Source organism: Methylobacterium ajmalii (assembly GCF_036448855.1).
In the GTDB taxonomy this organism is placed as follows: domain Bacteria; phylum Pseudomonadota; class Alphaproteobacteria; order Rhizobiales; family Beijerinckiaceae; genus Methylobacterium; species Methylobacterium ajmalii.
In genome coordinates, this window is sequence record NZ_JAZFXT010000057.1 from 110,546 (window position 1) to 155,134 (window position 44,589).

General features: G+C 72.2%; 41 protein-coding genes, 1 tRNA gene, 1 other RNA gene and 1 pseudogene (1 of these 44 running past the window's edge). 17 read left to right on the forward strand and 27 right to left on the reverse strand.

Annotation, left to right across the window (positions count from 1 at the left end):
• The 8 genes from gnd to rpmH all read right to left on the reverse strand — a co-directional run.
• Positions 1-88, reverse strand: the 5' end (the start) of a protein-coding gene (gene gnd, locus V3T34_RS23410; protein WP_305077901.1) for a phosphogluconate dehydrogenase (NAD(+)-dependent, decarboxylating). The gene continues 887 nt to the left of window position 1, outside the view; the window shows 88 of its 975 coding nt (coding positions 1-88); its start codon is at positions 86-88; its stop codon lies beyond the left edge, outside the window.
• 382 nt (positions 89-470) lie between these two features.
• A complete protein-coding gene (locus V3T34_RS23415) occupies positions 471-3,293 on the reverse strand; it encodes a bifunctional transaldolase/phosoglucose isomerase (RefSeq protein WP_305077900.1) in 2,823 nt (940 codons plus the stop codon).
• A 153-nt stretch (positions 3,294-3,446) separates the two neighbouring features.
• Positions 3,447-4,103: a hypothetical protein gene (locus V3T34_RS23420; protein ID WP_305077899.1), complete on the reverse strand. Its 657-nt coding sequence runs from the start codon at positions 4,101-4,103 to the stop codon at positions 3,447-3,449.
• 86 nt (positions 4,104-4,189) lie between these two features.
• Entirely contained in the window at positions 4,190-4,588 is a 399-nt protein-coding gene (locus V3T34_RS23425) for a DUF423 domain-containing protein (protein ID WP_060846650.1), read from the reverse strand.
• Complete coding sequence (gene yihA / locus V3T34_RS23430) at positions 4,588-5,259, reverse strand: ribosome biogenesis GTP-binding protein YihA/YsxC (RefSeq protein ID WP_060846649.1); 672 nt, start codon at positions 5,257-5,259, stop codon at positions 4,588-4,590. The genes V3T34_RS23425 and yihA overlap by 1 nt, the downstream gene beginning before the upstream one ends.
• The gene (yidC, locus tag V3T34_RS23435; protein ID WP_060846648.1) at positions 5,259-7,091 is read right to left on the reverse strand and encodes a membrane protein insertase YidC; all 1,833 of its coding nucleotides are present in this window, start codon (positions 7,089-7,091) and stop codon (positions 5,259-5,261) included. Before yidC ends, yihA begins: the two co-directional genes overlap by 1 nt.
• Before the next feature lie 117 nt (positions 7,092-7,208).
• Positions 7,209-7,703: a ribonuclease P protein component gene (locus V3T34_RS23440; RefSeq protein WP_060846647.1), complete on the reverse strand. Its 495-nt coding sequence runs from the start codon at positions 7,701-7,703 to the stop codon at positions 7,209-7,211.
• Between the two features lie 30 nt (positions 7,704-7,733).
• Positions 7,734-7,868: a 50S ribosomal protein L34 gene (gene rpmH / locus V3T34_RS23445; RefSeq protein WP_010300405.1), complete on the reverse strand. Its 135-nt coding sequence runs from the start codon at positions 7,866-7,868 to the stop codon at positions 7,734-7,736.
• A 216-nt stretch (positions 7,869-8,084) separates the two neighbouring features.
• Here rpmH and V3T34_RS23450 point away from each other — a divergent pair, with 216 nt between their 5' ends.
• Together V3T34_RS23450 and rcdA are read left to right on the forward strand one after the other, a co-directional pair.
• Complete coding sequence (locus tag V3T34_RS23450; protein ID WP_305077897.1) at positions 8,085-8,276, forward strand: DUF1192 domain-containing protein; 192 nt, start codon at positions 8,085-8,087, stop codon at positions 8,274-8,276.
• Between the two features lie 662 nt (positions 8,277-8,938).
• Positions 8,939-9,463, forward strand: coding sequence for a protease adaptor protein RcdA (gene rcdA / locus V3T34_RS23455; protein ID WP_060846645.1), 525 nt, complete (start codon positions 8,939-8,941; stop codon positions 9,461-9,463).
• 187 nt (positions 9,464-9,650) lie between these two features.
• Here rcdA and rpmE read toward each other — a convergent pair whose 3' ends face one another.
• The gene (gene rpmE / locus V3T34_RS23460) at positions 9,651-9,887 is read right to left on the reverse strand and encodes a 50S ribosomal protein L31 (protein WP_048464135.1); all 237 of its coding nucleotides are present in this window, start codon (positions 9,885-9,887) and stop codon (positions 9,651-9,653) included.
• Between the two features lie 215 nt (positions 9,888-10,102).
• On the opposite strand from rpmE, the gene V3T34_RS23465 reads away from it, so the two are divergent.
• Positions 10,103-11,944: an ABC transporter transmembrane domain-containing protein gene (locus V3T34_RS23465; protein ID WP_407942756.1), complete on the forward strand. Its 1,842-nt coding sequence runs from the start codon at positions 10,103-10,105 to the stop codon at positions 11,942-11,944.
• A 655-nt stretch (positions 11,945-12,599) separates the two neighbouring features.
• Here the strand turns inward: V3T34_RS23465 and V3T34_RS23470 are convergent.
• From V3T34_RS23470 to ssrS, 5 genes are all read right to left on the reverse strand, one after another.
• Positions 12,600-13,613 (reverse strand): peptidoglycan -binding protein, encoded by a 1,014-nt coding sequence (locus tag V3T34_RS23470; RefSeq protein ID WP_060846644.1) that lies wholly within the window; start codon positions 13,611-13,613, stop codon positions 12,600-12,602.
• A gap of 19 nt (positions 13,614-13,632) precedes the next feature.
• Positions 13,633-14,682: a MotA/TolQ/ExbB proton channel family protein gene (locus V3T34_RS23475; RefSeq protein ID WP_305077896.1), complete on the reverse strand. Its 1,050-nt coding sequence runs from the start codon at positions 14,680-14,682 to the stop codon at positions 13,633-13,635.
• A 243-nt stretch (positions 14,683-14,925) separates the two neighbouring features.
• On the reverse strand, positions 14,926-15,747 hold the full coding sequence (locus V3T34_RS23480; RefSeq protein ID WP_060846642.1) for a TIGR00282 family metallophosphoesterase: 822 nt from the start codon (positions 15,745-15,747) through the stop codon (positions 14,926-14,928).
• An 8-nt stretch (positions 15,748-15,755) separates the two neighbouring features.
• Positions 15,756-16,343 carry a 5-formyltetrahydrofolate cyclo-ligase gene (locus V3T34_RS23485; protein WP_305077895.1) on the reverse strand — a complete coding sequence of 196 codons (588 nt, stop codon included), beginning with the start codon at positions 16,341-16,343 and terminating at the stop codon, positions 15,756-15,758.
• A 10-nt stretch (positions 16,344-16,353) separates the two neighbouring features.
• A non-coding RNA gene (gene ssrS, locus V3T34_RS23490) (6S RNA) lies at positions 16,354-16,511 on the reverse strand.
• Positions 16,512-16,654: 143 nt separating this feature from the next.
• On the opposite strand from ssrS, the gene V3T34_RS23495 reads away from it, so the two are divergent.
• The gene (locus tag V3T34_RS23495; RefSeq protein ID WP_305077894.1) at positions 16,655-17,074 is read left to right on the forward strand and encodes an MAPEG family protein; all 420 of its coding nucleotides are present in this window, start codon (positions 16,655-16,657) and stop codon (positions 17,072-17,074) included.
• Between the two features lie 108 nt (positions 17,075-17,182).
• Here V3T34_RS23495 and V3T34_RS23500 read toward each other — a convergent pair whose 3' ends face one another.
• Positions 17,183-17,371 (reverse strand): hypothetical protein, encoded by a 189-nt coding sequence (locus tag V3T34_RS23500; protein WP_305077893.1) that lies wholly within the window; start codon positions 17,369-17,371, stop codon positions 17,183-17,185.
• Positions 17,372-17,512: 141 nt separating this feature from the next.
• On the opposite strand from V3T34_RS23500, the gene V3T34_RS23505 reads away from it, so the two are divergent.
• From V3T34_RS23505 to V3T34_RS23515, 3 genes are all read left to right on the forward strand, one after another.
• Positions 17,513-18,820, forward strand: a complete 1,308-nt coding sequence (locus V3T34_RS23505) for an RsmB/NOP family class I SAM-dependent RNA methyltransferase (protein ID WP_331369302.1) — start codon at positions 17,513-17,515, stop codon at positions 18,818-18,820.
• Positions 18,821-18,966: 146 nt separating this feature from the next.
• The gene (locus V3T34_RS23510) at positions 18,967-19,971 is read left to right on the forward strand and encodes an alpha/beta hydrolase (RefSeq protein WP_305079527.1); all 1,005 of its coding nucleotides are present in this window, start codon (positions 18,967-18,969) and stop codon (positions 19,969-19,971) included.
• A gap of 106 nt (positions 19,972-20,077) precedes the next feature.
• Positions 20,078-21,010, forward strand: coding sequence for an alpha/beta fold hydrolase (locus tag V3T34_RS23515; protein WP_305079526.1), 933 nt, complete (start codon positions 20,078-20,080; stop codon positions 21,008-21,010).
• Between the two features lie 77 nt (positions 21,011-21,087).
• Here V3T34_RS23515 and V3T34_RS23520 read toward each other — a convergent pair whose 3' ends face one another.
• The gene (locus V3T34_RS23520) at positions 21,088-21,324 is read right to left on the reverse strand and encodes a hypothetical protein (RefSeq protein ID WP_091752850.1); all 237 of its coding nucleotides are present in this window, start codon (positions 21,322-21,324) and stop codon (positions 21,088-21,090) included.
• A 140-nt stretch (positions 21,325-21,464) separates the two neighbouring features.
• Here V3T34_RS23520 and guaA point away from each other — a divergent pair, with 140 nt between their 5' ends.
• Both guaA and V3T34_RS23530 read left to right on the forward strand, forming a co-directional pair.
• Positions 21,465-23,021, forward strand: coding sequence for a glutamine-hydrolyzing GMP synthase (gene guaA, locus V3T34_RS23525; RefSeq protein ID WP_060846636.1), 1,557 nt, complete (start codon positions 21,465-21,467; stop codon positions 23,019-23,021).
• Positions 23,022-23,191: 170 nt separating this feature from the next.
• Positions 23,192-25,261, forward strand: coding sequence for a putative bifunctional diguanylate cyclase/phosphodiesterase (locus tag V3T34_RS23530; protein ID WP_305079525.1), 2,070 nt, complete (start codon positions 23,192-23,194; stop codon positions 25,259-25,261).
• A gap of 31 nt (positions 25,262-25,292) precedes the next feature.
• Here the strand turns inward: V3T34_RS23530 and V3T34_RS23535 are convergent, their stop codons facing one another.
• Complete coding sequence (locus tag V3T34_RS23535) at positions 25,293-26,312, reverse strand: TRAP transporter substrate-binding protein (RefSeq protein ID WP_060846634.1); 1,020 nt, start codon at positions 26,310-26,312, stop codon at positions 25,293-25,295.
• A gap of 300 nt (positions 26,313-26,612) precedes the next feature.
• Between V3T34_RS23535 and V3T34_RS23540 the strand changes: the two genes are divergently transcribed.
• From V3T34_RS23540 to V3T34_RS23550, 3 genes are all read left to right on the forward strand, one after another.
• A complete protein-coding gene (locus V3T34_RS23540) occupies positions 26,613-27,362 on the forward strand; it encodes a lysophospholipid acyltransferase family protein (RefSeq protein ID WP_091883370.1) in 750 nt (249 codons plus the stop codon).
• Between the two features lie 131 nt (positions 27,363-27,493).
• On the forward strand, positions 27,494-27,850 hold the full coding sequence (locus V3T34_RS23545; protein ID WP_060849304.1) for a GCG_CRPN prefix-to-repeats domain-containing protein: 357 nt from the start codon (positions 27,494-27,496) through the stop codon (positions 27,848-27,850).
• A gap of 208 nt (positions 27,851-28,058) precedes the next feature.
• Positions 28,059-28,412, forward strand: coding sequence for a hypothetical protein (locus V3T34_RS23550; protein ID WP_331369303.1), 354 nt, complete (start codon positions 28,059-28,061; stop codon positions 28,410-28,412).
• Positions 28,413-28,431: 19 nt separating this feature from the next.
• Here the strand turns inward: V3T34_RS23550 and V3T34_RS23555 are convergent, their stop codons facing one another.
• Positions 28,432-29,409 (reverse strand): extensin-like domain-containing protein, encoded by a 978-nt coding sequence (locus V3T34_RS23555; RefSeq protein WP_060849303.1) that lies wholly within the window; start codon positions 29,407-29,409, stop codon positions 28,432-28,434.
• An 80-nt stretch (positions 29,410-29,489) separates the two neighbouring features.
• Positions 29,490-30,350 carry a DMT family transporter gene (locus V3T34_RS23560; RefSeq protein WP_305079523.1) on the reverse strand — a complete coding sequence of 287 codons (861 nt, stop codon included), beginning with the start codon at positions 30,348-30,350 and terminating at the stop codon, positions 29,490-29,492.
• 152 nt (positions 30,351-30,502) lie between these two features.
• Here V3T34_RS23560 and V3T34_RS23565 point away from each other — a divergent pair, with 152 nt between their 5' ends.
• Complete coding sequence (locus V3T34_RS23565) at positions 30,503-31,891, forward strand: aminotransferase-like domain-containing protein (protein WP_407942759.1); 1,389 nt, start codon at positions 30,503-30,505, stop codon at positions 31,889-31,891.
• 15 nt (positions 31,892-31,906) lie between these two features.
• Here V3T34_RS23565 and V3T34_RS23570 read toward each other — a convergent pair.
• The 4 genes and pseudogenes from V3T34_RS23570 to V3T34_RS23585 form a co-directional block, all read right to left on the reverse strand.
• Positions 31,907-31,993: transfer RNA gene (locus V3T34_RS23570), tRNA-Leu, on the reverse strand.
• A gap of 350 nt (positions 31,994-32,343) precedes the next feature.
• A pseudogene (locus V3T34_RS23575) lies at positions 32,344-33,219 on the reverse strand (efflux RND transporter periplasmic adaptor subunit); the annotation flags it as partial.
• Between the two features lie 7 nt (positions 33,220-33,226).
• Positions 33,227-33,421: a DUF1656 domain-containing protein gene (locus V3T34_RS23580; RefSeq protein ID WP_060846629.1), complete on the reverse strand. Its 195-nt coding sequence runs from the start codon at positions 33,419-33,421 to the stop codon at positions 33,227-33,229.
• A gap of 3 nt (positions 33,422-33,424) precedes the next feature.
• Complete coding sequence (locus V3T34_RS23585; RefSeq protein WP_305079522.1) at positions 33,425-35,413, reverse strand: FUSC family protein; 1,989 nt, start codon at positions 35,411-35,413, stop codon at positions 33,425-33,427.
• Positions 35,414-35,532: 119 nt separating this feature from the next.
• On the opposite strand from V3T34_RS23585, the gene V3T34_RS23590 reads away from it, so the two are divergent.
• Positions 35,533-36,690 (forward strand): zinc-binding dehydrogenase, encoded by a 1,158-nt coding sequence (locus tag V3T34_RS23590; RefSeq protein WP_060846627.1) that lies wholly within the window; start codon positions 35,533-35,535, stop codon positions 36,688-36,690.
• Between the two features lie 91 nt (positions 36,691-36,781).
• Entirely contained in the window at positions 36,782-37,192 is a 411-nt protein-coding gene (locus V3T34_RS23595) for a DUF2147 domain-containing protein (protein ID WP_060846626.1), read from the forward strand.
• A gap of 33 nt (positions 37,193-37,225) precedes the next feature.
• Here V3T34_RS23595 and V3T34_RS23600 read toward each other — a convergent pair whose 3' ends face one another.
• Positions 37,226-38,407, reverse strand: coding sequence for a GNAT family N-acetyltransferase (locus tag V3T34_RS23600; protein WP_305079521.1), 1,182 nt, complete (start codon positions 38,405-38,407; stop codon positions 37,226-37,228).
• A gap of 102 nt (positions 38,408-38,509) precedes the next feature.
• Between V3T34_RS23600 and V3T34_RS23605 the strand changes: the two genes are divergently transcribed.
• A complete protein-coding gene (locus V3T34_RS23605; RefSeq protein ID WP_305079519.1) occupies positions 38,510-39,559 on the forward strand; it encodes a polysaccharide deacetylase family protein in 1,050 nt (349 codons plus the stop codon).
• 9 nt (positions 39,560-39,568) lie between these two features.
• On the opposite strand, the gene V3T34_RS23610 is transcribed toward V3T34_RS23605, so the two are convergent.
• From V3T34_RS23610 to V3T34_RS23620, 3 genes are all read right to left on the reverse strand, one after another.
• Complete coding sequence (locus V3T34_RS23610) at positions 39,569-39,931, reverse strand: hypothetical protein (RefSeq protein ID WP_331369304.1); 363 nt, start codon at positions 39,929-39,931, stop codon at positions 39,569-39,571.
• A gap of 138 nt (positions 39,932-40,069) precedes the next feature.
• On the reverse strand, positions 40,070-40,285 hold the full coding sequence (locus V3T34_RS23615) for a DUF2842 domain-containing protein (RefSeq protein WP_060846623.1): 216 nt from the start codon (positions 40,283-40,285) through the stop codon (positions 40,070-40,072).
• Positions 40,286-40,401: 116 nt separating this feature from the next.
• Positions 40,402-43,851, reverse strand: coding sequence for an indolepyruvate ferredoxin oxidoreductase family protein (locus V3T34_RS23620; RefSeq protein WP_305079517.1), 3,450 nt, complete (start codon positions 43,849-43,851; stop codon positions 40,402-40,404).
• Between the two features lie 122 nt (positions 43,852-43,973).
• On the opposite strand from V3T34_RS23620, the gene V3T34_RS23625 reads away from it, so the two are divergent.
• Complete coding sequence (locus V3T34_RS23625; RefSeq protein ID WP_305079516.1) at positions 43,974-44,453, forward strand: Lrp/AsnC family transcriptional regulator; 480 nt, start codon at positions 43,974-43,976, stop codon at positions 44,451-44,453.
• Positions 44,454-44,589 lie beyond the last annotated feature (136 nt).

The window sequence follows — 44,589 nt, forward strand, 5'->3', positions numbered from 1 at the left end:
CGAACACCACGGCCGTGTGCCCGTTGCGCAAGAGCCGCCGGACGATGTTGCCGCCCATCCGACCGAGACCGACCATGCCGAGTTGCATCGTGTCACTCCTCGCCGGCGAGGCCGGGGCCGGCGGCCCGTGGGCGCTGGGGCCCGTCAAACGTTCAGCAGTGGCCCTCTCTCCCGCAAGCCAACATCTTCACACGCGGCATTCCGCACCCACTCCCGCTTCAGGGCGAAGCGCTTCCCCTCCCCAGGCGATCCCTGGCTTGCCCGGTATCGCTGCAAGTTGTGGGGAGGGGCTAGGGGTTGGGGTGGTGCCGGATGACCCCGAGCGGTGCCTTCTGCACCACCCCCACGCGGGATCTTCGATCCCCATGACCCCTCCCCACAAGGGGGAGGGGAGAGCGCTCATCCGGAAGAGCAGGTGCCATGGCGTCGTGTTGGTTCGTCGGCCCGAGAGAGGAGCCCTCGCACGAGCCCTAACTAAGCGCCGACTTCAGCCGGTCGAGCCCCGTGGCGACATCGCCCTTGATGTGGACGCGCAGGGCCCGGCGGCCGCGATCGGACAGGACGCCGAAATCGCCCCGCGCCTGGGCGGCGATCACGGTGGCGAAGCCGAGGCTGCGGCCGGGGATCGCGAGGTCGGGCGCCTCCGAGGTGATCTGGAGGAAGACGCCGCTGTCGGGCCCGCCCTTGTAGGCCTGGCCGGTCGAGTGCAGGAAGCGCGGCCCGAACTCGGCGCAGGTCGCGACCTGCCGGGCCTCGCGCAGGGCCATCCGGGCCTCCTGGAGCGGCTTCAGGTGCTCGGGGTTGCGGGTGACGTAGGCGAGCAGCGCGACGTAGTCGCCGGCTCCCACGCGCCCGATCTGCGCCTTGATCCAGCTCACCGGATCGGTGCCGGCCCCGGCCTTGCGCAGGGCATCGGCATTCGCCGGGTCGGTGTAGAGCGCGAAGGTTTCGTCCTCGGCCACCGGCGTCTCGGCCGGGAGCGCGCCGTCCTTCTCGGCGGCCGAGAAGAGCTCGCGGGTCTTGATCTTGCTCGCCTCGACGTCGGGCTGGTCGAACGGGTTGATGCCGAGCACCGCGCCCGCCACCGCCGTCGCGATCTCGAAGCGGAAGAACTCCTGCGGCAGATGCGCCTTCGAGGCGAGGTCGATCCGCACCACCGGGTGGCCGGCCTGCTCCAGCGCGGTCACGGCGGCGTCCTGGCCGGCATCGGTCGCGCCCTCCAGGCGGAGCTGCACGAAGATCCGGTCGTTGCCGTACGCGGAGGGCGCGGCGAGCGGCTCGTTGTCGATCGGGATGAGGCCTTTGCCCTCCTTGCCGGTCGACTCCGCGATCAGCTGCTCGGCCCAGGCGCCGAAGGTGTCGATGCCCTTCGCGGCGATCAGCGTGACCTTGTCCCGGCCCTGCTCGGTTGCCGCCTTGCCGAGCACGAGGCCGAGCTGCACGCCCGGGTTGAGGTCCGGCGGCACGTCGGGGCCGCAGGAGCGCACCATGACGCGGGCGCTCTCCAGGAACGCCGTCACGTCGAGGCCCATCGCGGCGGCCGGCACCAGACCGAAGGCCGAGAGCACCGAGTAGCGTCCGCCGATCTGCTTCACGCCGTAGAAGATGCGCCGGAAGCCGTCGTCCCTGGCGGCCTTCTCCATCGCCGAGCCCGGATCGGTCACGGCGACGAAGTGCCGGCCGGCCTTGTCGTGGCCGACCACGTCGCGCATCCGGCCGAGGAAGTAATCGCGAAACACGTTGGGCTCGAGGGTCGAGCCCGACTTCGAGGCGACGATGAACAGCGTGCGCTCGAGGTTCACCGCGGCCTCGACCGCCCGCACCTCGTCCGGATCGGTCGAATCGAGGATGCGCAGGCGCGGGAAGCCGGGCTGCTGTCCGAAGGTCTCGGCGAGGACCTCCGGGCCGAGGCTGGAGCCGCCCATGCCGAGCACCACCGCGTCGGTGAAGCCCTCCTGCTTCACCTCCGCGGCGAAGGCGGCGTAGTCGCCGGCCTTGGCGAGCTCGTCCTCGACGATGGAGAGCCAGCCGAGCCACTGCGCCTCGTCGGCGCCGCTCCACACGCTCGCGTCGCGCTGCCACAGCCGGCGCACCAGCCCGTCCTTGCGCCAGGTCTCGATCGCCTTCTTCACCGGCTCGTCGAGGCTGCCGAGCGCCAGGGCCTGCCGGTCGAGGCCATTGCCCAAGAATGTCTGGCGCTTGCCGGCGACCGCGCCGAGGAGCTTGTCGGCGGCGTCGACGAAGAGCTGCACGCCCTCCTCGACGAGTTGGCGCGCCACCGCGTCGAGGTCGATGCCGGTCTTCGCGAGATCGGCGAGCACCCGCTCGGCCTCGTCGACACCCTCTTCCAGGCTCGCCCGCACCGTGCCGTGGTCGCGGAACGCGTCCATCGTCGCCGGCGGGATCGTGTTGACGGTGTTGGGCCCGATCAGCTCCTCGACGTAGAGCACGTCGGAATAGGCCTTGCTCTTGACGCCGGTGGAGGCCCAGAGCAGGCGCTGCGGATGGGCGCCCTTGGCGGCGAGCTTCTCCCAGCGGTCGCCGGCGAAGAGGCGCTTGTAGCGCCGGTAGGCGAGCTTGGCGTTGGCGATCGCGACCTTGCCCTTGAGGCCTTCGAGTGCCGTCCCGTCGCCGCCCGCCTTGACCTTCTCGTCCAGCCGCTTGTCCACCGCCGCGTCGATGCGGCTGATGAAGAAGCTCGCCACGCTGGCGACCCGGCTAACGTCGCCGCCCGCGGCCGCGAATTTCTCCAGGCCCTCGATATAGGCGTTGGCGACCTGCTCGTAGGCGTCCTGGGAGAAGAGCAGCGTGACGTTGATGTTGATGCCGTCCGCCGTGAGGTCGCGGATCGCCGGGATGCCCTCGGGCGTCGCCGGCACCTTCACCATCAGGTTGTCGCGGGCCACCGCCGCGTGGAGGCGGCGCGCCTCCGCCAGCGTCTCGGCGGTGTTCAGCGCCAGGTAGGGCGACACTTCCAGGCTGACGAAGCCGTCCTGCCCGCCGCTGGCGTCGAAGACCGGGCGCAGCAAGTCGGCGGCGGCCTGGATGTCGGCGATGGCGAGCCCCTCGTAGAGGTCGATCACCCGCTGATCGCCCGCCGCCTTGATGGCGTCGTCGTACTCGTCCGAGTGGCCGATCGCCTTCTCGAAGATCGCCGGGTTGGAGGTGACGCCGCGCAGGCCGTCCTCGTCCACCAGGCGCTTGAGCCCGCCCTCCTGAACGAAGCCCCGGGCCACGAAATCGAGCCAGACGGCCTGGTCCTGTTCGGCGTGCAGTTTCTTGAGCGGGTTCATGCCTGGGTCTCCGCGTGGTTGTCGCAGATGTGGCCCGCAGGCGGGTTCTGTCCAGAGGGCGGAGGCGAGAGAAGCTTGGCCGTTCGCGGGAAAAAGCCGTGTGGCCGCCCCCGCGGTCCTCGCGCCCGCGGGAAGCGGACGCGCGGCCTCGCGTCACTGCCGGCCGGGCGCTCGCCGGATCACGGTTTCCCCGGCACGGATGCGGTCCATCAGGTCGTCCGCCGACACGTCGTCGACGTCGTCGACGTCGAGCAGGGCCATCGAGGCGTCCTCGTCGTGGCGCGGCTCGATCTGGACCGGGTCCTCGTCGGGGTGCTCGAGCATGGCGTAGCCGCAGCCGTACTCCATCACGGCGCCCACTCCGACCTCGGCATGGATATCGACGCCGTAGAAGAAGTGGGTGACGAGCGTCCCGCTGACGACGAGCGAAGAATCCTCGTAGGCATTCAGCAGCAGGTCGCGCGCGAGGAGGTCGCCGTCCACGAAGGCGCACTTGCCGCCCTCGCCGGCCCAGACCCGGCATTCTACCTTGCCGAGGACGATGAACAATCCGCCCTCGTCGAAGCCGCGGTCATAGTCGTTGGCGAGGTCGATGAAGCCAGAGACGGTCAGGTTGCCCACCACCAGCGTGCAATACGCCGGCGCGACGAAATCCCCGTCGATGTCGAGATCGCCGTGATGCACCTGAAAATCGTCGCCGTCGGTTGACGGCTCGAACTCGGCGAAGCGACGACGGAACGCATCGCTTGCGGATGCCGCGTCGATGATCGCGTGGAAATCGTCTTCCGAAACCGGCTTGAACGCGCTCATTCCTGGCTCCTCTGTTCGGGCGCAAAAGAGGATAGCAGATTTTTTGAGCGGTTGCCGTTACGGAATGAGCGCAGCCTTGACCCGGTTCATCGCGTCCCGGGAGCTTCTCGCGGTCCGGAATGCAAGGGCCAGAACGCCGCGACCGCGACCAGCACCCAGCCGAGGATCAGGATCATGCCGCCGCTCGGCGCCGCCATCGGAAAGAGCGGCTGTTGCAGCAACGCCCGCATCGAGAGGTCGCCGGAGAACAGCGCGAGGCCGAGCGCCAGTGCGAAACCGGCGATTCGCACCGGGACCGGATGCGCCCGCCCGCTGCCGGCGAGCAGGGCGAGCCCGAGGAGGGCGGGGGCGTGAAAGAGAAGGAATTGCGCCGCCGTGGCGAGGCTCGTCGCCCCGGCGATGTGGGCGGCGGCCGCCGAGAGGCCGACGCCGAGTGCGCCGGCGAGGCCGGCGAGCGCGATCAGCATCCGGTCGGCGGCAGGCATCATGCCTCGCCGCGCTCTGAGAGCAGCCGGGCGATGCTGGCGCGCAGATCGGTCACGCCGTCGTCGGTGCGGCTCGAGGTCAGGATGATCTCCGGGTAGGCCGCCGGCCGCCGGGCGATCGCCGTCCTCGTCGCGTCGAGCCGGGCCTCGATCTCGTGCTTCTTGAGGGCGTCCGACTTCGTCAGCACGATCTGGTAGGAGACCGCGGCCTTGTCGAGGCCGTCCAGCACCTCGGCGTCGATCGGCTTGATGCCGTGGCGCGAGTCGATCAGCACGTAGACCCGGGCGAGGTTGGCCCGGCCGCGCAGGTAGTCGTGGATCAACTCGGTCCAGGCCGCGACCTTCGCCTTCTCGACCGCGGCGTAGCCGTAGCCCGGCATGTCGACGAGGACGAGCTTGCCGCCGCCGATGTCGAAGAAGTTGAGCTGCTGGGTGCGCCCCGGCGTGTGCGAGGTGCGCGCCAGCGCGTTGCGGCCGGTGAGCGCGTTGATCAGGCTCGACTTGCCGACGTTGGAGCGGCCCGCGAAGGCGATCTCGTGCCCCCGCATCGGCGGCAGGATCGCGAGCTTGTCGGCGGCGTAGAAGAAGTCGGCCGAGCCGGCAAAGAGCAGCCGCCCTGCTTCCCGCAGGGCGGCCGCCTTCTCGGCCTCGGTTTGAGGCTCGTGCTGCATCAGCTCTTCGCGGCCTTGGGTGCGCGGGAGAACGTCGAGCGCAGGTTGTCCCACAGCTCCACCTTCACCCCGTTGCGCCGCATGATCACGTATTGCTGGATCACCGACAGGGTGTTGTTCCAGGCCCAGTAGATCACCAGGCCGGCCGGGAACGAGCCGAGCATGAAGGTGAAGATGATCGGCATGAAGGTGAAGACCTGGGCCTGGACCGGGTCCGGCGGCGCGGGGTTCATCTTCATCTGCACGAACATCGTCACGCCCATGATGAGCGGCCAGATGCCGAGGTGGAGGAAGTCCGGCGGGGTGTAGGGCAGGAGGCCGAACAGGTTGAACAGCGAGGTCGGGTCCGGCGCCGCGAGGTCGCGGATCCAGCCGAAGAACGGCGCGTGCCGCATCTCGATGGTGACGAACAGCACCTTGTAGAGCGAGAAGAAGACCGGGATCTGCACAAGGACCGGCCAGCAGCCGGCGACCGGGTTGATCTTCTCCTTCTTGTACAGCTCCATCATCGCCTGCTGCTGCTTCACCTTGTCGTCGGCGTAGCGCTCGCGGATCGCGGTCATCTCCGGCTGGACGGCCTTCATCTTGGCCATCGAGACGTAGGAGCGGTTGGCGATCGGCAGGAACAGCAGCTTGAGCAGCAGGGTGACGATCAGGATCGAGACGCCGAAGTTGCCGAACAGCCGGTAGAAGAAGTCCAGCGCCTTGAACATCGGCTTGGTGATGAAATAGAACCAGCCCCAGTCGATCAGCAGGTCGAAGCGCTTGATCGAGAGCGACTTCTCGTAGCCGTCGATCGCCCCGACTTCCTTGGCGCCGGCGAACAGGCGCTGCTCCGACGAAACGGTGGCGCCGGGGGCGAGCTGCTTGGCCTCGCCGAGGCTGCTTGCCTGATAGACCTTGGTGGCGCCCTCGTCGCGCTCCGTGAAGGAGCCGGTATAGGGGGTCTTCTGGTCCGGGATTGCGGTGGCGGCCCAGTACTTGTCGGTGATGCCGAGGAAGCCGCCGGTCACGCCGGTCCAGGACAGGCCGCGGGTGCCGGGCGTGCCGAGAGGGTTCTCCTTGCCGAGCTTGTCGTAGGTGTATTCCTGCAGGCCCTTGTCGCCGAGCACGCCGATCATGCCCTCGTGGAGCACGTAGTAGCCCTGCGTGTGCGGCTTGCCCCAGCGCGAGACGAGACCGTAGGGCAGCAGGCTGACGGCGTTGGCGCCCTTGTTCTCGACCGTGTCGGCGATCGTGAACATGAACTTGTCGTCGACCGAGATGGTGCGGCGGAAGGTGAGGCCGGCGCCGTTGTCCCAGGTCAGGACCAGGGGCTTCTCGGGGGTGAGGGCGTCGCCCTCGGCGGTCCACAGCGTGTCGCCGCCGGGCAGCTGGCCGGCATTCTGGCCGACCCAGCCGAACTCGGCGTAGTACGGGTTGGCCGAGCCGGTCGGCGACAGCAGCTCGATGCGCGGCGACGAGTTGTCGACGGTCTCGTGGTAGTTCTTCAGCAGCACGTCGTCGATGCGGCCGCCCTTGAGCGCCACCGAGCCGGCGAGCGCCGGGGTGTCGATGCGCACCCGCGGCGAGCGGGCCAGCGCCTCGGCGCGGCTCGCCGCCAGGGCCGGGCTGCCGTTGGGCGCCCCCGGCAGGGTGCCGGGCAGCGGGCTGGCGGGGCCGCCCTCGCGCGGGCTCGCCGCCGGGCCGTCCTTCGCGGCTTGCGCCTGCTTGGCGGCCTGTTCCTGCCGCTGGCGCTCCACTTGCGGCGCGCTGACGAAGTAGTTCCAGCCGAGGAGCACTGCCAGCGACAGCACCACGGCGATGATCATGTTCGTCTTGTCGTTACCCATGGACCCGCGACGCCTGCCGCCAAAAGAGCGGGGCCGACCGACGGGCCAAAGGCGGCCCGCGCGCATCCGGCCCTCACGACCAACACGACGAGGCGATACCGGCTTGCCGGCACCGCCTCATGAATTCCGTTTCGGGGGCGCGCCCTGCGGCGCGGCGCCGGCCCCGCCCGGGCTCCGCGCCCCGCCGCGACCCCGCCCCCCGCTGCGCGCGGGACGACCGTGATCCTTCGAGGGATCCCGCGGCGCCTTCGGTTTCGTCACCACGCCGAGGGCCTGGCGGACGTCGTCGACCAGCTGCGCGAAGGACGCCGAGAGAGCATCGCGCCGGCCGATCAGCACGACGTCGGCGGGCTTGTCCCGCTGCGCCGGTCCGGCCTGCGTCGCCGCGATCTGCGCCGCGACCTTGAGGCGGCGGCGGATGCGGTTGCGCTCGGTGGCGTGGCCCTCGCGCTTCGTCACGGTGAAGCCCACGCGCAGGCCGCCCGGCGGTCCATCGTCCCGCAGGCGGCCCTGCGCCGTCAGGCGCTCGGTATGGAAACGGCGGCCCTTGGCCGCCGCCAGATAGTCCGGGCGCCGGGTGATCCGGCCGACCGGCGGTTCGCCGCCAGTCATCGCGGCGCGCTCGGGCACCGCGGGCTGCCCTTACGCCGACAGGCGCTTGCGGCCGCGGGCGCGGCGGGCGGCGATGACCTTGCGGCCGCCGACGGTGGCCATGCGGGCACGGAAGCCGTGGCGGCGCTTGCGCACGAGCTTGGACGGTTGATAGGTTCTCTTCACGGCATGTCTCCGAAGGCCGGGGCCGGCCGCGCTCGTGGCGCTGCCGAGGCCCTCGTGGTCCAGAATGTCTCGACGAAAGCGAACCGCGCCCGAATGGGGCGCGGTCACGTCGGGCCGGTGTATGGCGGAATGGCCCCTGCGAGTCAATCGCGTTAAGGATCCGCCCGGGCATCCGGCGGCGACCGCCGGAGCATGGTTTTTCGAAGGGAGACGCCGATGTTCGACGAGGCCGAGCGCGGAGTACGTCCGCGGAGCGTGCACGAGATCGGCCAGGACCTCTCGGCCCTGTCGGTCTCCGACCTCGACGAGCGCATCGAGGCCCTTCACCGGGAGATCGCCCGGCTCGATGAGGATCGCCGCCGCAAGCAGGCGTCGCAGGAGGCGGCCCGGGCGGCGTTCAAGTTCTGAGGTTTTTCCCGGTCCCGGAACGGGACGGATCCGGGCGCTCTCGTTCCGGTTCGGGACGGCGGGGCGGGATCGGAGAAGTTCGGCACTGGTCGCGCTCGGCGGTGCGCGGCCGAGGCACGCATCAAGCGCGGGGCACGCTCCATCTCGATCCGACGGAGCTTTCGTCCCGGCGATGCCGCCGCGGACGCAGGCTGGACCATTAAGAGAGGGACGCAGGCCGCCCCGCCTCTCAGGGGGAGGGGCTCGACTGCGAATTCGTCGGGTCGTCCGGTTAAATCCTTCGCCCTCGCCCCGCCATCCCCTTGCCGCCTCGCCGCTTCCCCGGCGGGCGACCGGCGGCGTTAACCATTTTTTAAGCCTTCCGGGCGATAACCAACGCGGTCCAGCTTTCTGGATGTCGAGTGGTTTTTCCGTCCACTCTGTTTGATGCCTCCCTGTACGACTCTTTCGCCGCCCCACCGGGGCGGCTTTCTTTTTTTCCGCTGCGATTTCTCCACAGCTCCGGGATCGTCCGTCCCCCGGCCGCGTTGGCGTTAAGGTTAACTTTTCGTTGACGGCGCGCCGCTCGCCCGATGGCGCTATCGTTGCGCCAGTCAGCCCGAGCGCACCGTGAATGTCCCGTACCGACACGGGACCGGCGTCGCGGTGGCACAGGAGGGATCATGGGCGTGATGGACGTGATGTTTCGGGACGAGCAGCCCACCGTGCGCTTCGGCGAGACGTTCGTGGCCTCCGAGGGCTTCAAGCTGCTGTTTCGCGAGGGCATGACCCTCGTGGAGGAGACCGCGGCCTATCTCGACGGACCCGGCCGCGACGAGTCGCGCCTTCTCGCCCGCCACGCCGCCCTGACCTATGCCAGCGAGAGCATGCGGCTCACCACCCGGCTGATGCAGATCGCCTCCTGGCTGCTGGTCCAGCGCGCGGTGTCCGAGGGCGAGCTGAGCCTGAGCGAGGCGGCCGAGGAGAAGACCCGGGTCCGCCTGACCACCGCCGAGACGAACGAGGCCGCTCCGGTCCTCGTCGCCGAGCTGCCGCTGTCGCTCCAGGCCCTGATCGGCCAGTCGAAGCGGCTGCACGCCCGCATCCTGCACCTCGACCGGCTGATCTCCGACGATCGCCCGACCCCTGAGCCGCGGGTGAGCCCGGTCTTCGCCCAGCACGACATGCTGCGCGTCGCCTTCGGCTGACGGCGCCTCCCGGGCGAATCGCATCGCCGGCCTGTCCTTCGGGTCAGGCCGGCGATGCGATTCGCGCTCGACCGGGGAGGGGGGCGGTCGCCCGCATTCGGCGACGCCGGTGGCGAGCACGCGGGCACGAAAAAAGCCCCGGCCGCGAGGCCGGGGCTTTTTTCGCGCGAAGCAGCGGCCGTGAGGCTTACTTCTTGCCGAACGAGATGCCGGCGAAGCGCGAGTTGAAGCGCGAGAGGCGGCCGCCGCGATCCATGAGCTTCTGCTCGCCGCCGGTCCAGGCCGGGTGCGTGCTCGGATCGATGTCGAGGTTGAGGGTGTCGCCCTCCTTGCCGTAGGTGGAGCGGGTCATGAACGAGCTGCCGTCGGTCAGCACCACCTTGATGAAGTGGTAGTCCGGGTGCTCGGTCGCCGTGCGGGCCACCTTGGGGGTCGCGACCGACTTGCCGGCGGGGATCGCCTGCTTGGCGGCGGGGGCTGCTTGCTTTGCCATGACGAATTCCTAAAGAGTGCGACCCGCGCCGAACGCTCCGCTTCGGGCCGCGGCCATTGATCGCGCGTAATCGGATGAGCGGCGGCCTATACCTCACCTCCGTGCGCCAAACAAGCGCCGGCACCCGGACAGCACGACACCCGCACATGGCACGCCACATGGCACGATCCCCGGCAAGATCCCAGGCCCGACCCGAGACCGCCCGTCCCCGCGCTGCCCTGGGGGCTCTCAAGCCCCTCTTCCCGTTCGCGGCGCGCTACAAGGGCCGAATCGCCTCGGCGGTCGTCGCGCTCGTCGCCGCCTCGGGGGCGACCCTGGTGGTGCCGATCGCGGTGCGGCGAGTGGTGGATCTCGGCTTCTCGCACGGCGAGGTCGGGATGATCGACGCCTATTTCGGCGGGCTGATCGGCGTGGTGGCGGTGCTCGCGGTGGCGAGCGCGGCGCGCTACTACTGCGTCGTGACGCTCGGCGAGCGGGTGGTGGCGGATCTGCGCGCCGCGGTGTTCGCGCGGCTGACCACCCTCGATCCCGCCTTCTTCGACCGGGCGCGCAGCGGCGAGCTGGTCTCGCGCCTCACCGCGGATGCCGCGCAGGTGAAGTCGGTCTTCGGCGTCTCGCTCTCGATCCTGCTGCGCAACCTTTTTCTGTTCACCGGCGCCATCGGCATGATGGTGTGGACGAGCCCGCGGCTCTCGGTGCTGGTCCTCGCCGCGATCCCGCTGATCGTCTTCCCGCTGATCCTCTCCGGCCGCGGGGTGCGCCGCCGCTCGCGGGCCGCGCAGGACCGGCTCGCCGACGCCTCGGCCTTCGCCACCGAGGCGGTGGGCGCGGTGCGCACCATGCAGGCCTTCGGCATGGCCGGCGCCACCGCCAAGCGCTTCGCCGCCGCCTCCGAGGATGCGTTCCTGGCCTCCCGCGCCTCCGCGCGGGCGCGGGCCTTGCTCACGGGCGTGGCGATCTTCCTGATCTCGGCCAGCGTCGTCGGGGTGCTGTGGTACGGCGCGCAAGGGGTGGCGGCCGGCACGCTCTCGGCCGGCCAGCTGTCGCAGTTCGTGCTCTACGCGGTGTTCGGCGCCAGCGCGCTCGGCCAGCTCTCCGAGGTCTACGGCGAACTGACCCTCGCGGCCGGGGCCGCCGAGCGCCTCGCCGAGATCCTCGACACCGTGCCGGCGATCGGCGCCCCCGACCGGCCCCGCGCCCTGCCGACCCCCCCGCGCGGCGAGATCGCCTTCGAGCGGGTGCGCTTCCACTACCCGACCCGGCCCGAGATGCCGGCCCTGCACGACCTCAGCTTCATCGTGGCGCCGGGCGAGCGCGTCGCCCTCGTCGGCCCCTCGGGCGCCGGCAAGAGCACGGTGCTGCAGCTGCTGCTGCGCTTCTACGACCCGGAATCCGGCACCGTGCGGGTGGACGGCGTGCCGGTCGACGCGGTCGAGCCCGAGGCCCTGCGCGCCCGCATGGCTCTGGTGTCGCAGGACCCGACGGTGTTCAGCGGCAGCATCCTCGACAACATCCGGTACGGCCGGCCCGAGGCGAGCGAGGCCGAGGTCGAGAGGGCCGCGGCGCAAGCCCATGCCGACGGCTTCATCCGGGCCCTGCCGGAGGGCTACGCGACGCTGGTCGGCGAGCGCGGCGTCACCCTCTCGGGCGGCCAGCGCCAGCGCATCGCGATCGCCCGGGCGATCCTGAAGGACGCCCCGATCCTGCTCCTCGACGAGGCCACCTCGGCGCTCGACGCCGAGAGCGAGCGGGCGGTGCAGGCCGCCCTCGACGTGCTGATGAAGGACCGCACCACCCTGGTCATCGCCCACCGCCTCGCCACCATCCGGGCGGCCGACCGCATCCTGGTCATGGAGGACGGCCGCATCGCCGAGCAGGGCACCCATGACGCCCTGCTCGCCCGCGGCGGGCTCTACGCGCAGCTGGCGTCGCTGCAGTTCGGGGCCGGGATGGACCCGGCGGGTGAGCGGCAGGTTGCGGAGGTGTGAGAGACGCTTTGATCCGCGATGAGAATCGATGCCAAAGGTCGTTGAAGACGACGTTTGGTTCGGTTTTCGAATTGTCGCCAATCTTCTAGCTTCGCATCGAAAATTCGAGATGGATCATCGGCCCGATGCGTCAGCATCCTGGGCCGATGGTATCACAAGCCTGCGCGGCACTTGAGCGAAGCCGAAATCCGAATTGCGAAGCAATCAATCGGATTTCGTATGATTGATTGCTTGAGTCGGTCTGGCGCGGAAATCGCCGCCTCACCTCGTCATCCTGGGGCCGCGCAGCGGAACCCGGGATCCATAACCGCCGACGGTGCAGGATCAGGCGATCGGCGTTCCGTCTCTTCCTGCTTCGTCAGCGGTTATGGATCCCGAGCTCCCGGCTACGCCGGGCCCCAGGATGACGATGGAGGGTCTTGGATCCAATCTCGCAATCAAACAGGCTCTGACATCCTCCGTGTCATTCCGGGGTCGCGACGCGGAACCCGGAATCCAAAGCCGCGGATGGTAAAAAAGAAGCAGGACGCGTTCTGCCCTCTCCTGAACGTCATGCGGCTTGCAATCCCGGGCTCCGCGTCGCGGCCCCGGAATGACGCGGGGAAGGTATTGGGATCGTTTGTCGAACACCGATGAAATACCACGGCAGCGGTTCTCACCGCTCCGTCAGCTTCATCTCGATCCGCCGGTTGCGCGCGTAGGCCTCCTCGCTCGTCCCGGCCTCGAGGGGCTGGAACTCGCCGAAGGCCCCGGCGAGCAGGCGCTGGGGCGGGATGCCCTTGCCCACGAGGTACTGCACCACCGCGATGGCGCGGGCCGCCGACAGCGCCCAGTTCGAGGGGAACTGCGAGGACGCGATCGGCCGTGCGTCGGTATGGCCGTCGACCCGCAGCACCCAGGGGATGTCGGCCGGGATCTGGCGGTTGAGCTCCAGGATCGCGCTGGCGATACGGTCGATCTCCGGGCCGGCCTCGGGTTTCAGCACCGCCTGTCCGGCGGAAAACAGCACCTCGGATTGCAGCACGAAGCGGTCGCCGACGATGCGGATGTCGGGCCGGTTGCCGAGGATCTGGCGCAGGCGCCCGAAAAAGTCGGAGCGGTAGCGCGCCAGCTCCTGCACCCGCTGGGCGAGCGCCACGTTGAGGCGGCTGCCGAGATCGGCGATGCGGGCCTGGCTCTCGCGGTCGCGGGTCTCGGAGGCCGCGAGCGCGTCCTCGAGCGCGGCGAGCTGCTGGCGCATCGCCGAGATCTGCTGGTTGAGGAGGTCGACCTGGCTCAGCGCCCGGGCGCTGGTGCCCTTCTCGGCGTCGAGCTGGCGGCCGAGCTCGGCCGCCTTGCCCTCGGCGCCCTGGCCGCTGGCGAGCAGGCCTTGCAGGCGCGCCCGTTCGGCTTCCGACCCGGACAGGTTCGCCCGCAGGGAGGCGGCGCTCTCCTCCAGCGCCCGCTTGCCCGAGCGCTCCAGCGCCAGGAGGTCGGTGAGCTCCGAGATCTGGCGGTTCAGCCGCTCCAGCACCGTGTCGCGGCCCGATAGCTCCTGCGACAGGAAGAACTGGCCGGTGACGAAGATGGTGAGCAGGAAGACGACGGACAGCAGCAGCGTCGTCAGGGCGTCGACGTAGCCGGGCCAGACGTTGAGCGCGCGGTCGCGCCGGACGAGGCGGCCGGCCATCAGGCGGGGTCTCCGGCGCTCACTCGACCTTCTCCCGGGCGAGGCGGTCGAGCACCTGCTTCAGCTCGCGCTCGCGGTTGGCCTGCGCCTCGACCCAGTCGCGGATCATCTGCTGCTCGGCCCGCATGTGCTGGACGAGGCCCTGGATGCCCTCCGCGAGGTTCGCCATCGCCTGCGTGCTCGCCCGGCTGTGGGTGGTGCCGTCGCCGACCAGCGTGCCGAGGCGCGTCATCGCGTCGGCGACCTCCTTCAGGGCGGCCTCGCTCCGCGGCTCGCGCGGCGCCGGCTCGGGCGGGCGCGGCCCGGCCTGGGCGAGGGCGGCCGCCGCCGGCACGGTCACCGGGACCGGCACCGGGGCGGGCGCCGGACCGGCGGCGGTGACGAGCCAGTCCTCCAGCTCGTTGTAGAACCGGGTATGGGCCTGGCCCGCCTGGAGATCGAGGAAGCCGATCACCAGGGAGCCGGCGAGACCGAACAGCGAGGCCGAGAAGGCGAGACCGATCCCCGACAGCGGCACCGCGAGGCCGCTCTTCAATTCATCGAACATCACCGCGGCATCGCCGCCGCCGGCCCGCATCGAGCGGATCACGCCGCCCACCGCCGACAGGGTGTCGATCAGGCCCCAGAAGGTGCCGAGCAGGCCGAGCAGGATCAGGAGCCCGCCGACGTAGCGCAGGATCTCGCGCCCCTCGTCGAGGCGCGAGGCCACGGTGTCGAGAAGCGGCTGGAACTGCCCCTGCGGGTGGGGCCGGCCGCTCTTCGCCTCGCGGAGCGCCGGGGCGAGCGCCGTGAGCACCCGGGGGCTTCCGGCATCGGGCGCGCCCTCCGCGACGCGGTTGGCGAAGCGCACCTCCCGGAAGAGCCGCTGCACCTGCCCGAAGGCCATCACGATGGCGATCAGCGTCGCGCCGACGATCAGGCCGTTGAGACCCGGATTGGCCATGAAGGCCGGCACGATCTGGCGGTACAGCACGAAGGCCAGGAACCCGGCCAGGACCAGGAACACCACCATGCGGACGAGGTAGATCCGCGGCGATGTCAGGGGAGGGGACGCAGCGCTCGCCGCCATCGCGGGCCGTACTCACTGTGGCGGACGGGGCCCGGAGGGGCGCCGCGCCCGGGATGCCGGGTCGCCGCCGCCCTGAAGGATCCCCCGGGGCAGCGGTGCCGGCACTGTGCCGGGTGCCGCCGGGACGATCAAGCCGGCGCCGGGCTTGTCCTGCCCCGGCCGCCTCGTCCGAAAGTGCTTAGTCCACCGCGGATTCGCGGGTCCCGGGTGCGGTCGGGCCCGGTGCCGCCGGTCCCTCTGCCGTCAGTCCCAGTGCCGCGGCCAGGTCTCCTCGAGATGCGGCCCGAGGCGCACCGGGCTCACCCGGCGGGCGAGGCCGGTGGCGTCGTCGGTCTCGACCGCGATGCCGCACAAGGTGCCCTCGCCGGTCGCGGCCTCGAGGCGGCTGCCGGGGGTTTTCTGCAGGAAGCGGCGCACCGGCTCGTCCTTCTGCATGCCGAGCACCGAATCGTAGTCGCCGCACATGCCGACGTCGGACATGTAGGCGGTGCCGCCCGGCAGGATGCGGTGGTCGGCGGTCGGAACGTGGGTGTGGGTGCCGACCACCAGGCTCGCCCGGCCGTCGAGGAACCAGCCGAAGGCCTCCTTCTCGCTCGTCGCCTCGGCGTGGACGTCGACGATCACCGCGTCGGCGGCGTCTCGCAACGGGCAGGCCGACAATTCGCGCTCGGCCGCCGCGAAGGGATCGTCGAGGGGATCGAGGAAGATCCGTCCCATCACGTTGACGACGAGCACCCGGGCGCCGCTCTGGGTCTCGACCACCGTGGCGCCGCGGCCGGGGGTGCCGGGCGGGTAGTTCGCCGGGCGTACCAGCCGGGGCTGGCGGGCGATGAACACCATCGCCTCGCGCTGGTCGAAGGAGTGGTTGCCGAGCGTCACCGCGTCGGCCCCGGCATTGATCAACTCGTCGCAGATGCTCTCGGTGATGCCGAAGCCGCCGGCGGCGTTCTCGCCGTTGATCACCACGCAGTCGAGGCGCCAGCGCTCGCGCAGGGCCGGCAGACGCTCGCTCACCGCCACCCGGCCGGGCCGGCCGACGACGTCGCCGAGGAAGAGGAGGCGCATGGCGGTGGTCAGTCTCCGGTGGGGTGGATCAGGCCCGTCTCGGTCACGATCCCGTCGAGGGCCCGGTCGTGCGGGCCGTCGGGCACGACGGGCGTCTCCTGGGCCGAGAAGGCGATGCCGATGGCGAGCGCGCGCTCCCGCGCGTCGAGGCGGGCGAGCGCCCGGTCGTAATAGCCCTTGCCGTAGCCGATGCGGTGGCCGCGCCGGTCGAAGGCGGCGAGCGGCACCAGCAGCGCGCGGGGATCGACCGCCGGGGCGTCCGGCCCCGGCTCGCTCAGGCCGAAGCCGCCGGAGCTCAGCGCGTCGCCCTCGGCCGCGAGGCGGAACACCAGGCCGTCGGCCGTCACCTGCGGCAGCGCCACGGCCTGGCCGCGGGCGCGCAGGGCCGCGATCAGCGGCCGCACGTCGACCTCGCTGCGGATCGGCCAGTAGGCCGACACGACCTCGGCGCGGGCGATCCCGGGAAGGGAGAGGACGATCTCGGCGATGCGACGGGAGGCAGCGTCTCGCGCCTCGACCGTCAGCCCGTCCCGCCGTGCCAGCGCCGCCTTGCGCAACGCGGACTTCGAGGGATCGGGGGAAGCGTCGGTCGTCATGCTGGTCCAGCGCGGGGCCACGAGAGCCGTTGGAGAATCGATCCCGGGAAACCTACGAAGTAGGTGGGCGCCGTTATGCCCCGGTCCACGGACCAGGGCAGTGACAGCTCCCGAGGGAGTCGATAAGGCCCCGGGGAATGTGTCTCCTGACGAGAGCCGCAGCCCCGCCGACCTCATGTAGCGCCGCGACGCCCGTTGCGAAAGGGGGCCGTCCGGGGGATTTGGGGGCGGACGCGCGGCAAGGCCTCCCGGGACCGCCGGTCCCGTCGAATGCCCCCGTCACGGATCGGACCAGCCAGGGATCGACCACCATGAGCTTCAAGGCCCTTCTCGCCCCCGTCTTCGTCCAGGTTCTCCTGACCTTCTGCCTGTTGTTCTGGACCGGGCGGGTGCGCTTCGCCGCGGCGCGGGTGGGGGCGGTCCGCGTGCAGGACATCTCGCTCGGCGAGCGGACCTGGCCGGCGCCGGTGCAGCAGGTCTCGAACGCGTTTGCCAACCAGTTCGAGCTGCCGGTGCTGTTCTACGCCGTGGTCGGGCTCGCGCTGGCGACGCGGCAGGGCGACACGCTGTTCGTCGGCCTCGCCTGGCTGTTCGTGCTGACCCGGATCGTGCATGCGGGCATCTACGCCACCAGCAACGTGGTGATCCGGCGCTTCCAGGCCTTCCTCGCCGGGGCGCTCGTGCTGCTGGCGATGTGGTTCGTCTTCGCCGTCAAGATCCTGCTCGCCTGACGGCGCGCCGCCGCTCGCCCGACGGCGAGAGGCAGCGGATCCGACAGCGGGCACCGGGGACGATGCGCCTCCTCGCCTTGGCGGCGCGAGGAGGCTAAGGGGGCGGTCTCAGTAGCGCGGTGCCCGCGGCGGCGGGTTGCCGTATTCGAGCTGCGTCTTGGCGTCGTAGGGCCGGGGCGGGGGCGGCGTCAGGTCGACGGCCGGCGCCGCCGGGGCGGTGGCGCAGGCGCCGGCCGACAGCGCGATCAACGCGGCCAGACACACGGCGAGGGCGGACGGAATGGGACGACGGATCATGCGGGCGATACTCCGGCCTCGGGAAACGAACCCTTGGGGAACGAACGGCCAAGGTGTCGAGACCGTCCGGGCCGAAAGCTTGGCCGTGTCGGGCCGTTCCCGCGGCATGACCGTGGCGGTTTCGGGATCGGCGGTTTCGCGATGACCCCGGGCGCCCGCCTCTCCGCCGCCATCGAGGTCCTGGCCGACATCGCCGAGCGCCGCCGCCCGGTCGCCGACGCCCTCAAGGATTGGGGCCTCGCCCACCGCTTCGCCGGCTCCGGCGACCGCGCCACCATCGCCACGCTCGTCTACGACGCGCTGCGCCGCCGCGCCTCCGCCGCCTGGATCATGGGCGAGGACTCGTCCCGCGCCGTGGTGATCGGCTCGCTGCGGCTCCAGCGCGGGCTCGCCGCCCAAACGATCGCCGAGCTGTTCACCGGCGAGCGCTTCGCCCCCGCCCCGCTGACCGAGGCCGAGCGGACCCGGCTCGAGACCGGGACGCTCGCCGACGCCCCCGTCCACGTCGCCGGCGACGTGCCGGAATGGATCGTGCCGTCGCTGGCGTCGGCTTTCGGCGACGACCTCCTGCCGGAACTGCGGGCGCTCGCCCGCCGGGCTCCCCTCGACATCCGGGTCAACACCCTGAAGGCGAGCCGCGACGCCACCCGGGAGGCGCTGGCCCATCTCAACCCGGAACCGACGCCGCTGGCGCCGGACGGATTGCGGGTGCCGCTCGGCGAGGACGGCCGCGGCCCGGCCCTCCACGTCGAGCCGGAATTCCTGGACGGCTGGTTCGAGATCCAGGACGAGGGCTCGCAGCTCGCCGCCCGGCTCTCCGGCGCGAAGCCCGGGATGACGGTGGTCGACCTCTGCGCCGGCGGCGGCGGCAAGACCCTGGCGCTCGCCGCCCTGATGGGCAACGAGGGCCGGCTCGTCGCCACCGACGGCGATCCGCGCCGCCTCGCGCCGATCCACGAGCGCCTGCGCCGGGCCGGCGCCAGGGCCGAGGTGCGCACGCCGCGCGGCGGCCAGGGAAAGCGCGATGCGGGCCGGCCCGACGTGATGGCTGACCTCGACGGCAGCGCCGACCTCGTGCTGGTCGACGCGCCCTGCACCGGCGCCGGCACCTGGCGGCGCAATCCGGACGCCAAGTGGCGCCTGCGCCCCGGCAGCCTCGCGACCCGCGTCGCCGAGCAGGAGGCGGTGCTCGACCGCGCGGCGCGCCTGGCGCGGCCGGGCGGGCGGATCGTCTACGTCACCTGCTCGCTCCTGCCGCAGGAGAACGACGCGGCGGTGGCGGGGCTGGCGGCGCGTCGCGACGACCTCGCGCTCCGCCCCCTCGACCTGCCGGCGTCCGTCGCCGAGCGGGTGCGCCGCACCGCCCACGGGATCCAGATGAGCCCGGAGCGGACCGGCACCGACGGCTTCTACGTCGCGCTCATCGAGCGCGGGCCGGATCGCTCCTGACGGGCTCGACCGGGGTTTCCCGCCCCGGTCGGCATTTTTCTGCCGTGCATCTGCGATCGCTTCGCTTATGCAGGTCGGGCGAGGGGTCATCCCGGCCGGCGCGCCCTTCCGCGTCGTCGGGTCTTCGAGAGTGTCGGACGGTCGGCATGGTGCTGCATCGCAGGACGTTGCTCACGGGAGCGGCCGCCCTCGCCGTCGCGCCGGAGGCCGTGGCGCAACCGGTCGTCCCGCCGGCCGGGGATCCGCCCCTCGGGCACGATGCGCCGCCGCGGACCGCCCCCGGCTCCACCCTGGAGGTGCTGCGCCTCTGGCCCGGCAAGCCGCCGGGAGGAGGAGGGCCGAACCCCGAGGGGCCGCGCTTCGACGAGAGCCGCGAAGGGGTCGTCACCGGCGTGGCCGAGCCCTGCCTGCTGGTGATGCGCCCGGCCAGGCCCACCGGCAGCGCGATGGTGATCGCCGCCGGCGGCGGCTACCGCCGCATCGATCTCGGCCACGAGGCGGTACCGGTCGGGCTCTGGCTCAACGGCCTCGGCGTCACCGCCTTCGCGCTGGTCTATCGTCTCCCCGGCGAGGGCTGGGCGGCGGGTGCCGACGCGCCGATCCAGGATGCCATGCGGGCGGTGCGGCTGGCCCGCGCCCGGGCCCGCCGCTACGGCTACGAGCCGAACCGGATCGGCGTGATGGGATTCTCCGCCGGAGGCCACCTGATGGGCTCGGCCAGCACCCGCTTCGCCTCGCCGCTCTACGCGGCCGTGGACGAGGACGACGCGCTCTCGGCCCGGCCCGACGTCGCGGCGCTGATCTACCCGGTCATCACCCTGAAGCCCCCCTTCGACCGCACGTCGAGCCGCCGCGTCCTCGTCGGCGACAGCCCGACCCGCGTGGCCACCGAGACCTATTCGGTCGAGACCCGCGTACCGCCCGAGACTCCGCCGACCTTCCTGGCACAGGCCGCCGACGACCCGATCGCCGTCGTCGAGAATTCGCTGCTGATGTTCTCCGCCCTGCGGGCCGTCGAGGTCCCGGTGGAGATGCACCTGTTCGAGCGCGGCGGCCACGGCTTCAACCTCGGCGTGCCGGGCTCCCCGGCCGCGGCCTGGCCGGGGCTGTTCGCCACCTGGGCACGGCGGCGCGGGTTCATCCGCGCCTGAGACACCGGAATTTCGAACTCCGGCAACAGGGCGGCTACGATATCGCCATACCGCTCCTTCCAATCACGATTGACACGCCCTCCGGCCGCGCCGCATCATCCCGGCCGTGAGCGAGCTGCCCCCCGACCCGAACCTCTCCGCCCCCCTCGGCCACCTGGAGGGCGATTCCCCGCCGGCCCCCGACTGGTTCCGGGACGCGGTCGCGGTCGCGCCGGAGGTCGGGCGCGTCACGGTGAAGGGCGCCCGCCTCGAGACCTTCGCGTGGGGGCCGCGCGGCCGGCCGGGGCTGATGCTGCTGCACGGCAACGGCGCGCATGCCGGCTGGTGGCGCTTCATCGCGCCGTTCCTCGCCGGGCCGTACCGCGTCGCCGCCCTGTCCTGGTCGGGCATGGGCGGATCGGACTGGCGGGAGGCCTACGACCTCGACACCTTCGCCGACGAGATCGAGGCGGTGGCCGGGGAGACGGGCCTGTTCGCCGCCGGCCCGCCCGTGATGGTCGGCCATTCCTTCGGCTGCTTCCCGATGCTGACCGAGGCGGGGCGCGAGGCCGGCCGCTGGCGCGGCGCGGTGATCGTCGACCCGCCGATCTTTTCCCCTGAGCGCCGCACCGGGCGCCGGCGCGAGGACGGGCGCTTCGCCCCGCACCGGATCTACCCGACCCTGGAGGCGGCGCTGGCGCGGTTCCGCTTCGCGCCGATGCAGCCCTGCGAGGCACTCTACATCGCCGACCTGATCGCGCGGGAATCGCTCAAGGAGGTCCCCGGCGGCTGGAGCTGGCGCTTCGACCCCTCGCTCTGGGCCCGCCTCGTCCTGCCGGACCGGGCCGCGATGGTGAGGGAGGCCCGCTGCCCGCTCGCCCTCGTCACCGGCGACCGCTCCGACCTGATGCGGCCCGCCGACGCGGCCTACGTCCAGGGCCTGCTGCCGCCGGGCTCGCCCCGCATCGACGTGCCGGAGGCCTACCACCACGTCATGGTCGACCAGCCGCTCGCCTTCGTGGCGGCCTTGCGCGCCCTGCTGGCGGTCTGGCCGCCATGAAAACCTGGCCGTCATGAAAAAAGGGCGGCCCCGCCCGGGGCCGCCCTCTCGAATCTCGGCGTGAGACGCGCGAGGCGTCAGAAGCAGCGGCGCACCTTGCGCACCACGACCCGGCCGAAGGGCCCGCGGGTCCGGGTCACCTTGACCACGCAGCGGGGGCCGCGGCGCACCACCCGGCGGGTGACGTACTGGGCCTGCTCGACCGAGACGGCGGGCGCGACGGTGCCGCCGGGGGCGACCGGCAGGGCCGAGGCCGGCGCGAGGCTCAGGCCGGTGGCAAGAGTGGCGGCGATCCCGAGGACGATGGCTCGCATGGCGAGTCTCCTTGTCTGGTGGGTTGGGGCGCCTCCCTCGCGGTTAGCGCCTGAACGTCCGGTTAATGCCGTGGACGCACCGGGGCTCCGCTCGCGCGACGCGTTGCGCGCGGGGCGGCCCTCGTCTAACTCATCGTCCCATGACGACCGAGCACGACAAGATCCTCATCATCGACTTCGGCAGCCAGGTGACCCAGCTCATCGCCCGACGGGTGCGTGAGGAGGGCGTCTACTCCGAGATCGTCCCGTTCCAGGCGGCCGAGGCGGCCTTCGCGGCGATGAAGCCGAAGGCGGTGATCCTGTCGGGCGGGCCGGAATCGGTCACGGTCGAATCCTCGCCGCGGGCGCCGCAGGGCGTGTTCGAGGCCGGCGTGCCGGTGCTCGGCATCTGCTACGGCGAGCAGACGATGGCGGCCCAGCTCGGCGGCGAGGTCGAGGGCGGGCACCACGCCGAGTTCGGCCGGGCCGAGGTCGAGATCATCGCCGACAGCGCGCTGTTTCGCGGCGTCTGGCACGTCGGCGAGAAATATCCCGTCTGGATGAGCCACGGCGACCGGGTGACGAAGCTGCCCGACGGCTTCACCACCGTGGCGATCTCCCCCAACGCGCCCTTCGCGGCGGTGGCCGACGAGGCGCGCAAGTTCTACGCGGTGCAGTTCCACCCCGAGGTGGCCCACACCCCCCACGGCGCGCTCCTCATCCGCAACTTCGTGCGCGACATCGCCGGCTGCACCGGCGACTGGTCGATGGCCGCCTTCCGCGAGGAAGCGATCGAGCGGATCCGCGCCCAGGTCGGCGGCGCCAAGGTGCTGTGCGGCCTCTCCGGCGGCGTCGATTCGGCCGTCGCCGCGGTGCTGATCCACGAGGCGATCGGCGAGCAGGTCACCTGCGTCTTCGTCGATCACGGCCTGCTGCGCCAGGGCGAGGCCGAGGAGGTGGTGCGCCTCTTCCGCGACCACTACAACATTCCGCTGGTCCACGTGGAGGCCTCCGACCTGTTCCTCGGCGAGCTCGCCGGGGTCACCGACCCGGAGGTCAAGCGCAAGACGATCGGGCGCCTGTTCATCGACGTGTTCGAGGCCGAGGCCAAGAAGATCGGCGGCGCCGACTTCCTGGCGCAGGGCACGCTGTACCCCGACGTGATCGAGAGCGTGTCGTTCACCGGCGGCCCGTCGGTGACGATCAAGAGCCACCACAATGTCGGCGGCCTGCCCGCCCGCATGAACATGAAGCTCGTCGAGCCCCTGCGCGAGCTGTTCAAGGACGAGGTGCGGGTGCTCGGCCGCGAGCTCGGCCTGCCCGAGGCCTTCGTCGGCCGCCACCCCTTCCCGGGTCCGGGCCTCGCCATCCGCTGCCCCGGCGAGATCACGGGCGAGAAGCTCGACGCTTTGCGCAAGGCCGACGCGATCTACCTGGAGGAGATCCGCAAGGCCGGGCTCTACGACACGATCTGGCAGGCCTTCGCGGTGATCCTGCCGGTCAAGACGGTGGGCGTGATGGGCGACGGGCGCACCTACGATCACGTCTGCGCCCTGCGCGCCGTCACCTCGGTCGACGGCATGACGGCGGACTTCTATCCCTTCGACATGGCGTTCCTGGGCCGGGTCGCGACCCGGATCATCAACGAGGTCAAGGGCATCAACCGGGTGACCTACGACATCACGTCGAAGCCGCCCGGAACGATCGAGTGGGAGTGATCCGGCCCCGGACGGATCGGGTCTCGACCGTCGGTCGACCCGCCGGACTTAACATCGACGGCAGGGTTAGGTCGTCAAAGCGACTCAACGTCCACGACCAAATCGCCTAACCTGTCGCATCGGTGTCGTGGGCAACGGAGCCCGGGCGCCGCGCGACGGAGCGAGTGACGATGCGGAGCGAGGCGAGCGCGGCGATGGCGGTCGAGACCGACGAGCCGATGACGGCCCCCGCCCTCCACGATGCATATTCCAGCCTCGTCTGGGGCGCGGCCGACCAGGCCCTGTGCCTCCTCGACACGAACGGTCGGGTCGCGGCCTGGAATCCAGGCGCCGAGCGGCTGACCGGCTATCCGGCGGCGGAGGTCCTCGGGCGCCGCTTCGCCTATGGCGACGTGCCGGACGGGGAGGGGGCTGCCGCCCTCGCCGCCGCCCGCGAAAGCGGGCGCTACGAGGCCGAGGGCTGGTGGCCGCGGCGCGACGGCAGCCGCTTCCGCGCCCACACCGTCATCGTGGCGATCCACGACGGGGCGCGGCTCTCCGGCTATGCCCAGACCATCCGCGAGGTGCCGGCGCGGCGCGAGGGAAGCGACGAGATCGAGGCGGTCGCCCTGATCCTCGACCTCGCCCTCTCGACCATGTCGCAGGGCCTGTGCCTGTTCGACGCCGACCGGAAGGTGCGGCTCCTCAACCAGCGCTTCCACCAGATGTTTCCCGCCCCCGGGCGCGACCTCGTCGGCGCCCCGATCGAGGCGATCTGGGCGCTCGCCTTCGGCGGGCCCGAGGCCGGGCTCTGGCAGGGGGCGGCCCTGCTCGCCGGGCACCGGGGCTCGTTCGGCAACGGCGAGACGGTCGTGGTCGCGACCCCGGACGACCGGGCGATCGCGCTCGTGCGGCGGGAGGTCCCGGGCGGGGCGTTCGTCGTCACCTTCGAGGACGTGACGCGCCAGCGCCGGGCCGAGGAGGAGATCAACCGGCTCGCCCATCACGACGCCCTGACCGGCCTGCCGAACCGGGCGATGCTGTGGCGCCGCCTGCGCGAGAGCGCCGCCGAGGGCGCCCTGCCCGCCGGCACCGCGCTCCTCTTCCTCGACCTCGACGGCTTCAAGGCGGTCAACGACGAGCTCGGGCATCAGGCCGGCGACGCGCTCCTGCGCCAGCTCGCCGACCGGTTGCGCGGGGCGCTGCCGGAGCCGGGCCTCGCCGCCCGGTTCGGCGGCGACGAGTTCGCGCTGCTGCTGCCGGGCGGGGCCGGCGAGTTGGCGGTGCCGCTGGCCGAGCGTCTGCTGATCGAGCTCGGCCGCCCCTACGACATCGAGGGCCAGCCGGCGCGTCAGGTCACCGCCAGCATCGGCATCGCGCTCGCCGACGGCACGGCGACGCCGGACGCGATGCTGCGTCAGGCCGATTGCGCGCTCTACGCCGCCAAGGGCGCCGGCAAGGCCGCCTGGCGCCTGTTCACCCGCCGGCTCGAGACCGAGCGCAGCGACGAGATGCGCCTCGAGCGCGACCTGCGCCAGGCGATCGCCGCGGGCCAGCTCGCCGTCGCCTACCAGCCGATCATCGACCTGGCGCAGGGCTCGGTGAATGCCCGCGAGGCGCTGTTGCGCTGGACGCATCCCGAGCGCGGCCCGGTCTCGCCCCGGCGCTTCATCCCGATCGCCGAGAAGTCGGACCTGATCCGCGAGCTCGGCCTGTGGGTGCTCGACCAGGCCTGCCGCGCCGCCGCCGCCTGGCCGGACGAGGCGAGGCTCTGCGTCAACGTCTCGGTCTACCAACTCGGCGACGGCAGCCTGCCGCGGGCGGTAAGGGAGATCCTGGGGCAGACCGGGCTGACGCCCCGGCGCCTCGAACTGGAGATCACAGAGACGGTGCTGAGCACCACCGCCGGCGGCATCGTCGACGATCTCCAGCTCCTGCACGACATGGGGGTGAGCGTGTCGCTCGACGATTTCGGCGTCGGCTTCTCGTCGCTGGCCCGGGTCCGCGCCTTCCCGATCGACCGCATCAAGATCGACGGCTCGTTCGTGCGCGACGCGGTCGAGCGGCCGGATTGCCGGGCGATCGTCGGCATCGTCGCCGAGCTCGGGCGGCGGCTCGGCATCGAGACGGTGGCGGAGGGCGTCGAGACCCCGGCCCAGCTCGCGGTGGTGCGCGAGGAGGGCTTCACCGAGGCGCAGGGCTACCTGTTCGGTCGCGCCGTGTTGCCGGCCGCCCCGGCGGCGCGAGCTGCCGGGGCGTGAGGCGACGCCCGCGAGGGCGTCGCCGATCCGGTCAGGAGATCGGCCCGGTGTGCTTCTCGAGGAGCGCCCAGGCGTCGTCGCCGAACTTGCCCTTCCACTCCTTGTAGAACCCGGCCGATTGCAGCTTGGCCTGGAACGCCTTGGTGTCGACGTCGCGGATGTCGAGGCCGCGGCCGCGCAGGTCCTGCTCGGTCGTGCCGGCGCGCTGGGCCATGTCGGCGCGCTGTGCCACCGCCTGGGCGTTGAAGTGCTTGGCCACCACGGTCTTCACGTCCTGCGGCAGGCCGCGCCAGACCTTGCCGTTCGACAGGAGCCAGAAGCCGTCCCACATGTGGTTGGTCTTCGAGAGGTACTTCTGCACCTCGTAGAGCTTGGCGTTTTCGATCAGGGTCAGCGGGTTCTCCTGGCCCTCGGCGATCCGCGTCTGCAGCGCCGAATAGACCTCTGCGAAGTTGATCGTCATCGGGGCGGCGTCGAAGGCCTTGAACATCGACGTCCACATCGGGCTCGGCGGGACCCGGATCTTGAAGCCCTTGAAGTCCTCGGGCTTCAGGATCGGCCGGCTCGACGAGGTGGTCTGGCGGAAGCCGTTCTCCCAGATCCGGTCGAAGGCGAAGAGGCCCGACTTCTCGATCTGCGCCCGGACATGGGCGCCGAGATCGCCGTCCATCGCCGGCCACAGCTTGTCGTAGGACGACCAGGCGAAGCCGACGCCGCTGATCGAGGCCGCCGGCACCAGGGTGGCGAGGATCAGCGGCGAGAGGGTGAAGAACTCCAGCGCGCCCGAGCGCAGCTGGCTCAGCATGTCGGTGTCGCCGCCGAGCTGGTTGTTGGGAAACAGCTTGATGTCGACCTTGCCGCCGGTCTCCTCGCGGATCGCGTCCGCCGCCTTGGTCATGTAGACCGTCAGCGGGTGGCTGACCGGGGTGTTGTTGGCGGCCTTGAGGCTGAACTCGGCCGCGTGCGCCTTCGTGATGCGCAGCACCGCCGGGCCCGCGACGGCACCGGCGACGGCGAGATGCAGCGCGCGGCGGCGCGTGAGCGTGGTCATGGCGTCCTCCTGGTCGGCCCGCTTCGCGGCGAGCCCTTTGCGATTGCCCGCGTCTTCGGTCGCGCGGGTCCGTCGAGGCTTAAAGCACGTTTTTTCCGGCCCGGCATCCGTCGCACGGGCCTCGGGCCGCACGTTTCTCCTCCCACGCAGGCCCGACCTTTCGCGGGCGCCGAAATGCTCTAAGGAGAGGCACCGCATCACGCGGGCGGCGCTTCGACCGGGCGCCGCGTCCCCGTCCGCCGCGCGGCCGGGCCCGAGGCGATCGGGCCGCCCGCCCGAAGGTCCGCTTTGCCGCCCGCCATGCCGCTCGTCCGCTCGTTCCTGTTCACCGTCGCGTTCTACCTCGTCACCGCCGCGCTCCTGATCGGCGGCCTGCCGCTGCTCGTCAGCCGGCGCAGCGTGATCTGGCTCGCCCAGACCTGGGGCCGGATCGTCCTGCGGCTGCTGCACGCCATCGTCGGCCTCAGGGTCGAGTTCCGCGGTCTCGAGCATCGCCCGGCCGGCGGCGTGCTGGTCGCGGCCAAGCACCAGTCGGCGCTGGAGACCCTGGCCCTCGTCACGGTGCTCGACGACTTCACCTACATCCTCAAGCGCGAACTGATGTGGCTGCCGCTGTTCGGCTGGTACCTCGCCCGCAGCGAGATGGTGGCGATCGACCGCTCGAAGGGCTCCCGGGCGCTGGCGCTGATGAACGAGGAGGCCGCCGCCGCGATGGCCGACGGCCGCCGCCTGATCATCTTCCCGGAGGGGACGCGCCGGGCGGTCGGCGCGCCGCCGGCCTACAAGTTCGGCGTCGCCCACATGTACGACCGCCTCGGCGTGCCCTGCCTGCCGGTGGCGCTCAACACCGGCGTGTTCTGGGGCCGGCGCCGCCTGACCTACCGGCCCGGCACCGCCGTCATCGAGTTCCTGCCGGTGATCCCGCCGGGCCTGCCCCGCGAGACGTTCCTGCCGACCCTCCAGGAGCGGATCGAAACCGCCTCCGACGCCCTGGTGCGCGAGGCCGATCCCCGGGCCGCCGCGACGACGATCCGCGCCGCGCAGGACTGACACGCCGCGGCTCCCGGCCGGGTCAAGCACAGCCGTAGCACCCGGGCGCGCCACCCAACATGAACTCTTCGTAACCTCGCAACGGTTTTGGCCGCTCGTGCATTTCATGGTCCTCACAACAGGAGGATATGATGCGTTGGAGCATGGTTGCTGGCGCCGCGATCCTGTCTCTCGGTGCCGTCGTCGGCACGGGAACGACCGCCGAGGCGCGTGACGGCTGCGGCCCCGGGTTCCACCGGAACTGGCGCGGCTGGTGCCGCCCGAACCTCGGGCCGCGGGTCTTCTACGCCCCGGTCGTCGGGTACCGCACCGTCGTCGTCGGCCCGCGCTGGGGCTACGGCTACCGTCGGGTCGGCTGGCACCGGCCCTGGGGCTATGGCGGGTACCGTCGGGTCGGCTGGCATCGCCCGTGGGGCTATGGCGGCGGCTGGCACCGCGTCGGCTGGGGCGGTGGCTGGGGCCACCACGGCTGGCATCACCGCTGGTGATCGTGGGCGGCGGCCGGGTTTCCGGCCGCCGCGCCCTGCCGCGCCTTGAACCCCGCTCGCCCCCTCTCCAGATCTTCGTCATGCCGGCGGTCGTGCTTGACGGCCCCCCGGAATCGGAACTAGGCTGGAACAAATGGCGAACAAACGAGCCCTGTCCTGGTCGGTGGCGATGCGGGACATCCAGAACGACCGCGCGAGGAGATCGGACGTGCGTGAGGAGCGCCTGAGAACGGCCACGAGCCTGCGGGGAACCCCGGCCCTGCCGCTGAGCGCCTGGCGCGGCCAGTCCGGCCGCCGCTACGTGGTGGGGATCCATGCCCTGGACGACGACCCGTCCGAGGTCGGCGACGCGGTGGTGATCGCGGTGCGCCGCGGTGGCGACGGGACCGCCGAGCTGGTGGCGGTGACCTCCGCCGGCGAGACCCCGCGCGAGCGTCTCGGCCGCGGCTGGCTCACCCGGGCCCGCGCCCGCGGCGCCACCGAGATGCACGTCCATCGCCTGGCCGAGGATGCCGCGGCGCGCCGCGCCGTGGTGGCGGATCTCGGCGGCGCGGTCGCGTGACCCGCCCTGACGCGGGTCTTCAGTAGATCGGGCCGGACGACCAAGTCGGGCTCGAGAGCGGCAGCGGCTCCGGCAGGGCCCGGGGTTCGGCGGCCAGTGCCGGCCGCGGCGCGTGCGGCGGGGGAGGGGCGTAGGCCTGGACCGGGGCCGGTCGCGGCGCCGGGGCGCGGGCGAGCTTCGACCCGGTGTCGCGGGCGCTCGTCGGCGACACGCCGTAGGGGTCGTCCTGCTCGACGTCGATCGGCGCCGGATCGGGGGCGGGCTGCCAGGCCGGCTTCTTGCGGATCGGCGAGAGCGGCGTGCCGGGAGGCGGCAGCTGCGACTCGTACTTGATCAGCGGCTTGCAGATGCGCCGCAGGCCGCGGGGATCGTGCCGGGCCAGATCGAGGTGCAGGTGGTCGTAGTGGTAGATGTTCGATCCCGGCCCCAGCACCGTGGTGAAGTGGTTGCAGGCGCCGAGAAACACCTCGCGCAGAAAGCCCTGCTCGGCTTCCGTGCCACGCCAGCCGCCCTTCACCGTCACCACGTAGCCGTCGGCGAAGCGGAAGGACATCACGTCGACGGCGTTGCCGAACGAGTGCTCCGAGAGCTTCGCGCCGACCTGGTTGTTGCGGCCGCGGCAGGAATACGAGCCGGAATTCATCTCGACCACCGGCTGGCCGAAATAGATCTGGGCGGCCGGCTGAACCGTGCCGGCGAGCCAGGCCTCCACCTCCGGGATGATCGGGCAGGCCAGCGTCATGCGCTGCTTGAGCGCGACGGTGCCGCCGGCGAGCCGGGTCACCCGGAACGGGTGGACCATGCCGCAGACGCCCGGCCCGTCGATCTCCTTGACCGGCTGGATGTCCTCGCTCGCACGAACGAGCTTCTGGGCGAGACAGACCTCTTCGGCCTGATTCCGCCAGGGTTCGCGCTGCTCAAATCGATTGAGCGCGCATCCGGTGAGCCCCAGGCCGAAGAGCGTGAAGGCTGAGAACGCTACGATGCCACGACGCATGGTGCGTAACATGCGCCCGATGCCGTAAACGCCCCGTCAACCGTCGCCGTCAGCCCTTGGCCCGGGATGGGGCGGTCCGCTCACGCGAACCGTTTGGCGCCGGCCACGCACAGGACCACGAGTCCCGTGACCGCGATCATCGCCGGGGCGACCGGCTCGGCGAGGAGCAGGCCGGCCAGCGCCAAGCCCAGGAAAGGCTGGAGCAGCTGCAACTGGCCTACTCCGGCGATGCCGCCGCGCGCCAGGCCGCGATACCAGAACACGAAGCCGACCAGCATGCTGAACACCGAGACGTAGCCGAGCCCGATCCAGGCCGGCACGCCGATCCCTTCGAGCGCCGCCGGCCGGGTCGCCAGCGCCAGCGGCCCCATCACCGGCAGGGCCAGCACCAGGGCCCAGCAGATCACCTGCCAGCCCCCCAGACGCCGCGACAGGGCGGCGCCCTCGGCGTAGCCGAGCCCGCAGAGCAGGATCGCGGCGAGCATCAGGAGGTCGCCGGCGAGCGAGGCCGCGCCGCCCTGGACGAGCGCGAAGCCCGCCACCGCGCCGCTGCCCATGAGGGAGAACAGCCAGAAGGCCGGCCGCGGCCGCTCATTGCCGCGCAGGACCCCGAACAGGGCGGTGGCGAGCGGCAGGAGCCCGATGAACACGATCGAATGCGCCGAGGTGACGTGCTGGAGCGCCAGCGCCGTGAGGAGCGGGAAGCCCAGCACCACGCCGAGAGCCACGATGGCGAGCGACGGGAGGTCGCCCCGCGCCGGCCGCGCCTGCCGCAGGCCCCATAGCAGGGCCGCCCCGAGCCCGGCGGCGATCACCGCCCGGGCCGAGGTCAGGAACAGCGGCGAGAACCCGCCCACCGCCACCCGGGTCGCCGGCAGCGACCCGCTGAAGATCGCCACCCCGAGGAGCCCGCTGCCCCAGCCGTCCGCGTGTCGCTGCATGATCCGCCATCCGTTCCGCCGCCGCGCCTCGTCGGGACGCCCTGCGTCGAGCGGGATGGGTATCGTCGCCCCCCTGGTCCCGGAAGGCACGGTCCCGTACGGTTGCGCCGAACTGTGTGGGTCGCAACGACCGTACGGTGAGGGGTGCGACGATGGCGGAAGGCGGCCGGACGGCCGACGTGATGCGCACGATCCGCGGGCGGATCGCCGCGCGGGGGCTGGCACCGGGCGAGCGGCTGCCCTCGATCCGCGGGCTCGCCACCAGCATGGGCGTCTCGCCCTCCACGGTGGCCGAGGCCTACGAGCGGCTGGCGGCGGAGGGGGCGGTACGCTCGCGTCCGGGCTCGGGCTTCTATGCGGCATCGTCCGCCCCGCCCCCGACGCTGGCCGAGATCGGCCCGTGCCTCGACCGGGAGGTCGATCCGTTCTGGGTCTCGCGGCAATCCCTCGACGGCGAGCCCGACACGCCGAAGCCCGGCTGCGGCTGGCTGCCTGCATCGTGGATGCCGCTCGAGCCCCTGCGCCGCGCCGCCCGCGGCCTCGCCCGGGCCGAGGGCGCGGTCCTGGCCGATTACGGTACCACCCGGGGGCCGGCCGGCCTGCGCCGTCTCCTGGCGCGGCAATTCGCCGAGGAGGGGCTGCCGGTCGGCCCGGACCGGATCCTGCTCACCGGGTCGGGCACCCAGGCGGTCGACCTCGTCTGCCGCCTGCTGCTGCGCCCGGGCGATGCGGTCCTGGTGGACGATCCCTGCTACTTCAACTTCCAGGCGCTGCTGCGCGCCCACCGCGCCACCGCGATCGGCGTGCCCTGGACCGAGGCCGGGCCGGACCCGGAGCGCTTCGCGCAAGCCGCCTCGCAGAGGCCGCGCCTCTACCTCACCAATTCGGCGCTGCACAACCCGACCGGCGCCACGCTCTCCCCGGCCATCGCCCACCGGATCCTGAACGCGGCCGCCGCCCACGACGTCACCATCGTCGAGGACGACATCTTCGCCCCCCTCGAACCCGAGCCCTCGCCGCGGCTCGCCGCCCTCGACGGGCTGGAGCGGGTGATCCGCATCGGCAGCTTCTCCAAGACGCTCTCGGCCTCGGTGCGCTGCGGCTACGTCACGGCCCGGCCCGACACGATCGAGGCCCTGATCGACCTCCAGGTGGCGACGCATTTCGGCGGGGTGAGCCCGGTCGCGGCGGAGCTCGTCGCCGGGGTGCTCGGTGACGGGCAGTACCGCAAGCACCTCGACGCCCTGCGCCGCCGCCTCGCCCGGGCCCGGCGCGAGACCGCCGAGCGGCTCGCCTCCCTCGGCATCCGGCCCTGGCTGATGCCGCGGGGCGGGTTCTACCTCTGGTGCGCGCTGCCCGACGGGCGCGATGCGGCAGGCGTCGCCCGGGCGGCCCTGCGCGAGGGTGTGGTGCTGGCGCCCGGCGACGTGTTCAGCGTCTCGCGCACGGCCTCGGACCGGATGCGCTTCAACGTGGCGCAGATGGGAGATGGGCGGGTGATGCCGGTGCTGTCCCGCGCCGTGGCGAGGCCGGAGGCCTGAATATCGCCGGGAGGGTGGTGCGGGCGGTCGGACTCGAACCGACATATCCGTGAGGACGGCGGATTTTGAGTCCGCTGCGTCTACCAATTCCGCCACGCCCGCGCGCGGTGAAGCCCCCCTCCTGTGCCGTGCGAAGCGGGAGCGTGTCAATCCCGGGCGGTGCGGCCGCTGCCCTGACGGTGCGGGCCGCGCGACTCCTTGCCGGGACTCTCCTTCGGTGCCGCCGTCTCCGGCGCCTGGTTGATGCCCGGCGCGATGCCCGGCGCGATCTGGTCGGCGCTCGGCGCCGTCCTCAGGTCGGGGGTGGGAAGGGTCGAGACGTCGTGCGGGCCCTTCACGGTCGTGGTGACGCCGGCCGGCGACACCGCGGAATCGTCCTTCCGCCGAGGCCCGATCCGCGCGAGGAAGTCGGTGAACGTGGTGCGCAAGCGGTCGTCGTGCTCGGCATAGGCGCCGACCGAGACCGTCGCCGTCATGCCGGCGACGAGGGCGACGTTCGCCGGCACCGTATCGATGCGGATGCGCACCGGCACCCGCTGGGCGAGGCGCACCCAGGTATAGACCGGGTCGACGCTCGGCAGGCCCTGCGTGCTCGCCGCGGCATTTGAGGTGCTGATGCCCCGGGTGATGCTCTCGACCCGGCCGCGGATCGGCGCGGCGTAGCCCATCAGCGCTGCGGTCGCCGGATCGCCGACCCGGATGTGATCCATCTTGGTCTCCTCGAAGTAGCCGTCGATCCAGTACGAATCGGCGTCGATGACCGAGATGTTGCGGGTGCCCGCACTCGCGTAGTCGCCGACCCGCAGGAGCAGGTTGGTGACGTAGCCGTTGACGGGGCTCCTCACCTCCGTGCGCTTCAGGTTGATCTCGGCCTGCGCGGCCTGCGCCTGGGCCGCCGCGAAGGCCGCCTCCGCCTGCTTGGCGGTACCGGCGAATTGCTGCTTCTCCTCGATCGAGGTCGAGACCGTGGTCAGCGCCTCGCGCCGGGCGGCCTGGGCGCGCTTGACCTGGAGGTCGGCGGCGCGGTTCTCGACCTCGGCCTTCGCCGAATCCAGGGCAATCTTGAAGTCGAGCGGGTCGATCACGTAGAGCACGTCGCCCTTGCGCACGAGCTGGTTGTCGACCACCCGCAGCTCGGTGATCTGGCCCGAGACCTGGGGGGCGACGCTCGCGACCTGCACCCGCACCCGGCCGTCCCGGGTCCATGGCGCGGTGACGTAGTATTGCCAGACGACCAGGGCAGCGCCGGCGGCGAGCGCCAGCACCACGAGCGTCGCCAGGATCCGCAAGGCGCGCCGTCCCCGGGTCGTCCGCTTGACCGCCACGATTCTCTCCTCAGACCATCACGATCAACAGCGCCAGGATGCAGACGTAGATTCCGGCTTCCGCCAGCGGCGGGTTCGCGAAGGCGCGCTCGAACCGCAGCATTCGCAAGAATGGCCGCAGGGCGAGCAGGATCGCCAGGGCGAGCGCCGCATAGGCGACGAAGGGGGAGACCAGCACCCCGCCGACCGTCAGCTCGTGGAACATGACCTATCCGCGACCCCACAGGCCGAGGCGCCGCAGCACGCGGCCCTGCCCCTCAACGACATAGGACGCGGTGGCGAGATCGGCCACGACGCGGGTCGCGGTGCGGCGTGATTCCGCCGGGCCGGCGCGGCACGCCGCGAGGAGGGCGGCACCCGCCGCCCGCAACGGGCCGGCCTCGGCCGCGCGCAGAGCCGCCCGGGCCTGGCGCACCGCGCCGTCATAGGCCGGCACCTCCGCGAGCCGGTTCAGACCGGCCTGGGCGCCGGCGGCGGCGGTGTCGAGCGCGGCGAGCGCGAAGGCGTGCCGCAGGGCGGCGCGGCGCACCGCCCCGGCGGTGCCGCCCCAGCCGGCGAACTGCACCAGCCGGTCTGCGTCAAGGTTGACGCGCTCGTCGGCCTCCTGCGGCTCGCCCGACAGCGCCTCGACCACGTCGGCCCGCGCGGCATCGAGCGACCAGCGCCGGCGCTGGGCGTTCGTGGTCGGCAGGACGATGCGGATCACCAGGAAGAGGATCAGTCCGGCGACGCAGAACAGCACGCTCGACGTCAGGTAGGATTCCGCGTTGTAGGGCTGCGGGTTGGTCGGCGCCAGCACGACGGGGAAGAACACCAGCAGGATGAAGCCGAGGCTCGCGGTCTTCGGGCGCAGGCTCAAGAGGCAGGCGGTGACGATCACCGGCGCCATGGCGATGGCGAGCAGCGGGAAGCCCTGGCCGCCGTCGAGGATCAGGAACTCGACGATGCCCGCGCAGGCCGCGGCGAGCGGCATGCCCCACAGCGCGCCGGTGGCGAAGGCGACGGGATTGGGGTTGATCGAGGCGAGCGCGGCGAAGGCCGAGACCTGGAGCAGGGCCGCCGAGGTGGCGGGCCAGCCGCTGAGCACGAACAGCGCCGCGCTGATCGCGATGGTGATGACGACGCGGGCGGCGTTGCGCAGCGCGTCGGGAAAGTCGCGGTGGACGGGGAGCCGCATGTCGCCCAGGGGCGCCCGGCCGGTCTCCAGCGCGTCGATCCCGTCCTCGGCGAGCCGGTCCTGGCGCAGGAGGTCGATGGCGCGGCGCAGCCGCAGCACCGCGTCGGGGTCCGCGTCCTCGCGCTCGGCGAGTTCGTCGAGACGGGCGACGAGGGTCGGCAGCGCGTCCCGGTCGCCGTCGAGGCCGGCGAGCACGCTCGCGCGCAGGTCGTCCGGATCGCCGGAGCGCGTGACCGCCAGCGCGAAGGAGCGGGCGGCGGCGACCGAGGCGAACAGGGCCGCCACCGCGCTGCGGGCGCCCGCCGCCCGGTTCGCGCCGTCGTGGAACTCGGTCGCCACCACGCCGATCGCGTCGCGTGGGGCGGCCGCGAGGCGCATCGCCTCGGCCGCCGCCTCCGGTCCCGGATCGCCGTCCCGCACCGCCCGGCGCACGACGTCGCGCGCGGCGTCACGGGCCTTGGCCATCCCGGCGCTGAGGTCGGGGAAGATGGAGGGCGCGCCGAGCGCGTCGTTGATGAAGGTGATCGCCACGATGCCCAGCGTGATCGCGGCGACCCGCTCGACCCCGGTGGCGAAGACCGATTGCGGCGCGTCGATGTTGTTGATGGCGATGATCGCCACCGTGTAGCCCGACAGCATGGCGCCGTAGGCCTTGGTGCCCTGGAGGTAGTTGGCGGTGAACACGCACAGCCCCATCCAGAGCGCGAAGGCGACCAGCATCTCGACCCGGTCCTGCCCGAACAGGGCGGCGAACAGGATCGCGACCGCGAAGCCGACCAGCGTGCCGAGGAAGCGGTAGGCGGCCTTCGACAGGGCCTGCCCGCGCCGGGGCTGGGCCAGGATCGCCACCGTGACGGCGGCCGAGGACGCGCTCTCGAGCTGGAGCCAGAACCCGGCATAGAGCGCCAGCATCATGGCGAGCCAGATCCGCACGGCATAGGCCCAGGACGAGAGCGGCGGCGGCTCGATCCGGTCGAGCAGCGCGTCGATCCAGCTGCGACGCAGCGACCCCTCAGCCATCGCGTGCCGCCGATCCGGATGCAAACACCGAATACGGTGCTAGGGTGGGGGTGGCCGGACGCCAACGATCCGGCGCGCGGCGCCGCGCCGCGACGGAACGAACAGTCGAGGAAGCGCCGATGAGCAAGCCTGAGATCCGCGTGGCCACGTTCGCGGGCCCGGGGGCGGAACCCGTCATCCAATCGGTGCCGTGGCCGAAGGTTCCGCGCAAGGCCGCCCTGATCAAGGTCGGCGCCTGCGGGGTCTGCGGCACCGACCAGCACATCCTCAAGGGCCATTGGCCCAAACCCCTGCCGTGGCCGTTCACGCTCGGCCACGAGATCGGCGGCGTCATCGTCGAGAAGGGCGAGGAGTTCACCGCCGACTTCATGGAGAAGCCGCTCCAGGTCGGCTCCAAGGTGATGATCCCGCCGCTGATGCCGTGCGGGCACTGCTATTACTGCGTCCACTACCCCGAGCAGGCCAACAAGTGCCTGACGCCGGTCTATTACGGGCGCTATCTCGGCTTCGACAAGGCGCCGCACCTGTGGGGCGGCTGGGCCGAGTACGTCTATGTCGACCTCGAGATGCTGCCGGGCACCAAGGTCTACAAATTGCCCGACGACATGTCGCTGCGCCTCGGCGCTCTCTCCGAGCCGCTGACCTCATGCATCCGCGCCTTCAACCGGGCGACCCGGGCCGGCGGGTTCAAGTGGGGCGACACGGTGGTCATCCAGGGCTCGGGCCCGATCGGCATCCTGGCGGTGGCGGCCGCCCAGGAGATGGGGGCCGGCCGGGTGATCTGCGTCGGCGCGCCGGAGGAGCCGCGCCTCGCGCTCGCCCGCAAGTTCGGCGCCGAGGCCACCGTCGACATCACCAAGGTCACGACGCCCGAGGCCCGCATCGCGGCGGTCCGCGAGATCGTCGGCGGCTTCGGCGCCGACCTGGTGATGGATTGCTCGGGCCATCCGAGCGCGGGACCCGAGGGCATCGAGTTCCTGCGCGACGGCGGCACCTACGTGGAGATGGGCCAGTTCACCGATGCGGGGAAGATCGAGACCTCCTGGCACCGGATCTGCTCCAAGGACCTCAACGTGCTGGGCTCCTGGGCCTTCACCGGCAACGACCTGCCGCTCGGCGTCGACATGCTCTACCGCGCCCGGGACAAGTATCCCTGGCTCGAGATGCAGACGGTCTACCCCTTCACGCAGGAGGGCGTGGCGCAGGCGGTGAAGGACGCGATGGCGATGAAGACGGTGAAATCCACCATCGTGCCGTTCCCCGAGCTCGTCGCGTGACGGGGCGTCCGCGCGCCTGACCGCATGGCGGGACGGGGGCGGAGGCGCTAGGTCGGAGCTTCGCGATTCGTCGAACCCGGAGCCCGCGCCGTTGCGTCCCGTCCTGCTCGCCGCCCTCCTCGCCTGCGCGCCCGTGCTCGCCCACGCGCAGGCGGGTCCCCAGCCCGTCGGGCTCTGGCTCACGCCCGCGGGCGATTCGCAGATCCGCATCGCCCGCTGCGGCGCGGGCTATTGCGGCACGATCGCCAAGGTGATGGCCGGCGAGACCAGGGACGTCCACAACCCGGACGCGGCCCAGCGCGGCCGTAGCCTCGTCGGCGTCGCGCTGACCCGGGACATGCGCCCGTCCGGCGAGGGCTGGGAGGGCTCGCTCTACAACTTTCGCGACGGCAAGACCTATTCGGGCAAGCTCGCCATGAAGGGGCCGAACGTGCTCGAACTGTCGGGCTGCGTGCTCGGCGGGCTGATCTGCAAGAAGCAGCTCTGGACGCGGGTGGATTAGGGGCGGGCCTCCCAAGGCCCATCCCCGCCCGGGTCAGGCCGTGCGCGCCAGCGCCTTGCGCACCCGGCCGACCAGCGCCCACAGCCGCGGGTCGCGCTTGATCCGGCGCTTGAGGCGGGCGCCGGCCGCCGCCGCCGCGCCGTAGGCCCGGCCGCGCAGGCTCACCGGCAGCACCGCGTCGACGAGGCCGATGGTCTCGTCGCAGACGCTCGCCTTGTAGCGCGCCTCGCCGACGCCGAGGTCGAGGGCGGTGCGCCCGCGGGCGCACTGATCGCGGATCAGGGCCTGGAGCAGCAGGTCGCCGGGGCTGAACCGGGCGAGCGCCGGGTCGGGATCGAACGAGGTCAGCATGCCGCTGAAGCGCCGCGCGTCGACGGCGCCGACGAAGGTCGCGAGGATGCGTCCCTCCTCGGTGCGCAGGGCGTGCAGCTCCAGGGCCCCGGACCGGTGCGCCGCCGCGAGGAAGTCGCGCGCCGCCGGATCGGCGAAGGGATCGCTGATGCCGGCCTGCGCGAAGCGCAGCGCCTTCTGGGCGAGGTAGGCCGACAGGATCGCCGCGCCCTCCTCGTCGTCCGACGCGACCCGGTGCGTCACCGGGCCGAGGGCGCCCGTGAGCCACTTCTCCTTCTGGCGCAGCTTGCGCCGCGCGTCGCCGCTCATCACCCGCTTGAGCACCGCCTCGGGATCGGCCTCCAGCGCCAGGCCGTAGGCGTCGCTCGGCGAGGCGGTGCCCTGGGCGAGCGGGTTCGGCAGGCCGTTCCACAGGCGCGGCTGGTCCGGCAGGTGGATCACGTCGATCCCCGCCTGGGCTCCGGCGCGGAGCAGGGCACGGGCATAGGCCTCGGGCGGCAGGGCCATCGCCTCGGGATGGGCGAAGAGCGGCATGTGGTAGTTGGCGTGCCGGCCGCCGATGACCCGGCCGACCCGGATGCCGGCCTCGCGGTGCACGAACAGCGGCAGCAGCGCCAGCGGCCGCCCCGAGGGGTCGCGCAGCAGGACGGGGCAGGGGCGGGCGCCCCGCGGCAGGATGCGGGCGCAGGCCGCCACCCAGTCGAAGCGCTGGTAGGGCGTCATCACGGCGCCGGGCGCCGTCTCGAGGGCGCGCCAGGTCGCCTCTGCGGCTGCAAGGCTCGAGAAGACCTCGGGCACCAGTGCGAGGGCCGGCGCCGGACCGGCCGCCACGCCCTCCGCCGCGAGTTGCATCGTGCCGCCCATCGCCCTGTCCTCGATCGCCTCCCCGATGGCCTAGCGGGCAAGCGTGCAGAATCCGCAAACGCCGTAACGAAGCTTTGGCCGATCGCCGGCATTCTCCCCGGCATGCTCTCCGCTACCACCCGCCACCGCCTGTTCCAGGCCGGTTTCGCCACCATCGCGGCGACCAGGGCCGACCGCTGGCTCGGCCCGGCGACCCGCGGCCGCGGCGTGATCCTCACCTTCCATCACGTCCGCCCGGACGAGGGCGGGGCCTACGCGCCGAACCGGCTGCTCTCGATCACCCCGGCCTTCCTCGACCGGACGCTCACGCTGCTGCGGCAGCGGGGTTTCTCGATCGTTCCGCTGGCGGAGGTGCCTCGGCGCCTGTCCGAGGGCGGGCCGCCCTTCGCGGTGCTGACCTTCGACGACGGCTACCGCGACAACCGGGAGCACGCCGCCCCGGTCCTGCGCCGGCACGGCGCACCCTGGACGCTCTACGTCACCCACGACTTCGCCACCGGGACCGGCCGGCTGTGGTGGATCGAGCTGGAGCGGGCGATCCGGGTCCTCACCCGCGTGCGGCTGCCTGAGGTCGGGCTCGACCTCCCGGCCGCGGACGACGCGGAGAAGGTCGCCGCCTTCGCGCAGGCCTACCGGGCGCTCCGGGCCGGGCCCGAGGAGGGGTTGCGCGCCGCGACCCTGCGGCTCTGCGGCGAGGCCGGCATCGACGCGGGCGCCATCGCCCGGGAGCTGTGCCTGTCGGGGAGCGAGCTGCGGGATCTCGCCCGGGACGAGCCGGTGACGCTCGCCGCCCACACCCTGACGCATCCGATGCTCGCCAAGCACGACGCGGCGACCGCGCGCCGCGAGATCGTCGAGGGACGGGCGCGTCTCGCCGACCTTCTCGGCGCGGTGCCGGAGCACTTTTCCTATCCGGTCGGCGATCCGGGCTCGGCGGGCGCGCGGGAATTCGCCCTCGCCCGCGAGTCGGGCTACGTCACCGCCGTGACGACCCGGCCCGGCCACCTGTTTCCCGGGCACGCCGCCCATCTGCATGCGCTGCCGCGGGTCTCGGTCAACGGGCTGTTCCAGACCGACGCGGCGTTGCGCGCCCTGCTCTCGGGCGTGCCGTTCCTGGCCTGGAACCGCGGCCGGCGGCTCAACGTGGCGTGAGGGGTCCCGTCAGCGGTGGCGCCGGCGGCGGTAGTGACGGCCCCCGCCGCCGCTGATGACCGCGAAGGTCGCGCTCTGGCGGCCGCCGCGCAGGCGCCGGGTCCAGCCGCGCCGGCCGCGCGGGGCCGGCTCGGCCGTCGCCTCGGCGAGCGCCGGCGGCAGGGGCAGGCGCGGGATCGCCGCGGAGACCGCGGCGGCGGCCGCCGCCACGTTCTTGGCCGCCGGGCCGAACAGCGACAGGCACTGGTTGTAGGCGAGGTCGCCCTTGATGCGCTCGCACTCCCCGACGGAGCGCGGGACGCCCTGCGCCTGCGCGGCGCCGGAACCGAGGCAGAGGGGGCCGAGAAGGAGGAACGCGAGCGCGTGGCGCATGGGCCTGGGGCTGCCTTGCGGGTTCGAGCGGGGAGGCACGGGGCGCGGGCGAGCGCGGGCCGTGGGGAATTGCCGCCGTCCCTGGCAGGCATTTTGGGCGAAAAGCCGGCCTGAACCACCCGGTTCGTGAAGAAGTCCTCAGGCCGGATCGCGGTCGGGGCGCTCCATCCAGCGGATCAGCGGCATCAGCGGGAAGATCCAGGCGATGCCGAGGATCGCGTACAGCACCGACTGCACCACCGCCGGCGTCTCGGCGATGCGGCTGTCGGCGAGCGCCATGGCGAGGGGCGCGTAGACGATCACGAAGGCGATCATCGCGATCGCCCCGAGGAGGGAGCGGGTACGGCGGCGCATGGGCTGGCAACCTGTGGCGTCTGTCGGATCGTGGGCCCTCGCCTACGCGAGGGCCCGGCCCGCCGCAATCCGGCCGGCCGACGCAGGCGGGAGGCCTTGGGCGCGACCGGGGCGCGTCATCCGACGCGCGAGAGCGGCGCCGCCGCGTCGTTGCCGGTCCGGGCCGCGGCGAGGAGCCCGGCGCTGCGGCTCCGCCAGGCCGCGATCGCCCGCGCCTTGACCGGGCCGAAGCCGCGGATCGCCTGCGGGGCGGCGAGGAGCTCGCGCACCGTGTCCGCATCCGCCCGGCCCACGAGGGTGAGCGCCGCGTCGATCTGCGCCTCGTACTCGGCGAGCACCGCCCGCTCCTCGCGCCGCTCGGCGATCAGCCGCAGGGGATCGAGGGGCGTGCCGCGCAGGCCCTTGAGACGGGCGAGCCCGCGCAGGACCGGCAGCAGCCAGGGGCCGAAGGCGATCTTGCGCGGCTCGCTCTCGCCTGGCCGGGGGCGGGCGAGGAAGGGCGGGGCGAGGTGGAAGGTGGGCCGCACCGGGCCCTCGAACTCGTCCGCCAGCCGGGCGTGGAAGGCCGGGTCGGACTGGAGCCGGGCGACCTCGTACTCGTCCTTGATCGCCATCAGCTTGAACAGCGAGCGGGCGACGGCGTCCGCCGCCGCCTCGCCGGCCTGCGCCCGCACCGCCGCGACCCGGGCGCGGTAGCGCGCCGCGTAGGCCGCGTCCTGGTACTCGGCGAGGTAGGCGGCGCGACGTACCACCAGGCCGTCGAGGTCCGGCTCCGGCTCCGGCTCCGTCACGCCTTGCGCGGCGACGAAGGTCGGGTCGGCGGCGACGAGCCGGCCCCAGGCGAGGGCGAGGCGGTTGCCGGCCACCGCGACGCCGTTCAGCGTCACCGCCTGGTCGAGGGCGGCGAGCGAGACCGGCACCAGCCCGCATTGCCAGGCAAAGCCGAGGAGCAGGACGTTGGCGGCCTGGGCGTCGCCGACGAGCCGCTCGGCCAGCGCCTGCGCGTCGAGGCTCTTCAGCGCTCCCGGGCCGACCCGGCGGGCGAGCAGCGCTTCGAGCATCCGCGTGTCGATGCGGGCATCGGGATCCCGCAGGGTCGCGCCGGTCGGGATCTCGTGGGTGTTGGCGACGATGCGGGTGCGGGCGGGGTCGATCACCGCCGCGGCGTCGGCGCTCGCCGCCACCACGAGGTCGCAGGCCAGCACCGCATCGGCGCGGCCGCGGTCGATCCGCACCTGATGGAGCCCGGCCGGGTTCGCGGCGAGGCGCACGAAGGACAGCACCTGACCGCCCTTCTGGGCAAAGCCCATGAAGTCGAGCACGCTGGCGCCGCGCCCCTCGAGGTGGGCCGCCATGGTGACGAGGGCGCCGACCGTGACGACACCGGTGCCGCCGACGCCGGCGACCAGGATCTCGTAGGGTTCGGGGCCAAGGGCCACGTCGGGCTCGGGCAAGGCGGCGGCCCGGGCCGCGACGGCCTCGGGGGCGACCGCCACGCCCGGGCGGCGGCGGGGCTTCGCGCCCTCCAGCGTCACGAAGGACGGGCAGAAGCCCTTGAGGCAGGACAGGTCGCTGTTGCAGCCGGTCTGGTCGATCGCGCGCTTGACGCCGAACTCGGTCTCGAGCGGCACGACCGAGAGGCAGTTCGACTTCTTCTGGCAGTCGCCGCAGCCCTCGCAGACGAGGGGATTGATGACGGCACGCCGCGCCGGCTGAGGCGCGAGGCCGCGCTTGCGCCGCCGCCGCGCTTCCGTGGCGCAGGTCTGGTCGTAGACGAGCACGGTCACGCCCGGGGTCTCGCGCAGCTCGCGCTGCACCGCGTCGAGGTCGTCGCGGTGATGGAGCGTGACCCCGGGCCCGAGGGGATCGCGGGCGGCGGCCTGCGCCACCCGGTCGGGATCGTCCGACACCACCACGACGCGGGCCGCGCCCTCGGCGCTCACCAGGCGGGTGATCTGCGGCACGGTCAGCACCCCGTCGACCGGCTGGCCTCCGGTCATCGCCACCGCGTCATTGTAGAGGATCTTGTAGGTGATGTTGGCGCCGCTCGCGATCGCCTGCCGGATCGCGACGTGGCCGGAATGGAAATAGGTCCCGTCGCCGAGATTCTGGAATACGTGCGCCTGGCGGGTGAACGGCGCCTGGCCGGTCCAGTCGACCCCCTCGGCCCCCATCGGCACGATGCCGGTGGTGTCGCGCTCCATCCAGTTCGCCATGAAGTGGCAGCCGATGCCGGCGCGGGCCTGCGAGCCCTCCGGCACCCGGGTCGAGGTGTTGTGCGGGCAGCCGGAGCAGAAATACGGCGTGCGCACCGGGAGCGGCCCCGAGGGGGCAGGCGGCAACGGCGACGACGGCACCCGCGCCGCCACCCCGAGGGCGTCGAGGCGTGCTGCCAGGATCGCGGTCAGGCGCGAGGGCCGCAGCTCCTCGACCTCCGGGACCAGGGGCGAGCCGGCGCCGTCGCGCTTGCCGAGGATGCGCGGCCGGCGTTCGGGGGCGAGGTCGTAGAGCCCGTCGCGCAGCTGGCGCTCGACCCGAGGCGCCTTCTCCTCGACCACCAGCACGGTCTCGACCCCGGCGGCGAGCGCCGCGATGCCCTCGACGTCGAGGGGATGGACGAGGCCGACCTTCAGGACCGCGATCCCGTGGGCGGCGAGCGAATCCGGGCCGTGGCCGAGGAGGCGAAAGGCCTCCATCGCGTCGCCGTGGGCCTTGCCGACGGTGACGACGAGAAGGCGGGGACGCTCGGGCGCCACCACCAGCCGGTCGAGGGGGTTGGCGCGGGCGAATGCCCGGATCGCGTCGAGCTTCTTCAGGGCCCGCGCCTCGATGGCGAGGCTCGGCAGGTCGGGCCAGCGGATGTGCAGGCCGCCGGGCGGCGGGACGAAGGCGGGGGTGGTGAAGGTCGGCAGCGGCGCGAGGTCCACCGAGGCGGCGCCCTCCACCACCTCGGAGATCGCCTTGAACCCGACCCAGGCGCCTGAGAAGCGCGAGGCGGCAAATCCCCATAGGCCGAACGCCTCGTACTCGGCGAGGCTGCCCGGGTGGATCACCGGCATGTGCCAGGCCGCGAGCGCGAGGTCGCTCTGGTGCGACATCGAGGACGAGACGCAGCCGTGATCGTCGCCGGCGACGACCAGCACGCCGCCCTTCGCCGAGCTGCCATAGGCGTTGCCGTGCTTGAGCGCGTCGCCGGACCGATCGACCCCCGGGCCCTTGCCGTACCAGAGGCCGAACACCCCCTCGACGGTGGCGGCCGGATCGAGGGCGACGCGCTGACTGCCGAGCAGGGCGGCCGCCGCCAGGTCCTCGTTGATGCCCGGCTGGAAGCGGATGCCGGCCGCCGCCAGGCGCTCCTTGGCCTTCCACAATTCCTGGTCGACGGCGCCGAGCGGCGAGCCGCGATAGCCGGAGACGAGGCCGGCGGTGGCGAGCCCGTCGCGCCGGTCGATCGCGGCCTGGGCCAGGAGGAGCCGCACCAGGGCCTGCGTGCCGGTCATGTAGGCCCGGCCGACGCTCCGGTCGAAGCGGTCGTCGAGGCGGTAGGCGCGGTCGAGCTCGGGCATCGGCGGGATCTCCTCGGGCACCAGCCTATGCCGCAGCTTAGGGGAGAACCTGCCTGTCTGCTTCCCTTCAAGGGCTGACAGAGGTACGAAAAGGCGTGAACTCGCCGTTACGGGACATGCCAATGCCTGAGCGCAGAGAGCCGCCTGATCGCTTCGAGCGCGCGATCCTCGACGCCCTGCAGGACGATGCCCGGTTGTCGGTGCAGGACCTGTCGCAACGGATCGGCCTCTCGACCTCGCCGACCTGGCGGCGGCTCAAGGCGCTGGAGGAGCGCGGCGTCATCCGCGGCTACGTCGCCCTGGTCGATGCGGCGGCCCTCGATCACGGCCAGTGCGTCTTCGCCCACGTCACCCTCGCCAAGCACGACCGCGAAGGGGTGGCGGAGTTCGAGCGTGTGGTCGGCGCCCGGACCGAGGTGCTCGAATGCTTCTCGACCACCGGCCAGGCCGATTACCTGCTGCGGGTCGTGGTGCGGGACGCGCAGCACTACGAGCGCTTCCTGCAGGAGGCGGTGTTTTCCTGCCCGGCGGTGCAGCAGATCCACTCGAACTTCGCCCTGCGCGAGGTGAAGTTCAGCGTGAAGGTACCGACGGGGGCGTAAGCATAAAAAAAGAGCCCGGCCGTGAGGCCGGGCTCCGCTCCGTCCGGGGACGGAGAGTTCAGACTAGAAGCCGTTGAACTTGTAGTTCAGGCCGGCGCGGACGACCGCGAACTCGGTCTCGCGACGGTAGAGGTTG

Excerpts from the sequence above, each read along its gene's own strand:
- V3T34_RS23415 (WP_305077900.1), bottom strand. The coding sequence starts at position 3,293 with ATGAACCCGCTCAAGAAACTGCACGCCGAACAGGACCAGGCCGTCTGG.
- V3T34_RS23420 (WP_305077899.1), bottom strand. The coding sequence starts at position 4,103 with ATGAGCGCGTTCAAGCCGGTTTCGGAAGACGATTTCCACGCGATCATC.
- V3T34_RS23425 (WP_060846650.1), bottom strand. The coding sequence starts at position 4,588 with ATGCCTGCCGCCGACCGGATGCTGATCGCGCTCGCCGGCCTCGCCGGC.
- yihA (WP_060846649.1), bottom strand. The coding sequence starts at position 5,259 with ATGCAGCACGAGCCTCAAACCGAGGCCGAGAAGGCGGCCGCCCTGCGG.
- yidC (WP_060846648.1), bottom strand. The coding sequence starts at position 7,091 with ATGGGTAACGACAAGACGAACATGATCATCGCCGTGGTGCTGTCGCTG.
- V3T34_RS23440 (WP_060846647.1), bottom strand. The coding sequence starts at position 7,703 with ATGACTGGCGGCGAACCGCCGGTCGGCCGGATCACCCGGCGCCCGGAC.
- V3T34_RS23450 (WP_305077897.1), top strand. The coding sequence starts at position 8,085 with ATGTTCGACGAGGCCGAGCGCGGAGTACGTCCGCGGAGCGTGCACGAG.
- rcdA (WP_060846645.1), top strand. The coding sequence starts at position 8,939 with ATGGGCGTGATGGACGTGATGTTTCGGGACGAGCAGCCCACCGTGCGC.
- V3T34_RS23465 (WP_407942756.1), top strand. The coding sequence starts at position 10,103 with ATGGCACGCCACATGGCACGATCCCCGGCAAGATCCCAGGCCCGACCC.
- V3T34_RS23470 (WP_060846644.1), bottom strand. The coding sequence starts at position 13,613 with ATGGCCGGCCGCCTCGTCCGGCGCGACCGCGCGCTCAACGTCTGGCCC.
- V3T34_RS23475 (WP_305077896.1), bottom strand. The coding sequence starts at position 14,682 with ATGGCGGCGAGCGCTGCGTCCCCTCCCCTGACATCGCCGCGGATCTAC.
- V3T34_RS23480 (WP_060846642.1), bottom strand. The coding sequence starts at position 15,747 with ATGCGCCTCCTCTTCCTCGGCGACGTCGTCGGCCGGCCCGGCCGGGTG.
- V3T34_RS23485 (WP_305077895.1), bottom strand. The coding sequence starts at position 16,343 with ATGACGACCGACGCTTCCCCCGATCCCTCGAAGTCCGCGTTGCGCAAG.
- V3T34_RS23495 (WP_305077894.1), top strand. The coding sequence starts at position 16,655 with ATGAGCTTCAAGGCCCTTCTCGCCCCCGTCTTCGTCCAGGTTCTCCTG.
- V3T34_RS23500 (WP_305077893.1), bottom strand. The coding sequence starts at position 17,371 with ATGATCCGTCGTCCCATTCCGTCCGCCCTCGCCGTGTGTCTGGCCGCG.
- V3T34_RS23505 (WP_331369302.1), top strand. The coding sequence starts at position 17,513 with ATGACCCCGGGCGCCCGCCTCTCCGCCGCCATCGAGGTCCTGGCCGAC.
- V3T34_RS23510 (WP_305079527.1), top strand. The coding sequence starts at position 18,967 with ATGGTGCTGCATCGCAGGACGTTGCTCACGGGAGCGGCCGCCCTCGCC.
- V3T34_RS23520 (WP_091752850.1), bottom strand. The coding sequence starts at position 21,324 with ATGCGAGCCATCGTCCTCGGGATCGCCGCCACTCTTGCCACCGGCCTG.
- guaA (WP_060846636.1), top strand. The coding sequence starts at position 21,465 with ATGACGACCGAGCACGACAAGATCCTCATCATCGACTTCGGCAGCCAG.
- V3T34_RS23530 (WP_305079525.1), top strand. The coding sequence starts at position 23,192 with ATGCGGAGCGAGGCGAGCGCGGCGATGGCGGTCGAGACCGACGAGCCG.
- V3T34_RS23535 (WP_060846634.1), bottom strand. The coding sequence starts at position 26,312 with ATGACCACGCTCACGCGCCGCCGCGCGCTGCATCTCGCCGTCGCCGGT.
- V3T34_RS23540 (WP_091883370.1), top strand. The coding sequence starts at position 26,613 with ATGCCGCTCGTCCGCTCGTTCCTGTTCACCGTCGCGTTCTACCTCGTC.
- V3T34_RS23545 (WP_060849304.1), top strand. The coding sequence starts at position 27,494 with ATGCGTTGGAGCATGGTTGCTGGCGCCGCGATCCTGTCTCTCGGTGCC.
- V3T34_RS23555 (WP_060849303.1), bottom strand. The coding sequence starts at position 29,409 with ATGCGTCGTGGCATCGTAGCGTTCTCAGCCTTCACGCTCTTCGGCCTG.
- V3T34_RS23560 (WP_305079523.1), bottom strand. The coding sequence starts at position 30,350 with ATGCAGCGACACGCGGACGGCTGGGGCAGCGGGCTCCTCGGGGTGGCG.
- V3T34_RS23565 (WP_407942759.1), top strand. The coding sequence starts at position 30,503 with ATGGCGGAAGGCGGCCGGACGGCCGACGTGATGCGCACGATCCGCGGG.
- V3T34_RS23580 (WP_060846629.1), bottom strand. The coding sequence starts at position 33,421 with ATGTTCCACGAGCTGACGGTCGGCGGGGTGCTGGTCTCCCCCTTCGTC.
- V3T34_RS23585 (WP_305079522.1), bottom strand. The coding sequence starts at position 35,413 with ATGGCTGAGGGGTCGCTGCGTCGCAGCTGGATCGACGCGCTGCTCGAC.
- V3T34_RS23590 (WP_060846627.1), top strand. The coding sequence starts at position 35,533 with ATGAGCAAGCCTGAGATCCGCGTGGCCACGTTCGCGGGCCCGGGGGCG.
- V3T34_RS23600 (WP_305079521.1), bottom strand. The coding sequence starts at position 38,407 with ATGGGCGGCACGATGCAACTCGCGGCGGAGGGCGTGGCGGCCGGTCCG.
- V3T34_RS23605 (WP_305079519.1), top strand. The coding sequence starts at position 38,510 with ATGCTCTCCGCTACCACCCGCCACCGCCTGTTCCAGGCCGGTTTCGCC.
- V3T34_RS23610 (WP_331369304.1), bottom strand. The coding sequence starts at position 39,931 with ATGCGCCACGCGCTCGCGTTCCTCCTTCTCGGCCCCCTCTGCCTCGGT.
- V3T34_RS23615 (WP_060846623.1), bottom strand. The coding sequence starts at position 40,285 with ATGCGCCGCCGTACCCGCTCCCTCCTCGGGGCGATCGCGATGATCGCC.
- V3T34_RS23620 (WP_305079517.1), bottom strand. The coding sequence starts at position 43,851 with ATGCCCGAGCTCGACCGCGCCTACCGCCTCGACGACCGCTTCGACCGG.
- V3T34_RS23625 (WP_305079516.1), top strand. The coding sequence starts at position 43,974 with ATGCCTGAGCGCAGAGAGCCGCCTGATCGCTTCGAGCGCGCGATCCTC.